This is a genomic window from Belnapia sp. AC561 (genome assembly GCF_979252845.1).
The window spans coordinates 55,583-109,714 of sequence record NZ_CEEDBP010000017.1 but is presented as its reverse complement, the minus strand read 5'-3'; the positions used below and the strand labels follow the sequence as shown (position 1 = coordinate 109,714).

Genomic DNA, 54,132 nt, shown 5'->3' with positions numbered 1-54,132 from the left:
GGCTGCGGGATCGCCCTGGGCACCTCCTGGGAAATCTTCGAGTGGGCGACTGGACTGATCGGCGATTGGACCGATACCTGGACTGATATCGCTTTGACGGCCTCCGGCCTCATGCTCGGGACAGCCTTTTGGGGGAGGCAGCGGCAAGGCGGCCCCCTGCCGCTTCGCCGAAGCATGGATGCAATGGGCAGCGACTAGGCACGATATGCTTGTCGCAACCTACAACGTGCATCGTGGGCGGGGACCATTCGGCCTGTTCCGCCCGTCCCGGATCGCTGCCGTGCTCGCCGAAATCAAGCCAGATCTGATTGCGTTGCAGGAAGCCCAACATTACTTGCGTCCCGGCCGGGACATGCTGGATTTCAAGGCCATTCATCAAGAGCTAGGACTCAGCCTGCTTCAGGTGCAGGACTGCCCCGGGCAAAGCGGCTGGCGCAGCAACGTTGTGCTGGTCCGCGACGATGTCAGGATCACCTTTGGCCCCCGTGGCCTGCGGCTTGGCGGCCTCGAGCCGCGCGGCGGCATCGTGGCCGAGCTCGACCTGGGCGAAGGTCCCTTCCGCCTGCTGGCCTGCCATCTCAGCATCGGTGCCACGCGCAGGGGCCTGCAAGCGGCCCGGTTGCTGCAGGCGGTACAGTCCGGGAGCGGGGCGACTCTGCCGACGCTGCTGCTCGGCGACCTGAACGAATGGCGGCAGGATCGGTCTGCCCTGGCCGTGCTCCAGCCCAGCTTCGGCCCGTCCCGCAGCCCGCCGGGCTTTCCTTCCATCCGACCGCTGCTGTCGCTGGACCATATCCTCAGCCAGCCCTCCGACCTGCTGCAAGACTTTGCTGTCCATGACACGCCACTGTCACGGCGCGCCTCGGACCATCTGCCGCTGACGGCTCGATTCGACCTAAAGCGTTTTCCTGCCTGACTGAATCGCTGGTGATTTCACGGGCTGCACGATGGTGGTTCAGTTGTCCCTCCGGCATGAGGGACGATAGGTATGTCCAGGGCGCTGTCGGTCGATTTGCGAGAACGCGTGGTGGCGGCGGTGCGCTTTAGGGTGAGCGCGGCGAGCGCAGTCCGCTGGGCGGCTGGTGCGGGAGGTGGGCTCGGGCGAGCCAGGGCCGCTCGGTGGGGACCGGCGTTCGGCACGGATCGAGGCACATGCGGCGCTGATCCTCCGTCTCGTCGACCGAAGTCGGACAGCACGCTACGGAAGATCCAGGCCGGGTTGGCCAGAGCTCGTGTGTCTGCCGGCATCGGCACGTTGTGGCGCTTCCTCGACCGGCGGCGGATGACGCACAAAAAAGATCGCCCACGCCGCGGAGCAGGACTGCCCGGACGTCCTGAGGCGGCGCTGGGCCTGGTTCGAGGCGCAGCCTGCCGCGACCCGGATCGGCTGGTGTTCATCGATGAACCTGGGCCTCGACCGACATGGCCCGCACCCATGGCCGGGTGCCCAGGGGCGAGCGGCTGCGGGCCGCCACCTTGGCTGACCACGACCTTCGTCGCTGGCCTGTGCAACACGCCGGCATGGTCGCGCCCATGGTGCTCACGGGCCGATCAACGGCTCCCTCTTCCGGGACTACGTGGAGCAGGTGCTGGTATCCGAGTTCCGCCCTGGCGACATCGTCGTGATGGACAACCTCGGCAGCCACAAGGGCGCAGGCGTCAAGGCCACCATCGAGGCCGCAGGCGCCAACCTGCTCACCTCTTGCCCTACAGCCCCGACTTCAACCCAATCGAGCAGGCTTTCGCCAAGCTGAAGACCGCGCTCCGCACAGCGGCCGAGCGCAGCCTCGACGGGCTATGGGCTGCCATCGGCCACATCATCGACACCCTCACCCCAACCGAGTGTGCCAACTACTTCGCCGCCGCCGACTATGGCGCGCAGACTGATGGGAAAACACTCTGGTGCGCTTGGTCAACCTCGACTTGGCACGACGCAGAATAAATTCTGTCGGTCGCCGGATTGTCGACGTAACGTGTACCGCTCCGCAGGGGTAGCGATGTGGTAGCGTTTGACAGCCGCAATCATAAATGCAGCGGAGCCACGATTCAGCGACCGCATTTCAGATGTTCTTGGCCGATGCATTGATTGAGATAGGGGCGGGCATTTCGATCGGAATCGAGGGCATAGTCGGCGAACGACGACTCGTCCAACGAAGCTCTTTGAGCGCCATCGCAGGCTTTTCCAAGAGATGCCATGACAAAATTGCTGCAAGTAGGGTCAGAAGACCTGAGAATAGAAAGAGCGTCAGTGGGCTAAGCCTGAAATCCGCCCGTTCTGCGTAAAATACCACCATTTGTTGGATTGGCCACGCATAAAGATAAATACCATAAGAATAATCATTCTTTATGGGTATGGAAATATAAAAATGCTCGCAGATAAAAATAATCACAAAAGGTATCGTAACCAAATACAAAACTGATCTAACGCTTGAAATGGTAATATCCGGCCCCCACAAAAAAGGAATATTAGAGAGAGTCGACAAAAATAAATCGGATATAATTGGTGCAAACAGAAGAACAAGCACAAAAAAACAAACTTCACCTTGGCGACGCACAGCCAGCTTATCAGCATTAAGTCGGATGAATGCTCCGCCCAGAAACAATAGCACGAGTGGTGCGATAGCTTGATTGGCTGGAGTTGGATTGCCGGAACTCAAAAAGTAGATAAAAAGTCCGTTTGCAAAAAGTGATGCGGCAACGTTTGCGCGAAGAATACCCAAGGCGCCAACGGCGGCGACACCAACGTACATTAGACCTTCCCAGGGAAGGGTCCAGATTGATCCATTTGCGATATAGGGCACGGGATTGGTCGCAAACGTCCCAAACTGACCGTGCATCCACATGGAGGCAGCATAAGCAACGATGAGAGCAGGGCCGAGCCTCAAAATTCTTTTGTAAACGAACGCGCTAAGGCTCGATGAATTTAAGTAGCTCCCAGCGACTAGATAGCCGCTGACCGAGAAGAAACCATGCACTGCAAGATTTCCAGTGGTTCGCCCAAGTAGAAGAGGCTCATCCAATCCTATCAGCGCAAATGAGTGGCTATATAAAACCATTGCTGAAAGCAACAATCTCACAGCCGTATAGTTATTGCTGAGTTGCATTCCGCCTCACAAGACGCTGGTTGCGGCTCGTCAGGCATACCATCGTTAAAGTTGAGCAATCAATAGGCTTTCCGGTTGGTCGGTTGATAATTTGGTTGCTCCCGCTCAACCGCGCTGAAGCCATGACAAGCGCATGCTCGAGTTCAGGACCTGCGCTGCGTCTTGTGGTTCGTGCCGCATCATAAGTCTTGATGACCCGGCGCCGGATGGGGGCGGTGGTTGCAACTGCGTCGGTGCGCGGGCCATCCGCCATCCTAGCAAGAAATCTGCCCGTTTCAGTGCAAGTTCTGCCGGCGTCCTGATCGGGGTAGCAGCCACTCAGTTGCTTGTCGCGGCAAACCCCGTTTGAGAATGTCCGACCGGCGGTGTTCTGGGTTCTGGCTCTGTCCAAATGGAGGGGATGTGGGCCAAGGAGCACCGGGGGCGGCAGGCGGCGTTTGAACGTCGGCGGCGCTATCCGACCGATCTGACGGACGAGGAGTGGGCTTCGGTGCATCCTCTGCTGCCGCCTCCTGCAGCGCCTGGCAGGCCGCCGAACGCGGACTGCGGAAGATGCTCGACGCAATCCGCACCCTGGCCCGTGCGGGTTGCGGCTGGCGGATGCTGCAGGTGCATTCCGGGCCATGGCAGACCGTCTATCGGTGGTTTCGACGCTTCGCCCGACGCCTGCTATTACAGACCATCCACGACATCGCGCTCATGCCGGACCGTGAGCGGGAGGGCCGGGAGGCCAGCCCGAGCGGCGGCGTGCTCGACAGTCAGACGGTTAAGGCGCCGCACGCGCCTGATGGCGGGGGGCTACGACGCCGCCAAGCGGATCAACGGGCGCAAGCGCCAGGTTGCGGTGGACACGGACGGGCGCCTGTTGATGGTCAACCTGACCCCAGCCGATATCCAGGATGCAGCCGGGGCAGAGCGGATCATCGAGGCGGTGCGCAAACGCTGGCCCTGGCTGAAGCATCTGTTTGCCGACGGTGCCTATGATCGGGCAAGCTGATGAGCCAAGCCGCCTACCGCGACTTCGTCATCGAGATCGTCCATAAGCTGGCCGACCAGAAGGACTCTCAGGACCTGCCAGACGCTGGATGGTCGAGCGGACCTTCGGCTGGATGATGCGCTGGCGCCGCCTTGTCCACGACGACGAGCGCCGCTGCGACGTCAGCGAAGCCATGATCCGCGTCAGCCTCGGCGCGCTCCGCTCCGCCGTGTTGCTCACCCGCAGCCATTCTCAAACAGGGTTCTATAGTCGGCAATAGGTCAGGCCAGCAGTACGGAAGCGGACGTGGAGTCGAGGTGCTGTTGCTTCCCAACGGAGGCAACACTGCTCGACGAAACCGCGATCCGCGGCAATCACCCCGCGCTGCACAACCGTGCACAAGAACTCCAGAGACCTTGTAGTCCCTGGCGCATCATCCTGGCTGGCCTTCACCGCCGATAAGGCATGCGGCGCCCGCCTTGGTCGAACAGTCGTTCGCTCGCGCGGCGGGTGACGCCATAGCATTCACAACTCGCATTCTCGAGGCCTGGCCGGTCTGTGACGGTGATCCTGCCGGCGCCATAGCGGATGAGCCCAGCCTTCTGCAGCAGGGCGGCGGCCACCGACACCCCGGCCCGTCGTACACCAAGCATCATCGAGATGAGTTCATGGGTAATGGGATAGGTGCCTCCCTCAGCCCGGTCATGCGCCATAAGCAGCCAGCGGGCCAAGCGCTGGTCTATCTCGTGCCGGCCATTGCAGGCAGCGGTCCGTGCGACCTGGCCATGATGAACCAGGGCATAGCGGTTCAACATCCTGCGCAGGCCAGGCACTTGCTCGAGTACCTGGCGGAAATCCTCGACCGACATGCACAGCGCCGTACCTGGGCACTGCACCATGCCCTCGAGATCGTCGAGTTCATCGTCGAGCAGCAGCGGCAGCCCCAACATGCCCTCGTGGCCGACCAAGCCGACTTCGGCGCCATCGCCATTCTCCAGCGTAGCGACCATCGATACCCAGCCGGTCTCGATGAAGTAGACCGCCGCCATGGGCTCCTCCGGACGCTGGAGGACTTGGCGAAACACCAAGTCGACCGGGTGAAGCTTCGGCCAAAGAGTGGCGAGGTCCTCAGGCGGCAGCGCTCCCAACAGTCGGTTGCGAACTGCAGGAATGGGCTGGTCGATGGCGGTCACGGATCATCCTGCGGTCAAGTGTCGGCGGGAGCGCGGACCGCTCCCCGTTGCCGACGCCGAAAGAATCAAGTCGACAATGTGCAGCCGGTACCGCTGCCGACCCCACCTGACTGTACGAATTTGCACATCCTTAAGGCTGCCGCTTCGTATAGGCGTGCCATAATCCAAATTTCTGGATTCGAAACATCCCAGGCTGTCCGGTTATGCGACTAGCCGGTCACGTAATCTCACCGCTTATGCTGCTGGCCTGAACGGGCGGAGCGGGATCGCTACGTCGCGTCCTTGGGGGCTAATGGATTGGTCGACGGCTGAGTTTTCGGTGCCGATTGATTGAGGCCGAGGATCGGCGCAGCTCAACGCGCAGCGGGTTTCGCCAGAAGGCGACTGGCCGCGGCGAGAACCGCGGCGTGACTGGGCGCCGACGATCACCCTCAGCGTTCGGTCGCCTGGGGCAAATGGCCCTAACCCATGATTGCCGGAAGTTCGTCAAGCCGGACGGCAGCAGGTCCGCCTCCCTCACACAGGTCGCTTCCGGCACAGGACGGGGGTTTGGACGGCCCGACGCGTAACCAGCGCCGGGCCATGGACCATGCTCAGCCAGCCACCGCCGATTTGGACGATGCGGCCGTCTCCAGGTGTGTGTTCACCTTCAGCGTCATGGCAACGATGCCACCGACCAGGGCGCAACCGCCAAGGACAAGCAGTCCTGCTGAGAAGTTGCCGGTTGCATCCCGCAGGTAGCCCATGAGGTAGGGGCCGGCGAAACCCGACAGATTGCCGATGGCGTTGATCGCGGCAATCCCAGCTGCGGCCGAGGTGCCAGTCAGGAAGGCGCTGGGGATGGGCCAAAGCAGCGGCGGCGTTGCCGAAACGCCGATCTGGCTGAGGCAGAGCAGGCCCAGTATCATGACGGGAGAGGACACCAGGCCTGCTCCGGCAACACCGACCGCGGCGAGGATCATGGCGAAGCAGACATGCTCTCGCCGCTTCAGTGTCTTGTCGGAGTTACGGCCTAGCAGGACCATGCCAATGGCGCCGAAGACAAAAGGCAATGCGGCCAGCAACCCCGTCTGGAAGTTGCTGACTCCGAAACCCTTGACGATGGTGGGCAGAAAGAACGCAACGCCGTAGCTCGCCGCATTCAAGCAAAAATAGACGAATGCGCAGGCCAGGACGCGCGGGTCGCTGAGCGACCTGCCGATGCTCATGTGTTCAGCCGCCTGCTTATGCTGGTGCTCCGCATCCAGGCGTGCCTGCAGCCAGGTCCGCTCCTCTTCACCAAGCCAGGTAGCCTGAGCCGGCCGGTCGGTCAGGTAGAAGATGACTCCGATCCCCATCAGCAGCGATGGCACCGCTTCCAGAATGAACAGCCATTGCCAGCCAGCGAGCCCGGCACCGGACAGGTTCAGAAGGGCACCGGAAACCGGCGCGCCGAGGATCGAGGAAAACGGGATCGCCAGCATGAACAAGGCCACCACGCGGGCGCGGTACACCGAGGGGAACCAGAGGGTCAGATAGAAGATAATACCCGGGAAGAATCCCGCTTCTGCCGCGCCAAGCACGAAGCGCAGGATATAGAAGACCCACTCGTTCGAGAGGCCGGTCAGCGATGAGATCGGCCCAATGAACGCGAAGAGGCCGGAGATGATGCCCCAGGTGAACATGATCCGCGCAATCCAGAGCCGCGCGCCGAAGCGGTCGAGCGCCAGGTTCGAGGGCACTTCCAGCAGGAAATAGGAGATGAAGAATAGCCCGGCGCCCAGGCCATAGGCCGCCTCGGAAAGCCCAAGCGCCGCGTTCATCTGCAGCTTGGCAAACCCGACATTAACCCGGTCGAGATAAGCGACGAAGTAGCAGACGAAGAGGAAGGGCATCAACCTCCACATCACCTTCCTTATCGTTGTGGTCTCAATGTTGTCCACGCTGGATCCTCCCAAAGCAAAGCACCGCGAGGAAGCGTAGCTTGGTTGGGTTGGTTCCTGAAGCTAACCGATGCGGTGGATGGCTTCCGCCCCATATCATTGATGTCGAGGGGGAGGTCGTTGCGGAGCGGTCACGGAAGACGTGCCGACTTGGAGTAGACTAGAACGAAGAAGACGCCGGTCAAGGCTGAGCGGTCCGGCAGGCGAGAACCGCCACCTTCTGGCTTCGGCGGATTAAGCGGCAGCAGCGGCTCCACAACCGCCCAGAACGTATCAGGGAACAAGGATCTGCTCATGCCACCCAGGACGCGTCAAGCACGGGTCTGTTAAAACGGCTCAGCCCTCGTTTTGAATGGCTCCATCGCTGTCTCCTTCCTCCTCCAGCAACGCCTGTCCTTCTGCTTCCAATGCACCCACTTTGGCAGGCTCCAACCCGAAGCGCTTCGCCACGTCCGGAGCGTACCGCAGCAGGTCCGGTCGCAGGCGGATGAGTGCCAAATCCTTCACCTTGGCTTCCAGCATCACATCGAAGTCGAGTCCTTCAGCGATCCGCATAAAGGTGATGAACTCGAACGGATTGCAGAAGTCTGCATGGCCGGTGTTCACCGGTGCGACAAGCAGGGTCTTCAGCTTTCGTGTCCCTTTTTCCTTGCGCTTGAGCTCTCGCATCTCCGTACGTGGCGAAGAGAAATGGACTTTCGGCCGCTGGCCTTTGGGCCAAGTTCGCAATATCCGCTCAAGCGCGTCGCGCATGGCAAAATTATCCGGATTCAAACACCAAAAGTGCTGATGGTCGAAGATCAGCCGCACGCCCGTGTGTTCATGGATCCATAGGATGTCGGTAACCGAGAAGCGGATATCGTCGTGCTCCAGCACCAAGCGGCGGCGTACATGCTCCGGAAGTTTCTGCTTCCAGGTTTCGACCCAGCGTGCATTCGCCGCGGCGCGGTCGCCATAGGTCCCGCCGACATGAACCACCATCACGGCCTCGGGCCCGAGCCCCATGCGATCAAGCATTTCCGCCTGGGAGCACAAGTCCCAGATGCTCTTATCCACCAAGGCGGTGTCGGGGCTGTTCAACACCACGAATTGGGAGGGATGAAAGCTCAGGCGGATATCATGCTTCTTCGCTTTGGCACCGAAGGCTCGCAGCTCCGCATCACTGTCGCGCACCATGGAATGGAACTGCGGCATGTCCGGGTGCGTAGCGTAGGGCGCCAAGTCGGACGACAGTCGGTACATGCGGATGTCATGCCGGTCGAGGTAGTCCAATGCCCGATCCATGTATTCGAGCGAGACCTTGAGATGAGGATTTTGCTGCCAACGGTGGGTGTCGTTGCTCTTGATGTCCGGAGCACCCATCAGCTTGACGGGAACACCCAGGCGCAGCGGCCGCGGCATAACGCCTTCAGCACTTGGCGACACCTGTTGGCCACACACACTCACGCCGTCACCTGCATATCGGCTTCAAATCCAAGATCACTTATGAAGTTGTTCCAAGCAGCAGGTAGCAACGCACCGCCTGACGCTTGGGGATGGCCGTTGCCATAGTTCACTGGGTCGGCCCCTTCTGGCCGATGCCGGCGCAGAAACTCAATCAGGTCGACGCCTGGTCCGGATCGCGCGGCGAAGTGCACCCATCCGGGACGATAGCCGGCATTTGCGGCGATCACGACCTTGCCCTTCAACCGCTCCTTCCATTGCTGCGCAATGAGGGGATGAATTTGGCAAGCTGAGTGCAGCCAAATCAGGGCTACGTCGCCGCGGATCCGGGGGGCAGCGCGGCGACCGTCAACCAGCGCCTTCTGCACCTCGGCCTTGGCTGCCTGCAGGGACGCGGTTTCGGGGTACTCGCCCGACAACACGGCCTTGGGTCCATCCGCCTTCAACAGCAGTGCCAGGGCGGGACCAACATCGCCGGCACTGGCCCGGCGCGGAGCATTTAGAAGGGACACGGCCTTACGCAAGGCGGTGATCCCCCAGCGTTCACGCGCCGAAGCAAATTCGGGAAAACCTGCCGCCTCCTCCATGTCCCCGATGATGCCGAGTGCTGCGAGCCAGAGAAGATCATCCACCTCTGCCACTGCACCGGCACACCACCATGCCAGGAGGGAGGTGGTGGGCGTTGGGTGCAGGCCATGGCCACTGATCAGCAATGCCTCCTGCGGGATGCCGGTTGGCACGTGATGGTCCAGAAGGATGGTCGCCATGCCCGGCAAGGGTGGCTCGGCACGGGTACCAAGATCGGCCACGATCAGGCCACCAATCTCCTGGGCACGCAGTTCTGCCGCCATTTCCGACGACCAGACGTTCTCCCCACGGCCAAGTACCCGGATCCTGGTCTGTCGCCGACTACGCTCGAGTGCGTGGGACAGAACGACCGCTGACGAGAGTCCGTCCGCATCGTGGTGGCCAAGGATCAGAATAGGCCTCTGCGGGACAAACGCTTTCAACGCCTTATGAAAATCCTGCCGGCGCGCTGCCACCCAGGCTTCGTTCGAACAGCTTCTTTCGATACTTGCATCCAACAAGGGTCAGCCAGTCCTTTGCAACAGATGGCGGTGTCACCGCCAGATCAGTTGTAGAAGGGCTGTAGCTCGAGCAAGTTTCCAACCGTCAAACCGTCTTTCCAACGCAAGGCCACCGGGCGATGGCGGCACGGGAGACCTTTGTCATCAGGCGGTGCACCCAGATCATGCCTTGGCACGGAGCAGCTGGTCGTCTGAGGTCAGGGAGACGTCGGCCGCATACGGCCGTATCGGGGGTATGCGAGAATCTTGGTCTGGAAGGCCCAGAACTCGGGTATCCGCGCAAAACAGCCGTGGGTCAGTTCGCCATGGCAGCCATGCTCCGGCCGTTTCACGCTGCGATGGAAGACGTGATCGAACTCGGCGCCCGGAGCCGACTGGCGCGCCAGGGCGAGAGCCGGCGTGATGCCGCAGCAGAGACACTGGCCAGGGAAGGGCTCGGCCGCGGTGACCTTGACGGTCTCCATACCGTACGGGGCAGCTTTCGGCGAAACAGGGCGACCAAACCCGTCAGACCCTGACGCCCCTTGTCGAGAAGATACCGTCAAACCCAAATCGGGAACTGACCGTCGCTAAGGCATCAGCCAGGAAAGGGGTTGGGCATGTCCGCCTCAGCGAAGCCACCCGCCCGCGAGGCGGTTGGGGAAGTCCTCCAGCTCCAATGGCCGCCTCGGATCAGCTGGACCGACGACGGGTTGGCGAGATCTTCCGAGGAACGCCCTGGTCAGGGTAAAAGTCGAGCGGAAGGCGGTGCAGGGCCGCCTGCAACGCAACCCAAAGCGTGGCCGATAGGCCGGTGGAACTAACTGGCCAGCCAAAGCATGCCGCAAAACCCAGTAAGTCCTATGATGCAACCAAAAACGTAGCCGATCCAGCCGGTACCTTCCTGAGAGTACTCGGAACGAATGGGAGCGGCGGCTTCGATCATGGTGGGCATGGCTTCACCCTGCGGTTAGGTAGTTTGCCAAATACACAACCCTGAGATGAATTTCAACTTGGTTTTGCTGCCGTTGAGTAAGCTGGCTTGGCGGAACGCTAGATAGGATGCAGCCGACTTGGGGAGCGGAACAGCATCGCAGGCTGGACGGGCCACCAGCAACGCCTGGGGCTGGGGCGACGAAGCTATTGCTACAGAGCGGGGAAAATGGCTGCGGCAGCCTCAAGGGAGGCAATGACAGCGATAACGCTGAACCCCCCTGGAGCTTCCTCAATGGCCATGCGCCGTGCAACTCCCCTCGCAGCCGTCCTGCATGGGCATGTCGCCCTCAACCTCCTTGAATTGGGTCTCGCCGGACCTCGCCGTCATGGAGGCATCAAGTGGATGCTGATAGGGCTGCGCGCAGATCTCGACGTTTGGCTTGACCGGATAGCGGGGAAGGGCGCGTCAGCGGAGGCCGAAGGCTGATAGCCTGGCTGCGACGGGATCTATCAGTCCGTCAAACCGACGACATCGCAAACAGCCGGAGCGGTGAGATGCCTTGGGAGAAACCTTCGCCGTAGATGGCCCGGAATGGTCTCCGCAGGTCAAGATGCTCACCAGTTCAGTTGCATGCTTCTCAGCAGGGCCCGTAGGTTATTCCACGCGCTCAGCCGGCTGGGGAGGACACCATGCGCACAAAATTTATTGCGGTTTTGGCAGCATTTGCCGTGGTCACCTTTGTAGCCGTTGGGCAGGAAGCGGTCCGGTTTGATAAGCCGTTCTTCACTATGGATGGTGCCGTGCTCTGTCCGCGCCAAGATCAGATCAATGCAGTCCGCCGCGCGCTGGAAGACAATGACCGCGCTGCTGCTGACCGGATGAGTGCTGCAGCCTGCAAGGTCATTGGTCCGGACATTCGCCTCAATGTTGTCTCTGCCCCGGGCATTCGGGATCCGGACGTTGAAGTTCGAGTAGCCAGCGTTGCTGGGCTTGACCCTTCGCTACCACGCGGCTCGCGTTGGACTCTCAAAACCATGGTCCGGAACTAGCCAGACGCTTCATTCCTGAGGGCCGGCTGGCATTCGATGCAGAGGCCGCAAGAAGTTCGCGTCGGCCTCCCGAGCTTAGCGTATGGCAAGCGGCCTGACGACGCGCAGAGCGAACTTCAGGCTTGGTTGAGCGATTGCCTGAGAGGGCGGCGCTAGGGCTGGCCGCAGCGAGGAGCCCCCCGTATGAGTCTGGACGTAACTCCCTCCGCCCGCCAGACCACGGCCTTTCCAACGGCCGCCGGCATCCTCTTCGGCCTTGGACTTGGCGGCTTCTTCGATGGCATCGTGCTGCACCAGGTCCTGCAATGGCACCACATGCTGACCAGCGCCGGTTACCCGGCCAATAGCATCGCCAATCTGCAACTCAATACTCTGGCCGATGGGCTATTCTACGCCAGCACCTATGTCTTCGTGGTCGCTGGCTTGGCCATTCTGTGGCGGCGGGCACGGCGGGCGCATCTACGCTGGTCTGGCAAGCTGCTGGCCGGGACCCTGCTGATGGGCTTCGGCCTCTTCAACCTGATCGAGGGGATAATCGACCATCACATCCTCGGCTTGCATCATGTGAACGAGACGGTGCCGCGCTCGCTCTGGATCTGGTGGGACCTTGGCTTCCTTGCCTGGGGTGCGGCAATGCTCGTCGGCGGCTGGTTGCTGTGGCGGCGTGGCCAGTGGAATACTGGCCCAGCAATAGCTGGCGCCGTAGAATGAGCGTTTTGGTGTCTGGATAGTTTAGCGACCAACCGACCGACCGTGTCGTTATCAGGTCACCAGAGCAATCCGATCATGCAGGCTCGTATCCTGCGACGGTGCAGTAGCTTCGGCATTCGTCTGGGGCAACATGATGGCGTCTTGGTAGACCGCGATCCACCCCGACCGAAGGCCGCCGCCTTTGGCCTTGGTTTGGGTGATGCCCGCGGCACGCCACACCCGCACCCAGCGAACCGCCGTCGCAGCCGCAACCTCGAAGCGATCGGCCGTAGTGCGCCATGACATGCCGCCCTCAACCGTCGTCACCAGCCGGAAGCGCCGATCTAGACAGGCTTCTCGCAATGCAAGCTGGCCTCCGTGCCCAGCCGGCAGGGTGACCAGTCTCCAAGACCTATAGGAATTCCGAATGACTCTGACGGTTCGGATTTTGCTCTGGATCTGGGGTCATAGTCAGAGTTCCAGACAGTCAGTCGTTCGTCGACTGACATAGCCACAGCGCCTTTGCTCGCGTCGAGGCTGCTTCCACGCTGAAATTATTCTGGCTCGATCCCCGCGCGCTGAATGATGCCACCCCATTTCGCCCGCTCGCGCTCCGCGTAAGCTGCAGTTTGCGCAAGATCCATCACCATTGGTTCGACCACCATGTCGCGCAGCATGCCGAGCACTTCTGGTGATTGAACCGCGGCTGTTGCCAATCGGTTGATGTCGCGTTGCACCGAAAGCGGCGTTCCGGTGAGATGATGGATCATCGGAATTCAAATACGCGCAGCAGCTGCAGGACCGCGGCGTCACCATCATACACGCCGCGATTTTCCGCTGGATCCGGCCTGGACACCGGAGCTGGAGAAGCGGATTCCGGCTCCACCCGCTGCTCTCCAACGGCTCGTGGCCGGCCGACGAGACGTATGTGACGGTGAAGGGCTGCTGAGCCTACCTGTACGGCGCGGTCGCCAGCCGCGGCCAAACCATCGACCGCCTGCTCTCGGTCAGGCGAGACACCGCGGCCCCGGACGGGCCAATCAGCGGCTCGCCTTCTCCAAACCACATAGGACAGGTGCTGCTGCACGAGCTCCACCCCGGCGGCATCGCGGTGACGGACAATCTCGGCAGCCACAGGGGCGCAGGCGTCAGGGCCGCGATCGAGGCTGCAGGGACGAGCCTGCTCCAACCCCCCCCATAGCCCGGACTTCAATTCCACCGGGTGAGAATTTGCCAAGTTGAAGCCAGGCTGCGCAAGACGGATGAGCGCACCCTCGATGACCCCGGGCGCAGCATCGGCCGCATCACCGGCACCTTCGCATCAACTACTTCACCGCCGGCCACGACGCAGAATGATACAAAAACGATCTAAAACTGAGTGACTTGAGCTCGCCTGCCTAGGGGAAGGCGCCAAGACATTTCGACAGTTGCGTTGCTGCTTTCGCGGTTTCGCGATGAGTGCAGCTTGGTCTGCCGCTGCAACGCGCAAATGGTCTAGTCTGGTTGCAACCCCTGGCAAGGATCGACGACATGGCGACGCTGACCGTGAATGGCATGGAACGCCGATACGATGGCGATGGCGAGATGCCGTTGCTCTGGTTCCTGCGGGATGAGCTGGGATTGACCGGCACAAAATTCGGCTGTGGCCAGGCGCTGTGCGGTGCCTGCACCGTGCATGTCGACGGCACGGCGGTGCGGGCCTGCCAGACGTCCATCTCCTCGATTGATGGTTCGAAGGTCACCACCATCGAGGGGCTTTCGGAGCAGGGCGACCACCCTGTGCAGGTCGCCTGGCGGGACCTCAATGTATCGCAATGCGGCTACTGCCAGGCGGGGCAGATCATGCAGGCGGCCTCGCTGCTGAAGGACATCCCCAATCCCGGCGACGACGATATCGATACGGCGATGAGCGGCAACCTCTGCCGCTGCGGCACCTACCCGCGCATCAGGGCCGCGATCAAGCAGGCCGCGAAGGGAGGCCGGACATGATCGAGAACATCAGCCGGCGCGGACTGCTGGCAGGTTTCGGCGCCGGCAGCCTGGTGCTCGCCATCGGCATCCCGCCGGCACAGGCCCAGGCAAAGGGCTTCGGCGCCGATGGCATGCCAAACGGCTGGCGCGATGACCCGAAGCTGTTCATCGCGCTCGCCGAGGACGGCACCGTCACCGTCACCTGCCATCGCTCCGAGATGGGGCAGGGCGTGCGCACCTCCATCCCGATGGTGGTGGCCGAGGAGATGGAGGCCGATTGGGCCCGCGTCCGCGTCACCCAGGCCTGGGCCGATGAAGGACATTTCGGCAACCAGGATACCGACGGCTCGCGCAGCCTGCGGCATTTCTTCACCCCGATGCGCCATGCCGGCGCGGCGGCGCGGATGATGCTGGAGCAGGCTGCGGCGGCCCAATGGGGCGTGCCGGTCACCGAGGTGAAGGCGGCGAACCACGCGGTGCTGCATCAGGCGACGCAGCGCTCGCTCGGCTTCGGCTCGTTGGCCAAGGCCGCGGCCGCGCTGCCGGCACCGGACCGGGCGGGGCTGCGGCTGAAGGACCCGGCCAGCTTCCGGCTGATCGGCAAGGACGCTAACGGCCTGCTCGACAACCGCGACATCACCACCGGCCGGGCCATCTACGGCATCGATGCGCGGGCCGAGGGCATGTACTACGCCGTGGTGGCGCGCCCGCCGGTCTTCGGCGGCAAGGTCACCCGCTTCGATGCGGCCGAGGCGATGAAGGTGCCCGGCGTGGTCAAGGTCGTCGCCATCGACCCACCCCCTATCCCCTCCGAGTTCCAGCCGCTCGGCGGCATCGCCGTCATCGCCCGCAATACCTGGGCGGCGATGCAGGGCCGCGACAAGCTCCAGATCACCTGGGACGACGGGCCGCACGCCGGCTATGCCTCGGTGCCCTACCGCGCAGCGCTGGAAGCCGCGGCGCGGCAGCCGGCCAAGGTGGTGCGCAACGGCGGCGACGTGGACAAGGCCATGGCCGGTGCCGCGAAGAAGCTGGAGGCGGAATATTACATCCCGCATCTCGCCCAGACGCCGCTGGAGCCGCCGGCGGCCCTGGTGCGGATCAGCAACGGGGTCTGTGAGGCCTGGGCCTGCACCCAGGCACCGCAGGCCACCCGCACCCGACTGGCCGAGCGGCTGAAGCTGCCTGAGGACAAGGTCCGGGTGAACGTGACGCTGCTCGGCGGTGGCTTCGGCCGGAAGTCGAAGCCTGATTTCGTGCTCGAGGCGGGGCTTTGCAGCCAGGCAATGGACGGCGCCCCGGTGAAGGTCACCTGGACCCGTGAGGACGACATCCACCACGGCTTCTACCACACCGTCTCGGTCGAGCGGATCGAGGCGGGGCTGGATGCCGGCGGCAAGCCGGTCGCCTGGCTGCATCGCAGCGCGGCACCCACCATCGGGTCCATCTTCGCGCCCGACCCGAAGCATGAGCTGCCCTTCGAACTGGGCATGGGGTTGGTCAACACGCCCTTCGCCATCCCGAACATCCGGATCGAGAATCCGGAGGCGCAGGCGCATGCCCGGATCGGCTGGTTCCGCTCGGTCTCCAATATCCCGCATGCCTTCGCCATCCAGTCCTTCGTCGCCGAGCTGGCGCATGCCGCGGGACGCGACCCGAAGGACTACCTGCTCGAGCTGATCGGCCCGGCGCGGGTGGTGGACCCGACCAGCATCGGCGACGTCTGGAACCATGGCGAGGACCCGAAGCGCTATCCGATCGACACCGGCCGGCTCCGCCGGGTGATCGAGGCGGCCGCCGCCGGCATCGGCTGGGGCCGCGCCATGCCGGCAGGGCGGGGGCTCGGTATCGCCGGGCACTACAGCTTCGTCTCGCATGTCGCGGTGGCGGTCGAGGTCGAGGTCGGCGACCGCGGCGCCCTGACCATCCCGCGCGTCGACATCGCCATCGACTGCGGGCCGCAGGTGAACCCGGAACGCATCCGTTCGCAGATGGAAGGCGCCGTCGTCATGGGGGTGGGCCTCGCCACCTCGGCCGAGATCAGCTTCAAGGATGGCCGTGTTGAGCAGAACAATTTCGACAGCTACGAACTGACCCGAATGGAAAGTACGCCGCGGGAAATCCGGGTGCATCTGGTGCCGTCCGGCAGCTACGAGGGGCCGCTGGGCGGCGTCGGCGAGCCGGGGTTGCCGCCGGTGGCGCCGGCGATCGCCAACGCGGTCTTCGCTGCTTCGGGCAAGCGGATCCGGCAACTGCCGATCCGTGACCAGTTGACGACGTGAGGGGCAAAGCGATGCGAGTCAGGTTCTGCGGATTGCGCCCGGCGATGTGGCTCGGGGCGTGTTTGATCGGAGCGGCCCTGGCAGGCCCCGTCCTGGCTTCGCCATGCACCGATCAACTCGATGCTTTCCAGAAGCAGCTGGATAATATGGCGGGCACCGCAGGCGCCGCCTCCTCCGGCGGCCAGGCCGTGGCTGCGGCGCGGGAGGGGCAAGCGCTGCAGCCAAGCGCCACCACCCCCACGCCACCCTTTCAGGACCCGTCGCGTGAGGCCCAGGCCAACCAGAGGGCAGCCGATGCGGGTGCCGGCGGCGACCGGGTGATGCAGGCCAAGGCCAGTATCGAGAAGGCCCGGGCCATGGCGGCGCAGGGTAATGACGCGGGCTGCCTCGATAGCCTGGGTCAGGCAAGGCGCCAGATCGCGCCATAAGCCTCAGGTAACCTCTGTTTGGTATCGTTGCTGCGGGCAGCTCAGGATGACGGTGGGATGCGGCTGGCCGATGTCCACAACTGCCCTGCAGATCGAAGTGAACGGAATGGCTGCCGTATCCGGCATCCTGCAAATTCCTGAAATGGCGATCGCTTGTTGCGTGATTGCGCATGGTGCAGGCGCGGGGATGACCCATCCATTCATGGCGGCGGTCGCCGACGGCCTCGCCGAGCGGCGGGTTGCCACGCTGCGCTACCAGTTTCCCTCCATGGAGCGTGGCTCGAAGCGACCTGATAAGCCCGCCCTGGCACAGGCCACGGTCCGTGCCGCCGTGGCGGTAGCGGCCCGCCTCGTGCCTTCATTGCCGCTTTTCGCCGGCGGCAAATCCTTTGGTGGCAGGATGACATCGCAGGCGCAGGCAGAAGCCGCACTTCCCGCGGTACAGGGCTTGGTTTTCTTCGGGTTTCCACTGCACCCGGCGAAGAAGCCGTCAGACACGCGCGCGGCGCATTTGTTCCGGATCGACAGTCCCATGCTGTTCCTGCAGGGGACCAGGGATGCATTGGCGGACATGACCCTGCTTGAGGCTGTGGTCGAGAAATTGGGTCAGCGGGCAAGCCTTTTCAAAGTCGATGACGGTGATCACGCCTTCCATGTTCCCAGACGATCAGGCCGGGCAGACGCGGAGGTGCTGGCGGAGATGCTCGATGAGCTTGTCCGATGGATAGCCGCCACGGCGCGCCGATAAGTACCGCATGATGTCACCGGCCAAGCATGTCTCCGTACCCCTCCGTCGGGCCATCGCCAATCTGCTGCGCCTGGCCAATGCCGGGTTGCGGGATGCAGGCGTCCTGATGAAGAGCGGCAGCCTGCGGAATGCCGCGATGAGTGCATCGTCCGCGGTATCCTACATGGCTGCGGCAACCGTCACGCCGGAGCGAGGACTGCCAGCCGATCCGTCCGAGGCCGAGCCCGGAGCGTTGGACGAGAGTAATCCGGTCAAGGCGCGCCTCGAGGAGCTGGCGGGTGACTTCCACCAGGACCGCGGCTTGCTTCCTGATGGCCGCCTACCGAAGGCCCCGGATGCGCCGGCACTGCGGGACCAGATCGAGCGTGCCGTCGCGCTTCTGGATTGCCTGTCGAAGCATTTCGAAGTCGATCTCGGCAGGGAGGAACTGGCCGGAGCCGTATCACCTGTTCGGCCCATCCCCGTGCCCAGGCGTTCAGCATCACCGGCTTCCGAGGCTGATGAGTCGCTGGCCGCGCCAGCGCGGCCAAAGTCTAGGCGTCAAAAGACGCCTGACGATGGAGCTTCGAGCCCGGCAAACCCGATCCTCAAGGCGAAGCGCGGCAAGGTGTCGGCTGCTGTCGCTTCATCGCCGAGCCCCGCCCCTGTTCCACCACCCTCGGCCAGCCAGGTCTCCTCCACTGTCTTCTGGTCTCTCGTGGACCGCTGGGGTGTGTCGGACCTCGATGCCCTGGCCCTGCTGGGCCATGCCGGTGGGCTGACGCAGAAGGGTACGCGGCCCCGCTTCAAGCTGTCGGAGGCCGAGAACGAGATGATGGCGCAGCTTCAGGATATCGATGCTGCACTGGATGCCTTGGGACTGGAACCTCGCCAGTGGCTCCGGGAGCCTCTCTCCGGCGCGCCCTTCTCCGGCGCCGATCCCATCACCTTCGTCACCCAGCATCAGTTGCCCGGCGCTCGTGAACTGCGGCAGCACATGCTGCAGCAGGGCCTGCGGCTTTCCCTGCAGCAGCGGTAGGGCCGCTGCCGCTGGACGTGGCGAGCAAGTGTCATTGACCGGCGATCGTGCTGCCTGGTTCGTCCGCTATGTCAGAGCAACAGGCCAGGAGACGGAGCGGAGCGCTCGGCACCGTCCTGCCTCTGGCCGCGGGCGACGACGACCAGCGCGCCATCGGGCAGCGGCCGTTGCAGCGTCAGCGCCGCCTCGGCCGGCGCGGTCATCCACTGGTCGATCTCCTCCGGCGTGGTCAGGATGACCGGCATGGCCTTGGGGTGGACCGCTCCCACCTCGCCATTCGGCGCCGTCGTCAGGAAGCCAAAGAGGTCATTGGTCGTCTCGCCCTCCTTGAGCTTTCGCACCGAGGTCCAGCGCGTCCAGATCCCGGCGAAGACCGCCAGCGGGCGTGCCTCATCAAACGCGAACCAGACTGGCGGGTGGCTGCCGTCCGGCAGGGTCTCGTTCTCCGAGAAGCTGGTGAAGGGCACGACGCAGCGATGCTCGACGCCGAGCCAGCGCCGCCAGTGCGGCGACGCCACGTTGCGGACGTTGGTGACACCGGGGTCGGTCTTGCGGCCCTTCAGCGCGAAGGCCGGCGAGGGCATGCCCCAGCGGGCCATGGCAAGCTCCCGGCCCTCCGGCTGGTTGCGGACGATCGGCGCGGCGTAGTCGGGAAAGACGCCCGGCAGCGGCGGCAGGTTGCCCGCCCGGTCGGTCATGGCCCTGGTGAACTCGCGGATCGCCTGCTGGCCCTTGGTGATGCTGTAGAGATTGCACATGCCCAGCCGCTCCATCCCGCCTGTGGCAGCGCCAACGCTTGACTTTCGGCTGCGACGGCAGCCCGCAACGCCGGTCCGGCGCGCCTGGACCCGGCACGGCGGTGGGCACGGTGCTGATCCTGGTCTTCCTGTCCGCGCTCTACGCCATCTAATTCCGGGCGCGGCCGGACGCCAACGCGCCGAGGAGCGACATGCCCCTCTGCCTGCCGAGTGAGAACGCACCGATCCTAACCTCGCATCGGGAAAAGGCCGGGCACCATGCGCGTTGCAGACGCGCGGCGATGCCGTGCGGGCCGGATCCCGTCCTGGCCTTTCGCCCGGACGCGGCGATCCCACCCCGGTCCGCATCCGCCGCCTCATTCCCTGGAAAGACCGATGCCATGACCGACAAGTCTCCCAGCCCGATCCGCGCCAACGGCCCCGGCACCCCGGACGGGCCCATGCTGCCGATGCCGGCTGGTATCCTGCCCCCCGCGCCCATCGACCTGGGCATGGCGAAGGACGGCGCCGTGGAATTCGAGAATTGGCGGGGCGAGGCGGACAAGCCGGCCGCCCCGCCGCCCGCACCGCTGCCGCCGGACCAGCGGGTCGGCTTCGCCATCATGGGCCTCGGCCGGCTGAGCCTGGAGGAGATCCTGCCCGCCTTCGCGGCCTGCACCTCGGCGCGCCCGGTCGCCCTGGTCTCCGGCAGCCCGGAGAAGGCGCGCACCGTCGCCGCGCAATACGGCATCCCGGCGGATGCCGTGTACGGCTATGACGAGGTCGGGAAACTCGCCGACGACCCGCGGGTCAAGGCGGTCTATGTCGTGACCCCCAATGGCCGGCACCGCGACGACGTGCTGGCCGTGGCGAAGGCCGGCAAGCATGTGCTCTGCGAGAAGCCGATGGCCAATACCGCGGCCGAGGCGCGGGAGATGGTGGAAGCCTGCCGCGCCGCGGGCGTGAAGCTCATGATCGCCTATCGCTGCCAGTACGAAGTCTCCAACCGCGAGGCGATCCGCCTGATCCGCTCCGGCGAGCTCGGCCGCCCGCGCGTGCTGGAAGCGGTGAATACCCAGGTCCAGGGCCCCGGCAGCCAGTGGCGGCTGAAGGCGCCGCTGGCCGGCGGCGGCGCGCTGCCGGATATCGGCCTCTACTGCCTGAACGGCGTGCGGGCGATGCTGGGGGAGGAGCCGGTCGAGGTCTTCGCCCGCATCGTCAATCCCGAAGGCGACGACCGCTATGCCACGGTCGAGGAGACGATGGCCTTCATGCTGCGCTTCCCCTCGGGCGCCATCGCCAACTGCGCAACGAGCTACGGCGCGCACGAGAGCAAGGACCTGCGCATCCGGCTGGAGAAGGGCTGGATCGACCTCGAGAATGCCTTCGCCTATCGCGGCCAGCGCCTGCGGGTCGCGCGCCGCAAGGGGCAGGACGAAGCGGTCGAGGAACTGCGCCTGGGGGCCAAGAACCAGTTCGCGCTGGAGATCGACCATTTCGCCGCCTGCATCCTGCAGGGCGCCGTGCCGCGCACGCCGGGCGAGGAAGGGCTGCAGGACCAGGTCCTGATGGAAGCGCTCTACCGCTCGGCGCGGGAGGGCAGGGCGGTGGCCATCCCGTCGGTGGCAGGCACCGATCCCTTCCGCGGCGCCGGGCCGGGCTGAGGCACCACCGCCGGATGATGCCCCGGTCGGCTGCCGCAAGCCGGGCGACCGGATGCCCGTGGGATGCTAGGCTGCCCCGATGAACGCATCGGGACAGGCATTTCCACGATCCGGGACCATCCTCGCCTCCGCCGGCGCCCTGCTGCTGCTGGGCAGCCTGGCCCGGCCCCTCGCCGCCCAGGACCGCCCGGTCTTCCCGCCGAACCGGGACGTCACCGTGACCTACCGGGTGGAGCGGGATGGCCAGCAGCTCCATCTCCGCCTGGCCTGGTCGGCGGCGCTGCGGGCCCTGCGGGCCGAAGCCGAGGCGGGTGCGCCGGCCTCCTTCGGCGGCATCCCCCTGCCGCCGGGCAGCCGGGTGGTCATCGACCGGGGCGCGGGCCGTGCCTTCGCCGTGCAGGAGAGTACCGGCCTCATGGTCGACCTGCCGCGGCTGGCAAGCCGCGCCGAGGCCGCGGAGCGCGAACTGTCCACCGCCCAGGCACGGCGCGAAGGCACCGACCGCGTGGCGGGCCTGCCCTGCACGGTCTGGCGCCTGGTGCCGCGCCAGGCGTCATCGTCGCGGCGCCCGGTCCGCGTCTGCATCACCGGCGACGGCGTGCCGCTGCGTGCGCAGGAGGAAGGCCAGCGGGACAAGGCGGAGGCGATCAGCCTCCGCTACGGGCCGCAGGACCAGACCGCCTTCCGCCCGCCGCAGGGTGGCCTGGGCGGGGAGGCGGGCCGGGCCCTGGGCCGCATGCTCGGCGATGTCCTGCGGGGTGGTCCGTGAGGCCGCCGGGCCGGCCCGTCCCCTGCGCCGGTCAGGCCGCCTTCAGGGCATCGTAGACCGCACGTTCGTAGGCCCCGTAGACCGCCATGGTGCGGGCATCGCCGAAGGGCAGGACCTGGGTCATGATCAGGGCGGCGACCCGGCGGGCCGGGTCGATCCAGTAGTGGGTGTTGAACAGCCCGGCCCAGGTCAGCGAGCCCGCGCTGCGGCCCTGGGGACCGGGCTGCATGTTAATCATGGTGCCGAGGCCCCATTTCAGGCTCGCACCGGGGAAGAAATCGACATCGGTGGAACGCCGCGGCTCGGTCGTCTTCAGGATGCCCGCCTCGATGCCGCCGATCTGGTTCTGGCCCATGAGCGCGACCGTCTCCGGCCGCAGGATGCGGGCGCCGTTGAAGCTGCCGCCGTGCAGGAAGATCTGCAGGAAGGTCATGTAGTCGGCCGCCGTCGAATAGAGGCCGCCACCACCGGCCCAGAACTCCGGCGTGAAGGGCGTCTCGAAGGGCTGCGGCTGCAGGGTGCCGTCCGCCTGCCGCTGGTGCACGCTCCCCTGGCGCGCCCGCTGCGCCGGGGTGATGGCGAAGCCGCTGTCCTTCATGCCGAGCGGGGCGAAGATATGCTCCTGGAAATAGGCATCGAGCTTCTGGCCGCTGGCGTGCTCGACGAGCAGCCCGACCCAATCGATGTTGACGCCGTATTCCCAGCGGTCGCCGGGATCGAAGGCCAGCGGCATGCGCAGCGAGGCGATGCGGCCCGTGCTGGTCGAGGGCATGCCGGTCGCCTGGACGTAGCGCGCGGTATTCGCATCCCACTGCTCGTAGCTGAAGCCGGCGGTATGGGTCAGCAGATGCTTCAGCGTGATCGGCCGCTTCGCCGGCCGCAGCTGCGGCTTGCCCGCGGCATCGAAGCCATCCAGCACCTGCGGTGCCGCAAGCGCCTGGTCGATGCCCGGCACCGGCTCGTCCAGCGTGAGCTTGCCCTGCTCGACCAGCTGCATCGCCGCGACGGAGGTGACGGCCTTGGTCATCGAGGCGATGCGGAACACGGTATCCGGCGTCATCGCCGGACCGGCCGAGAGATTGCGCGTGCCGAAGCTGCCTTCGTAGAAGACGCCGCGGTCCGTCGCGGCCATCGCCACCACGCCCGGCACGTCCCGCGCCTCCACGGCCTTGCGGAGGACGGCATCGATTCCGGCCCGGAGATTGGCCGCGCCCTCCGCCCCGGCCGCTGCCGCGGGATCCGCGCCCGCGATGGAGCCGAGGGTGGTGGCGGCCGCGGCCCCGAGCAGGGTGCGGCGATTCTGCGGTTGGTCTGCCATTGTCGTGTCCTCCGTCGCCGCCTCGCGGCGATGCCGAGCTTCACCCAGCCTCGGCGGGACAGGAAGCGATTGTTGGGACCGGCCCGGGAACGATATGGCTCGCCGAGGCCTCAGGCGGCTTCGGCCAAGCTGCGCACCGCCGCCGTCCGTGCCGCCGCGGCCGCGGCCAGCATCTCGCGCCAACCGGCGGCCCTGGCCTCGTCGCCGGCCAGCACGGCCGTCATCGCCGCCGCCATGCGCCGCACCTCGGCCGGCGCCGGGCCGCCGACGACCTGGCGCGAGGCGACCGACCGCACCGGGTCCAGGGCCTCCGCGACCTCCGCCGCGGTCAGGCCGGAAGCGCGCCCGGCTTCCTGCTGCGTCGCTGCCTCGACCATCTCCAGGGTCGCCTCATGCGCGCCGAGGCCGCGGTCCATCAGCATCCGCACCACGGCGCCGGCGACGTGGTGCGCGGTGCGGAAATCCATCGCGCCGCGCCGCACCAGCAGATCCGCCAGGTCGGTCGCCGTCGAGTGGTTGGCCCGCGCCCGCGCCAGCAGCAGCGGCGCATTCGGCTCCACCGTGGCGGCGGCGATCCCGGCCAGGGCCAGCGCCCGCCGCGCTTCCAGCAGCCCGGGCCAGACCATCGACAGGCCCTCCCGGTGGGCATCCAGCGTATTGGTGAAATGGCTGCCGCGGATGCAGCCGGCCGCCGAGCCGAAGGCCGCCGCCACATGCGCCGCCTTCGCCTTCAGATGTTCCAGCACCACGGGATTCTTCTTCTGCGGCATGATCGAGGAGGTGCCGCAGACGCTGTCGGGGAATTCCACCGCGCCGAACTCATGGCTGACAAAGACGAACATGTCCTGCGCGAAGCGGCTCAGGGTCAGCGCCATCTGCGCCGCCGCCGCGGTCAGCTCCACCGCGAAGTCGCGGCTGGCGACGCAATCGAGCCCATGCTCCAGCACGCCCTCGAAGCCCAGCAGCTCGGCCGTGTACACGCGGTCGATCGGGAAGCCGGTAGTGGCCAGCGCCGCGGCGCCCATGGGCGAGAGGTTGATGCGCTTCCAGGCATCCACCAGCCGCGCCGCATCCCGCTGCAGGGCGGAGGCAAGCCCGGTGAGGTAGAAGCCGAAGGTGATGGGCTGGGCCGGCTGCTGATGGGTATAGCCCGGCATCACCACCTCGGCGAAGCCGGCGCCGCGTTCGAGCAGGGTGTGGCGCAGGGCATTGGCCGCCTCCAGCAGGTCCAGCAGCGTGTCGCGGGCGCGCAGCCGGTCGAGCGCCGCCGAAAGGTCGTTGCGGCTGCGCCCGATGTGCAGCCGGCCGCCGGTATCCGCATCGGTCAGCGCGATCAGCCGCGCCTCGACGTTGAAATAGGCATCCTCCAGCGCCGGGTCCGGCTCGATCGCGCCGGGGCCCTCGGCCTCCATCCGCAGCAGCGCGGCGGCGATGCGCCCGGCGGTGGCCGGCGCCAGGATCCCCTGCCGCGCCAGCATCGCCAGATGCGCCTGGTTCAGGGCCGAGAGATAGGGGAAGGCCGCGACCAATTCCCCGGCCAGGCGCGGGCGGTAGATATGCTCCAGCAATTCGGGCGCCATGCCCTGGGTGAGGCGGCGGCTGACCTTGGAGGCGGACATGCGCGGGACCTTCAGAGTTGCAGCGCGCCGGGCGCGGCCACCGGCCGATGCCCGGCCGCGGCCAGGTGGCGTTCCAGCCAGCGCGACAGCGCGGTGAGGATGGAGCAGATGACGAAATAAACCAGCAGCACGAAGCCATAGATCTCGAAGGCCGGATTGATCCCGAGCATGACCGTGCTGCGCTCGATCACCAGCCCGCCGGCCTTGAGGAATTCGGTGACGCCGACCAGGGCGCCGAGCGAGGTGGACTGGATGATCAGCGCCAGCAGCCCGGTATAGGCCGGCAGCACCGCCCGCAGCGCCTGCGGCCACAGGACCCGCAGGTAGATCTGCCAGAGCCGCAGCCCGAGCGCCGTCGCCGCCTCCGCCTGGCCCTTGTCCACCGAACGGATGCCGCCGCGCACGATCTCCGCCGCATTGGCCCCGCCCCAGAGCGAGAGGCCGAGCGCCACGGCCGGGAAGGGCGCCAGCGGCACGCCGAGGAAGGGCGCGCCGAAGAAGATGGCGAAGATGGTGACGATCAGCGGGATGTCGCGGAAGGTCTCGACGTACAGCGCGACCACGGCGCGCAGCGGCCGCGACTTCAGGCTGGCCAGGGTGCCGAGCGTGACACCCAGCACGGTCGAGGCCGCCAGCGTCACCGCCGCCAGCGACAGCGTCGCCTGCAGGCCGATGAGGAAGAGCGGCAGGTTCTCGAGGATCAGGCTCATCGGCGGAAGGGCGCCTGCAGGCGATGTTCCAGCATCCGCACGCTGGCCGAGAGGCTGAGCACCACCGCGAGGTAGCCGACCAGCAGCACCGCCAGCATCTCGAAGGCACGGAAGTCGGAGGCGATGCGGTCGAAGGCGACGCCGGAGAATTCCTGCACCCCGATCGCCGAGAGATAGGCGCTGTTCTTGATGAGCGAGACGCCGGTGTTCAGCATCGCCGGCAGCCCGATCCGCACCGCCAACGGCAGCCCGACCAGCAGCAGGTACTGCGCCCGGCCGAGCCCCAGCGCCCGCGCCGCCTCCCGCAGTCCGGGCGAGACGGCGGTCAGCCCGCCGCGGATATTCTCGACCTGGAAGGCCCCGGCCCAGAGCACCAGCGCCAGCACCCCGGACCAGAACAGCGACAGGGTCAGCCCGATCACCGGCAGCCCGAAAAACACGAAGAACAGCTGCACCAGCAGCGGCGTGTTGCGGATGAACTCGACATAGCCGGCGACCAGCGGCGCCAGCAGCGGCACCCGCAGCACCCGGATGCTGGCGCCCAGCAGGCCCAGCACCAGCGACAGCAGGATGGCGATGCCACTCGCCTCGATCGTCAGCAGCAGCCCTGCCCGCAGCGCCGGCAATTGCCGCAGCAGATAATCGAGGTCGAATTCCATCGGTCAGATCAGCGCGCGGCCGGACGCGGGTCGTTGAAGGCGGAGGCGTAGAAGGGTCGCGTCTCGGCCGGCACCCACTTCTCGAGCCAGGTCGCGTAGAGGCCTTCAGCCTTCATCCGCGCCAGGGCGGCATTGACCCAGGCCATCCATTCCGCCTCGTTCTTGCGGATGCCGACGGCGGCATCGGAGACGGCGAAGGCCTCGCCCACCAGCCGTAGGTTCGGGTCGCGGGCAGCGATCACCACCAGGGTCGCGGCATCATGCGCATAGGCCTCGCCCCGTCCCTGCAGCAGCGCGGTCAGCGCATCCGCCGCGGTATTCAGCCGCATGCTGTTCAGCCCCGGCATATTGGCATCGAACCAGCCGGCCTGGGTGGTGCCGCGCAGCATGATGACGGTGCGGTTGCGGACATCGTCCAGGCTGCGGATCGGACTGTCCTTCTTCACCAGCAGGTCGGAGCCGCCCCAGCGATAGGGTTCGGAGAAATCGACCACCCGCGCCCGTTCCGGCGTAATGCCGAGGGTGGCGATCAGCAGGTCCACGCGCCTGGCCTGCAGCTGCGGGATCCGGTTCTCCGCGGTGACGCAGCTCAGCTCGATCTTGTCGGCGGAGCCGAAGGCCCAGGCCGCCATCTGCCGGGCCATCTCCACCTCCACCCCGGCATAGCCGCCGTCGGAGCCACGGAAACCATAGGGCGGCTGGTCGCAGCGCACCCCGGCGCGCAGCACGCCGGCGCTACGGATCGCCTCCGGCAGCGGCTGCGCCATGGCGGGGAGGGCGCCGGCCAAGGCCAGGGCGAAAGCCTGGGCGGCGACGGCAAGGCGGCGGCGAAGCATGGTCATGGGCATCTCTCCGGTTGGGGGCTCAGGCCTTGCGCACCCGGCCGAGCCGTTCGGCGACGATTTCCGCCGGGTTCGCCACGAAATCGCGGGCATGATAGGCGGCGCTCATCACCGGCACCGCAAGCCGATGCGCGGCGCCCGGCAGCGGCAGGGCGGGGAAGGGGATATCGGCGAAGAAGGCGCGCCGGTTGGTCCGCCCCAGCACCAGCTGCGCCGCATGCCAGCCGAGATAGGTCATCAGCGCCACGCCATTGCCGTTGCAGCCGACGGCATGCATCACGCCGTCCTGCTCGGCGATATGCGGCAGGCGGTCCGCGGTCATGCCGACGAAGCCGCCCCAGGCATGGGTGATCCGGTACTCCGCCAGCTCCGGCCAGATCCGCAGCATGCGAACGCGCAGGCGCAGCGCCAGCGCCTCAGGCTCGGCCTGCACCGCGCGCGGCCGGCAGCCGAACAATATCCGCGTGCCATCCGGCGAGGGCCGCGCATAGGTCAGCTCCTTCCGGCTATCCGTGACCATCCGGCGGTGGGGGATCAGCCGGTCCATCAGCGCGGGCGGCAGCGGCTCGGTGGCGATCTGATAGCTCATCACCGGGATGATGCGGCGATGCAGCCAGGGGCTGGCCGCATCGGTATAGCCGTTGGTGGCGAAGAGCACATGGTCCGCGACCACCGCGCCGCGCGAGGTCCGCACCCGGTGCCGGCCATCCGCCCGGCGCTCCGTCCCCAGCACGCGGGCATGGCTGTGCAGCACGGCGCCGGCACCGCGGGCCGCCTGGCGCAGCGCCCGGTTCAGCTTCGCCGGATGCAGCCCGCCGTAGTCCTCGACGACGAAGCCGCCGTGGAAATAGTCGCTGCCGACCTCCTCACGCTGCTCCGCCCGGGACAGGATGCGGATGCTGACGCCGGTCTTGGCCCGCAGCGTCTCGGCGTTGCGATGCAGGGTCGCCAGATGCGCCGGGGTGAAGGCGCCGAAGAAGCGGCCGACCAGCTGCAGGTCGGCATCCAGCGTCTCCCGCGCGACCAGCGCCTTCAGGAACTCGAAGGTCACCTGGCTGTCCTCCAGCGCCGCGGCGGTCTTGGCGGCGGGCAGGCCGCGCAGCGCCTCGGTCAGCACCAGCTTCTGCCCGGAACTGACCATGCCGCCGGAGCGGGAGGAGGCGCCGCCGCCGAGCGCCCCGCCATCCAGCACCGCCACGGCAACCCCGGCCCGCGCCGCCTCCAGCGCCGCCGAAAGCCCGGCGAAGCCGCTGCCGACGATCAGCATCTCCACCTCTGCCGGCAGCGGCGCCGCCTCGGCCGTCTCGGGCGGGGCGGCATCCCACCAATAGGGCTCGGCGCGGAAATCCGGATGGAAGGGGGTCATCAGTCCAGCATCTCTCCTGCGGCGGCGCGGGCGGACAGGGCGGGGTCACGCGGCAGCGCGAACCGCGGGCATTCACCCCCGGCTTGGCCGATGCCGTCAAATGCCTCAAACCAGGCTTTCGATGCTCAGGAGGCATGGGCTTGGAGCCGAGGCAGATCGAGGTCTTCCGCGCCATCGCCCGCCATGGCGGCTTCTCCCGCGCCTCGCGGGTGCTGGGCACCGGCCAGCCCTCGCTCACCCGCAGCATCGCCCGGCTGGAGGCCTCGCTGGGCTTCGCCCTGTTCCTGCGCGGCCAGGGCGCGGCGCGGCTGACGCCCGAGGGCGCCGCGTTCCTGCGCGAGGTCGACCGGTCCTTCATCGGCCTCGACCGGTTGCGGGTGGCGGCGGAGGATATCCGCAACTTCGGCACCGGGCGGCTGCGCATCGCCTGCCTCACCGCGCTCTCGAGCGGGTTGCTGCCGCGGGCGCTGCGCCGGTTCATGGCGCAATTCCCGGAGGCCACGGTCTCCCTCCAGGTCCGGCCGTCCAGCACGATCTATGAATGGGTGGCGACCCAGCGCTGCGAGCTCGGCCTCGCCGCCCCGCGCGACGGCTTCGCGGCGGTCGAGGAGGAGACGCTGATCTCGCTGCCCGGCGTGCTGGCGGTGCCGCGCGGGCATCGGCTCGGCCGGCTGCGGCGCGCCGCCCGGCCGGAGGATCTGGCGGGCGAGAATTTCCTCGCCCTGGCGCTGGAGGAGGGGGCCCGCCACGCCACCGACGATGCCTTCCAGACGGCCGGGCTGGTGCCGCGGATGCGGCTGGAGACCCAATATGGCGCCACGCTCTGCGCCATGGTCGCGGCCGGTCTCGGGGTCGCCGTGGTCAATCCGGTGGTGGCCGAGGACCACGCCACCCTGGCGCTGACCATCCGGCCCTTCGCGCCGGAGGTCCTGTTCACCTCACGCCTGCTGCGGCCGCGCAACGCGACGACGGATCGCCTGGCCGAGGCCTTCGCCGCGGTGCTGCGGGAGGAAGCGAGGCAGACCGCCGCGCGCCTGGCCCCGCAGGCCTCGGGCCTTTGACCCGCGGCGGCGGGGCGATCAGCCGCGCGGGCTGCCGACCCGCGTCCCGGCGAGGGTGGCGCTGCTGCCCGGGGCGGGCGCATAGGCCAGCGCCTGTTCCCGGCCGCCGCCCACCAGGCTGGCGACCAGGCCGGAGCCGGGCTGCGCCATGGTCGGGCCGGAATATGCGACGCTCCGGCTATTGCCCTCGCCGGTCAGCCGGGCATAGCCGCCGCCCACGATGTTCTGGCTGGGCACGTCGTAGATCACCTGCGGGCCATCGCCGCCGCCGATCAGGCGGGGCCCCTGGTCCAGGGGTTGGCTCTGGGCCTGGGCGGCGCCGGCGGCACCGAGGGCAATCAGCGCGGCAAATAGGGTCGTGCGGGTCATGGTCTGCTTCTCCATCCGGGAAGGCCGGTGCTGCGGGCTGAAAGCCCTGCCGGCCTTGGCTTGATCCGGAAGATGGTCGTCGCCGCCGCCGGTGGCCAATGCGAAGCCCGGATGAAGTCCATCCACCGGATGGATGCGAGGCACAGCGTGGATCAGGCCCATATGGAGATGCGGGACCGTCCAGCCGGATCCATGTCCCAGGAGAATGCCATGCCTCGCCAGGAGAAGCCCTCGCCACCGGCGCCCACCCTCGATGCCGCCGCCGCACGCTACTGCAAGTCCTTCGGGGAGGATGCGCTGCCCTGCCTCTGCGGCGTCGCCGGTGCCGCGGAGGCCACCGCCATCGCCATGCTGACCTTGGCCGTGGCCCGCCGCCAGCCGCTGCGCTATGCCGCCGTTGCCGAGGCGACCGGCCTGCCCCAGCCGCCGCTGCACGGCGCCCTCTAGGAATTGTCCCGGAGCCCCGCATCCTTGCCGAGGGCCAGGACGAAGGGTCAGGAAAAGGAATCCCGCATGACCCTGTCCCGACGCCACCTGCTTGCCGCCGCCCCGCTGCTTGGCCTCAGCGCCACCCCCCTGCTGGCCCAGGGCCGGCCGCTGCGCTGCGCCGTCGGCCCCTTCCAGCCGACCGCCGGCGATACCCGCCGGGCCTACGAGCCCTTCTTCGGCCATCTGGCGAGGGCGCTCGGCCGGCCGCTGGAGCTGACCGTCACCACCGACTGGGCCGGGATCGCCGTGGCGCTCTCGACCGGCCAGGTGGATGTCGCCTGGATGGGTCCCTGGGGCTATGTCCTCGCCAAGGACCGCGCCAATGCCGAGGCGCTGGCGGTGGTCTGCTACCAGGGCAAGCCGACCTACCAGGCCATCATCATCGCCCGGCCCGGGCTGGCGATCACCCGCTTCCCCGAGGATGCCCGCGGCTTCTCGATCTCCTTCGCCGATGCCGGCTCGACCAGCGGCTGGCTGATCCCGCACTACTGGTTCAAGACCCAGGGCATCGATCCGCGCAGCTACTTCAGGTACCGCGACGGCGCCTCCCACCCCGCCAACGACCTCGCGGTGGCGAATGGCCAGGTCGACCTCGCCACCGACTACGACCGCAACCTCGCCGCGATGATCGCCGCCGGCCGGGTACGGGAGGCCGACGTGAAGGTCGTCTGGCGCTCCGAGCCGCTGCCCAACGACGCGCTGGCGGTCCGCGCCGACCTCGACGCCGGGCTGAAGACGGCGCTGCGCGAGGCCGCGCTGGCGATCGGGCCGGAGCAGGCGGCCCAGGTCATGCCCCCCAACTACACCGGCTGGATCGCCGCGAAGCCCGACAGCTATGCGTTGATCGAGGCGGCCGGCCGGGCGCTCGGGCGGATCGGCGGCGGGTGACACGGCGGATTGCCAAAAGGGCGGCCTGGGTCCTGGGGCTGGTGGCGGTGAACGCCGCCTGCATCCTGGTGGTCGAGCCCGACCTGCCGCGGCTGCTGGCCGGGCTGCCGCGGCTCGGCCGCTGGCTGGCGGGCGCCTTCCCGCCGGATTTCTCCGGCCTCGACGACCTGCTGCGCCGCGCCGCCGAGACGGTCGCCATCGCCACCCTCGGTACCAGCGTGGCAGCCTGCCTTGCCCTGCCGCTGACCCTGTTCGCGGCGCGGCCGATCGTGCCCTGGCCGCCGCTGTATCATCCGGTGCGGGCGCTGCTCGATGCGCTGCGCGGGATCGACGGCTTCGTCTTCGCACTGATCTTCGTCGCCGCGGTCGGGCTCGGCCCCTTCGCCGGCATGCTCGGCGTCGCGCTGCATTCCGCCGGCTCCATCGCCAAGCTCTGGTCGGAGGCGCTGGAGGCCGCCGACCTCGCCCCGGTCGAGGCGGCGCTGACCGCGGGTGCCAGCCGCGCCCAGGCGGCCGCCGTGGTGCTGCTGCCGGAGACCCTGCCGCAGACCAGCTCCGCCTTGCTCTACGTGTGGGAGTTCAATATCCGCGCCTCCACCGTGCTCGGCCTGGTCGGCGCCGGCGGTCTGGGGCAGGAGCTGAAGAATGCGGTGGACCTGCTGGATTTCGCCCGGGTGCTCGCCATCCTGATCCTCATCGTCGCCCTGGTCATGACCGCCGACCGCCTCTCCGCGGCGCTGCGCCGGCGCCTGCTTTGATGCTGGAGACGCGCCGGGGACTGATAGCGGACGAGATCGATGTGCAGCTCGGCGGACGGCCGGTGCTGCGCGGCGTCGCGGTCTCCGTCGCGCCGGGAGAGGTGGTGGCGCTGGAAGGCGCCTCGGGCGCCGGCAAGACGACGCTGCTGCGGGCGCTGGCCGGGCTGCTGCCGCATGGCGGCAGCGTCGCCTCGGGCGGGGTGCGGCCGGCGCTGGTCTTCCAGCAGCATGCCCTGGCCGGGCGGCTCAGCGCCGAGGCCAACGTGCTGGTCGGCGCGCTCGGCCGCTGCGGCTTCTGGCCTCCCGCGCTCGGGCTCTGGCCGGCGGCGGAGCGGCGGGCGGCGGCGGATTGCCTCGCCGAGGTCGGACTGGAAGGCTTCGGCGACCGCCGCGCCGCCCATCTCTCCGGCGGCCAGCGCCAGCGCGTCGCGGTCGCCCGGGCGCTGCTGCAGCGGGCGCCGGTGCTGCTGGCGGATGAGCCGGTGGCGAGCCTCGACCCGGAGAATGCGGCCATGGTGCTGGGCCTGCTGCGCCACCTGGCCCGCGGCCGCGGCCTGGCGGTGCTGGTCGCGCTGCACCAGCCCGGCCTGGCGGCGCAATTCGCCGACCGGCGGCTGCGCCTGGAAGACGGCAGGATCAGCGAGGCATGATGGACATCGACGCCCCTTTGCTCTGCTTCGGCGGGCCCTATTCCAACCTCCAGGCGCTGCGGGCGCTGCTGGCCGAGGCGGCGCGGCGCGGCATCCCGCCCGGGCGCATGCTCTGCACCGGCGACGTCGTCGCCTATTGCGCCGATGCGGCGGCGACGCTGGACCTGATGATGGCCAGCGGCATCGCCACGGTGATGGGCAATTGCGAGGAAAGCCTCGCCCAGGGCGGCGAGGATTGCGGTTGCGGCTTCGAGGCAGGCACCGCCTGCGACCTGCTGTCGCGCGGCTGGTTCGCCCATGCCGCCTCCCAGGTCGGCCCGCGCCACCGCGCCTGGATGGCGGCCCTGCCGCGGCGGATCGACCTGCGGCTCGGCGGGCGGCGGCTGGCGGCGATCCATGGCGGCGCCGGCAGCATCAACCGCTTCCTCTTCGCCTCTGCCCCCGATGCGGTGCTGGCCGGGGAGATCGCGGCGACCGGCGCGGAGGGCGTCATCGCCGGCCATTGCGGGATGCCCTTCACCCGGCTGGTCGGTACCAGGCTTTGGCACAATGCCGGGGCCATCGGCATGCCGGCCGATGACGGCACGCCGCGCGCCTGGTTCTCCCTGCTGATCCCGGAGGCCGGGGCGATCCGCATCGAGCATCATGCGCTCGACTACGACCATGCCGGCGCCGCCGCTGCGATGCGCGCGGCCGGGCTCACCGGCGGCTATGCCGAGGCGCTGGGCAGCGGCCATTGGCCGAGCGGCGACGTGCTGCCGGAGGCCGAGCGGGCCCGCCGCGGCCGGCGCCTCGACCCGCCCGCCACGACCTGGACGCCGGGCTTGCCCTAGCCGCCCGTCACGCCCAGCATCCCCGCCAGGGGAGGCCAGCATGACCGAATTCGACAGGCCCATGAGGAGCCGGCGTGGCGCATTGCGCGCTGGTATCGCGCTCGGCCTAGGCAGTGCCGCCCTGGCCCGGGCGGAAACGGTGACCCTGCCCTTCGGCAATGGCGAGCGGCCGCTGGTCCCCTATCCGCAGAAGCGCCCGCTGATCCGCCTGACGGCGCGGCCGCCGCAGCTCGAGACGCCCTTCGCCGTCTACGACGAGGGGCTGATCACCCCCAACGATGCCTTCTTCGTCCGCTATCACCTCGCCGGCAACGTGCCGCCGCAGGGGCTGGACCCGGAAACCTTCCGGCTATCCGTGCAGGGCGCGGTGCGCACCCCGCTGTCGCTTTCCCTCGCGGACCTCAAGGCCATGCCGGTCACCGAGATCGTCGCGGTCAACCAGTGCTCCGGCAATAGCCGCGGCTTCTCCGAACCGCGCGTCGCCGGCGGCCAAGCGGCGCATGGGCTGATGGGCAATGCCCGCTGGCGCGGCGTGGCGCTGAAGGCGGTGCTCGACCGCGCCGGCCTCGCCGCCGGTGCCGTGCAGGTCAGCTTCAACGGGCTGGATGAGCCGGTGGCGCCGGATACGCCGGATTTCACCAAGGCGCTCGACCTCGACCATGCGCGGGACGGGGAGGTGATGCTGGCCTGGGCGATGAACGGCGCCGACCTGCCGATGCTGAACGGCTTTCCGCTGCGGCTGGTGGTGCCGGGCACCTACGGCACCTATTGGGTCAAGCACCTGCATGAGATCACCGTGCTGGACAGGCCTTCCGACAGCTTCTGGATGACCTCGGCCTATCGCATCCCGGACAATGACTGCGCCTGCGTCCCCCCCGGCACGGCGGCGCCGAAGACCCGGCCGATCGGCCGCTACAATGTCCGCAGCTTCATCACCGCCCCGGCGGCGGGGCGGGTGCCGGCCGGGCGGCCTGTCGCCATCCGCGGCATCGCCTTCGATGGCGGCGCCGGCATCGCCCGGGTGGAGGTCTCGGCCGATGGTGGCCAGCACTGGACCGAGGCGACGCTGGGCGAGGAGCTCGGCAAGTTTTCCTTCCGCGGTTTCGCGGTGACCCTGCCGCTGCCGGCTGGCGAGCACCGGCTGATGTCGCGCGCCACCAGCCGCGACGGCAGCACCCAGCCGCTGGAGCCGCGGTGGAATCCGCCCGGCTACATGCGCAACGTGGTCGAGGCCGTCGCCGTGACGGCGGCCTGAGGAGGATGGCCATGCGCAGCCTCATCCTCGCCGCCGCCCTGGCCGCGGCACCGGCCCTGGCCGGTGCCGCGGCGAAGCCGGTCACCTACGACATGCCGGAGGAAACCCTGGAACTGGCCCCGGGGCCGGGGCGGGAGGCCGCGGCGGTCTGCGCCGCCTGCCATTCCGTGGACTACATCGCCACCCAGCCGCGCGGCCTGCGCGACCCTGCCGCCTTCTGGACCGCCGAGGTGGCCAAGATGCGCCACAGCTACGGCGCGCCGATCGAGGCGGCGGATATGCCCGCCATCGTGGACTACCTGGTCGCCGCCTACGGCCAGTGACGCCTATTGCAGCAGGCGGCCAGGGACCGGCTGCGGCGCCGTCGCCTGGTGCGGTACCGCGATGTCGTAGGTGCCGAACAGCGCCGCGACCGCGCCGGCCGCGCGCAGCGCCGGCGTGCGGTTGCCCGGCAAGACCCAGTCGTCCAGTTCGTCGAGCGCCGCCAGCAGGTCGCTCGCCTGCAGGGCGCCGATGATCCGCAGCAGCCCCTCCTCGTCCCGGCCGACCTGGGGGCAGGAACAGCCGCGGATATCGAGCGGGCGGCGGCGGGACTGCATGACCAGGGTCATGAAGGAGCCATAGGCCGTGGCCGCCTCCGCCGGCAGGCTGGCCAGGGCGAAGATATGCCGCCAATCCGGCGTCTCGTCCCGGGCGGCCGGGTCCGGCCGCAGCGCCGCCGTCCAGGCGCGGGAGACGCCGATGACGAAGAGCGCCTCGGCTTCCAGCGAGAGAACCGGCCTGCCCGGCGCCGCGGCTTCGTCCTGGTCGTGGTGGCAGTCTGCCATGCCTGCATGTCTCCCCCGGAGGCTTGCCAGCATATATGCTATTAAGAGTCATTCGCAATAAGCGCGACCGGGCGAAACCCCATTGCGCCGCCCGGTTCGATTTGCGAGCGTCGCGGCGGTTGCGGCCTGCAGGACCAGGAGAGGGACGGCTGATTTGCTGGATGGCGCGGATGGGACGGGGCCGGGGAACCGCTCCGGGCAGGGCATGAGCGGCGCGACGATGGGCCCGAGGCACGGCGTCGCCTGGCGGGCCTTGAGCATCGCCGTGGCCCTGGTCGGCTGGAGCCATCTGGCATCCCCCTGGGGCCCGGATTTCCGCCAGACGGTTGCCGGCCGCGCCGCCCGCATCAGCGCGGCCAGCCAGGTCGGCGATGCCGGGGGCGATGAGCGCCGCCGCCGCGAAAGCCGCCTGCGCCGCGCCCTGCTGGGCAATGGCTACCGGTTGATGCGCACCCGGCTGCGGCAGGTGCCCGCGCATCTCGGCGGTTACCTCGTCGTGGAATTCGCCTCCGGCCGGGTCGTCGTCGGCGGCGAGCCGCGGCCCTTCGCCGCCCGGCTTGAGGAGGTGGAGGCCTGGTACCGCCACGAGGGGCCCGGCAGCGCCACCGGCTGAGGCGTCGCGCTCAATCCGCGTAATGCGTCGGCAGCGCCGTGGTGTACTTGATCCGCTCCATCGAGAAGCTGGAACTCACGTCCAGCAGGTCGCCGATGCTGATCAGCCGCTTGTAGATGCTGTCATAGGCGGCGATATCCGGCACCACGACGCGCAGCAGGTAGTCCACCGTCCCGCTCATCCGGTGGAATTCCACCACCTCGGGGATGGCGGCGACATGGCGGCAGAAGGCCGCCGCCCAATCCGCATTGTGCCGGCTGGTGCGGATGCTGACGAAGACCGTCACGCCGACCCGCAGCATCGCCGCATCCAGCAGCGCCACCCGGCGCTGGATGACCCTGGCCTCCTCCAGCCGGCGGATGCGGCGCCAGCAGGGGGAGGGGGAGAGGCCGGCACGATCCGCCACCTCCGCCACGGAAAGCGTCGCATCTTCCTGCAGGGCGGCAAGGATGGCCCGGTCTATTCCATCCAGCTGCAATACCATGCCCGAAATCCCGCCTTTAATGGAATACGATGCCCCAAGCTGCCCTGGCGGGGTGCATGTTTGCAATCATTTCTCAGGCAAGGGCATGCAGACTGGCGCCACTCCAGAGATAAGGCAGATTCCCATGGCGCGCTGGTCCTTCACCCACCACCCCGAGGCCGTCGGCGAAACCTACCTCGAGCACATGGCGACGGCCGGCAGCTTCGGCTGGCGCATGCTCGGCGCCTCGATGGCCTGCTTCGCGCATGCCATCATGCCCTTCTGCTTCGAGAAGACCGGCTCCACCACCATCCGCGAGCTGCATGACCGGATGGTGGTCAACCGCCACCGCGCCGCGTGCGGAAGCCTAGCCCCAGGGCCTAACCACGGTCCTTCAGCATCCGCCGGGCGATCGCCATGCGGTGCACCTCGGTCGGACCCTCGTAGATCCGCTGCACCCGGACCTGGTTGGCCATGAGCTGCAGCGGCAGCTCCTTGGTCATGCCCATGGCGCCGAAGGTCTGCATGGCATTGTCCAGCACCTCCTGCGCCATCTCGGTCGCATAGACCTTCAGCATCGAGGCCTCGGTGCGGACATCCTGGCCGGCGGTCATCTTGGCCGCGGCGTCGCGCACCATCAGCCGGGTGATGTGGATCTTGGTCGCGGCCTCGGCGATCCACCACTGGATGGCCTGGCGATCGGCCAGCTTCACCCCGAAGGTGACGCGGTTCTTCGCCTGCTCGCACATCATCTCCAGCGCGCGGCGGGCCATGCCGGTGCAGCGGGCGCCCATCTGCAGCCGGCGGACGTTCAGCCGCAGCTGCATCGGCGCATAGCCGGCGCCGAGCTGGCCCAGGATCTGCCGCTCGTGCACCCGGCAATCCTCGAAGACCAGCTCATAGGTGCGGCGGCCGCCGATCATCGGGATCTCGCGCTCGATGATGAAGCCCGGGGTGCCGCGCTCGACGATGAAGGCGGTGACGCCCTCCTGCCGCTTCCCTTCGCCGGTGCGGGCCATGAGGATGATGAAATCCGCCCGCGGCACGCCGCTGACCCAGATCTTCCGCCCGTTGATGACCCAGTCGTCGCCATCCTTCACCGCCCGGGTGGTCATCCCCGCCGGGTCGCCGCCGGCGCCGGGCTCGGAGATGGCGATGGAGGAGCGCATCTCGCCGCGGGCATAGGGGTCGAGGTACTTGGCCCGCTGCTCGGGGTTGGCGACCGCCAGCAGCATGTGCAGGTTCGGGCTGTCGGGCGGGAAGATGAAGGGGGTGACGGTGCGGCCCATCTCCTCCTCGATCGCCATCAAGGCGGAAACCGGCAGGTCCGCCCCGCCGTATTCCTCCGGCACGTCGAGCCCGACCAGGCCGAGCTCCCGGCACTTGGCCAGCAGCGGGGCCTCCTCCGCCTCGGTCAGCCCATACTTGCCGCCTTCCGACTCCCGCTTCAGCACCGCGGCCTCCAGCGGCATCAGGTCGCGCTCGACGAATTTGGCCACGAGGTCGCGCACCATGCGGTGCTCTTCGGCCAGGGCCGGAATGGCGCCGCCGTCGGTATCCTGGGACATCTGTCCTCTCCCCTGAGAAACTTGCCCCCAGGCTAGACCCGGAGGGCAGGGGCGCCAAGTTGGGGGCGGCCCTCCGGAGAGGTGGGGCCTATCGCGCCGCTGCGAAGGCCAGAAGATCGGCCAGGGCGAGCGACCCGCCGCTCGCCAGCGGCAGCGCCGTGGCGCCCGCCGCCAGCATCGCCGCCAGCGCATCCCGCAGGGTGGCATCGGCCGGCAGCGGCTCGCCCGGCGCCGTCTCCGCCCGCGCCGGCAGGGCCGCGAGGGGGAACAGCGAGAGCCGCAGCAGCAGCCGGTCGGCGCCGAGGAATTCCGCGGCGAAGCCATCCGCCGGCTGCGCCAGCATCGCCGCCGCCGGGGCATGCTGCACCAGCCGCCCATCCCGCAGCAGCGCCACCGCATCGCCCAGCCGCACCGCCTCGGCCACGTCATGGGTCACGATCAGCACGGTCTTCCGCAACTGCAGCAGCAGCCGCAGCACCTCCTCCTGCAGCCGGCCGCGCACCACCGGGTCCACCGCGCCGAAGGGCTCGTCCATCAGCAGCACCGGCGGGTCCCCGGCCAGGGCCCGGGCGACGCCGACCCGCTGCCGCTCCCCGCCCGAGAGCTGGTGCGGCCGGCGCCCGGCGAAGCGGGCGGGGTCGAGCCCGACCAGCGCCAGCACCTCCTCCACCCGCCGCGCGGTCCGCGCCGCATCCCAGCCCAGCAGCTTCGGCACCGTGGCGACGTTCGCGGCGACGCTCCAGTGCGGAAACAGCCCGACATCCTGGATGACGTAGCCGATGCGCCGTCGCAGCGTCACCGCATCCATCCGCAGCGCGTCCTCGCCGCCGATGCGGATGGACCCGGCGCTCGGCTCGACCAGCCGGTTCACCATCCGCAGCAGCGTGGTCTTGCCGGAGCCGCTGGGGCCGATCAGCGCGCAGCTCGTCCCCTCCGGCACCGCCAGCGCGACATCGGCCACCGAGTCGCGGTCGGCGCCCGGCCAGCGCTTGGAGAGGCCGCGGATCTCGATCATGCGCCACGGACCCTATTCGCAAGATGGCGTTCCAGCAGGCCGAGCCCGGCCTCCGTCCCCAGGGCGAGCGCCGCGATGGCCAGCGCCCCCACCAGCATCCGCCCGGTATCCAGCAGCGCCAGGCCCTGCGTCACCAGATCCCCCAGCCCGCCGCCGCCGATGAAGGTCGCCAGCGCCGCCGCCGAGACCACCTGCACCGCGGCGACCCGGAGGCCGGAGAAGATCAGCGGTGCCGCCAGCGGCAGCTCGACCCGGGTGGCCCGCTGCCAGGCCGTCATGCCGAGCCCGCGCGCTGCATCCAGTGCCGCCGGATCGGCACCGCGGATGCCGGTCACGGTATTCACCAGCACCGGCGGCAAGGCCAGCAGGGCCAGCGCCAGTACCGAGGGGGTGAAGCCGACGCCGAGCAGCGGCAGCAGCGCCGCCAGTACCGCAAGGCTCGGGATGGTCCTGAGCGCCCCGGCAACCGCGATCGCCGCTTCCGCCGCCCGCGGCCGATGCGCCACGACGATGCCGGCCGGCAGGGCGACGGCGACGCCGATGGCGAGGCCGACCAGCGAGAGCAGCAAGTGGTCGCCGACGGCTTCGAGGAAGGTGCCGGGATTGGCGCGCAGCCAGCTGGTGGCCTGGGTCCAGACCTCCATCAGGCGGTCGCCGGCAGACGGCGCTGCACCGCGCCCAGTGCCTGGTCGATCAGCAGCGCCATCGCGGTCACCAGTCCGGCCCCGACCAGGATCTTCTCGGTGTGCCCCTGGTCCAGCCCGCTGAGGATCAGCGTCCCCAACCCACCCGCGCTGATATAGGCCGCGACCGTCGCCGCCGAGACCACGGTGACCGAGGCCACCCGCAGCCCGCCCAGCAGCGCCGGCAGCGCCAGCGGCAGTTCCACCTTGAACAGCCGCTGCACCGGGGTCAGCCCCATGCCCTCTGCCGCATCGAGCACTGCCGGCGGCACCCCGGCCAGGCCGGCGACCAGCGCCCGCAGCAGGATCGGCACGGCATAGCTCACCAGCGCCAGCAGCGCCGGAGCGAAGCCCAGCCCCAGCACCGGCACCAGCAGGGCGAAGACCGCGAGCGTCGGCAGCGAATAGAGCACCGAGGCCGTCCCCAGCACCGCCGCCCGCAGCCGCGGCCGCCGCGCCACCACCAGCCCCAGCGGCAGCGCCACCGCCAGCGCCAGCAGCAGCGAGGCCGCCACCAGCCCGGCATGCGTCAGCAGCGCGGTGCCGATGGTATCGAGGTTGCGCCCGGTCCAGCGCATCAGCCGAGCCCCTGCTGCGCCAGGAAGCGGGCGGCCACCTCGCGCGGCTCCTCGCCATCCTGGTCCACCTGGCGGTTCAGCTCCTGCATCACCGGATTGTCCAGCTTCGCCCCGACGGCCAGCAAGGGTGCGGCGAGGCCGGGGAATTCCCGCAGCGCCGCCTGCCGCACCACGGGGGCGAGCTGGTAGGGCGGCCAGAGCGCCTTGTCGTCCCGCAGCACGGGGTAGCCGCCGACCGCGATCTGCCAATCCGTCGCATAGGCATTCACCACATCCGCCTGGCCATGCTGCAGGGCGGCATAGCGGAGCCCGAGCGCGGCGAACTGCCGGAAGCGGCGGAAGGCCATGCCATAGACCCGCCGCAGCCCCGGGAGCCCGTCGGCCCGGTCGGCGAATTCATTGCCGGCCGCGAGCGTCAGCTCCGGCGCGGCGCGGGCCAGATCCGACAGGGTCGCCAACCCATGCTTCCGTGCCGTCGCCGGCAGCACCAGCAGCGCATTGCCGTTGTCGATCCCCGAAGGCTCCAGCCAGTCCAGCCCCATCGGCGCATAGCCGGCGCGGACCTTGGCGAGGATGGTCGGCGCATCCCCCTCCGGCGGCTGCTTCAACACCACGCCAAGCCCGGTGCCGGTATATTCCGGATAAAGGTCGATCTCCCCCGCCAGCAGCGCCTGCTGGGCGATGGCGGTGCCGCCGAGGTTCACCCGCCGCTCCACCCGCGCCCCGGATTTCTCCAGCGCCTGGGCGTATAATTCCGCAACCACCAATTGCTCGGTGAAGTTCTTGGAGCCGACGCGCAGCAGCACCGCCGCCCGGGCACGCCGCAAGGCCGGCAGGGCCAGCGCCGCCCCGAGGATGACCCGTCTGTTCATGCCGCCAGCCTAACGCAAGCGATGCGGATTCGGTCATGGGCTTTCCGCCCGCCGCCGGCCCGGACTAGGCTGCCCGGCATGAGCGACGATCTGGCCGACCTGCGCGTGGTGGTCCCCGAGACGCGGGAGCTGGAAGTGCTGGCCCGCATGCTGGAACGCCAGGGCGCCACCGCGCTGCGCTGCCCGCTGGTTGCCATCATCGATGCCGCCGACCCCGCCCCGATCGAGGCCTGGCTCCGCCGCTTCATCGAGACGCCGCCCGACGATTTGATCCTGCTGACCGGGGAGGGGCTGACCCGCCTGCTGGGCGTCGCCGCCCGCGCCGGGATCGAGCCCGAGTTCCGCGCCGCCCTGGCCCGGACCCGCCGCATCTGCCGCGGCCCGAAGCCCAGCGGCCGCCTCCGCAGCATCGGCCTGACGCAGGACCTTGCGCCGGAGCCGCCGACCACCGCGGGCATCATCGCCGGCCTGCAGGCGCAGCCCATGGCCGGCCGCCGCGTCGCGGTGCAGCTCTACCCGGACAATCCCAATGCGCCGCTGCTGGACTTTCTCGCCGCGGCCGGGGCATCCGCCGACCCCATCCTGCCCTATGCCTATGCCAGTAGCGCCGAGGATGCCCGGGTGCTGGAAACGCTGGAGGGCATGGCGGCCGGGAAGGTGGACCTGGTGGTCTTCACCAGCACGCCGCAGGTCCGGCGGCTGGTGGCGCTGGCCGAGGCCGCCGGCCGGCAGGCCATGCTGGCCGAGGCGCTTGCCCGCACCCGCATCGCGGCCGTCGGGCCGGTCGTCGCGGCGGCGGTCGAGGCCGCCGGCGGCAGGGTGGCGGTGATGCCGGAGGACAGCTTCCACATGAAGCCGATGGTCACCGCCATCCTGGCCGCGCTGCGCTAGACCCCGCCGGTCTTGTGGATCGGGTCGATCCACAGCACGGTCTCCGGCTTCTCCGCCGCCTCGATGTCGAGGTTGACGACCACCGCCTCGTTGTCCGAGCGCACCAGCACGCAGGACAGCGTCTCCTCCGTGCTGGCGTTGATCTCCTGGTGCGGCACATAGGGCGGGATGAAGATGAAGTCGCCCGGCCCGGCCTCGGCGGTGAATTCCAGGTTCTCGCCCCAGCGCATCCGCGCCCGGCCGCTGACGATGTAGATCACGCTCTCCAGCGCGCCGTGGTGATGCGCCCCGGTCTTGGCATCGGGGTGGATATGCACGGTGCCGGCCCAGATCTTCTGCGCGCCGACGCGGGCGGCATTGATCGCGGCAGCGCGGTTCATGCCCGGGGTCTGCGCGGTATTGGCGTCCAGGCTATTGCCCGGGATCACCTTGACGCCGGAATGCTTCCAGCCGTCCGGCGGCAGGTCGTGGGAATGGTGGCCGTCATGCGGCATGGCGGGTGCTCCTCGTGCTCGGCCCGATATAGTACCGGACCGCATGTGGTAACAGCCGCCAACACGTTCCGTGTGCGTGCCATTACATCCCGGCGAAAAGCTCGGTCGAGAGATAGCGCTCGGCGAAGGAGGGCGCGATGCCGACCACCAGCTTGCCGCGCAGCGCCGGATCCCGCGCCTCGGCCAGCAGTGCATGCAGCATGGCGCCGGAGGAAATGCCGACCGGCAGCCCCTCGAGCTGGGCGCAGCGGCGGGCGGCGGCGATCGCCTCCCGCTCCCCCACGCGGACCACGCCATCGAGCAGGTCCAGGTCCAGCACCCCCGGCTTGAAGCCGGCACCGATGCCCTGGATGCCGTGCGGGCCCGGCTCGTCGCCGGACAGCACCGCGCTTTCCGCCGGTTCCACGCCGATGATGCGCAGGCCCGGCCGCCGCGGCTTCAGCGCCCGGGCGATGCCGGTCAGCGTCCCGCCGGTGCCGAGGCCGCCGATCACCACGTCCACCTCGCCGGCGGTATCCACCCAGATCTCCTCGGCGGTGGTCGCGGCATGGATATCCGGGTTCGCCGGGTTGTCGAATTGCTTCGGCATCCAGGCGCCCGGCGTCGCGGCGACGATCGCCTCCGCCCGGCCGATCGCCCCCGCCATGCCGCGGCGGGACTGGGTCAGCTCCAGCTCCGCCCCCATCAGCCGCATCATCTTGCGCCGCTCGATGCTGGCGCCATCCGGCATCACCACGATCAGCTTGTAGCCCTTGGCAGCGGCGACGAAAGCGAGCGCGATGCCGGTATTGCCGGATGTCGGCTCCACCAGCGTGGAATGGCCGGGGCGGATCAGCCCCTCGCGCTCGGCGGCCTCCACCATCGCCAGGCCGATGCGGTCCTTCACCGAACCCAGCGGATTGAAGAATTCCAGCTTGATGGCGATGTCGGCCGCCAGCCCATCCGCCGCCCGCAGCCGGGGCAGCCGGACCAGCGGCGTCGCGCCGATCAACTCCAGCACGCTGCCGTAGATTTTTCCGCGTGGGGTGCAGGATTCGGTGGTCATGCGGAGGGCGGTACCACGATTTCCCGGCGCGGTTCAGGGGAAAACTGCCTCGCTTCCGCCCCGGCCGGGAGCATGCCAAGCTTCGCCCCGAGGAAACGGAAAAGACATGACACAAGCGCAAACCGCGCCGCATCGCATCGCCGTGGCCGGCATCGTCGCCCCGCGTTCGGTCGCCGTCATCGGCGCATCGGACGACGTCGGCAAATTCGGCGGCCGGGTGATCCACTACCTGATCAAGCATGGCTACGGCGGCCGGCTGCTGCCGATCAACCCGAACCGCGCCACCATCCGCGGGCTGCCGGCCTATGCCTCCGTCAGCTTGGCGCCCGGCCCGATCGACGTGGCGATCCTCGCGGTGCCGGTCGCGCATCTGCTGCGCCAGGTGGAGGATTGCGCCGCCGCCGGCGTCGGCGCCTGCATCATCATCACCGGCAAGCTGGCGGATGCGGGGGCCGAGGGCGCCGCGCTGCAGGACCGCGTCCTGGCGGTGGCGCAGGCGGCGGGGATGCGGCTGGTCGGGCCGAATTGCCTCGGCATCTTCAACTTCACCGACCGCGCGCTGCTCTCCTCCAGCCTCGGCCTCGACGTGGATGCGCTGAAGCCGGGCGGCATCGGCATGGTCAGCCAGTCCGGCGCGCTGATGGGCACGCTGGTCTCGCTCGGCCAACGCTACGGCGCCGGCTTCAGCCGCTGCATCTCGGTCGGCAATCAGGCCGACCTCGAACTGTGTGACTTCCTCGACTACCTCATCGAGGACCCCGCCACCCGGGTCATCACCCTCTATGTCGAAGGCCTGCGCGACCCCGCCCGCTTCGCCCCGCTGCTGCGCCGGGCGCGCGCCGCGGGCAAGCCGGTGCTCTGCGTCAAGGCCGGCCGCTCGGCCGAGGGCGCCCAGGCGGCGCGCAGCCATACCGCCAGCCTGGCCGGTTCCTTCGCCGCCTTCGAGGCGCTGTGCCGCGACGCCGGGGCGGTGCTGCTGGAGGATCCCGCCGCCATGGTCTTCGCCGCCGATGCACTGGACCGGCTGCCGCGCCTGCCGCGGGCCGGGCTGGGGTTGGCGGTCATCGCCTCCTCCGGCGGCAGCACCGTGACCACGGCGGACATGCTGCCGGCCGCCGGGCTGCGGCTGGCGAGCATGTCGGCGGCGACCCGCGCCACCCTCGGCCGCTTCATGCCGGAGAGCCATATCCACCTGCCGCTCGATACCGGCAGCTTCGACGAGGGCACCTCCGAGGGGGGCCTGGAAGCCTGCATCCGCGCCTTCATGGCCGACCCCGACATCGGTGCCGTCGTCGTGCCGATGACGACGCAGCCGGCCATGGCCCCGCGCGCCCGGCTGCTGCCGCCGCTGGCGCGCGAGGGCGACCGCCCGCTGCTCTACGTCATGACCGCCGGCGAGGTCGGCAACGACGCCCGCCAGGCAATGCGCGACGCCGACTTCCCCTTCCTCGACCGCGTCGCCGATGCGCTGGCGGTGCTGCGGGCGCTGGAGGCCGAGGCCGCCGGCCGCGACCGTGCCGGCCTGCCGCCCCCCGCGCGCCCCGCCGGCGCCGGCCCCGCGCCCAGCCTGCCATCAGGCGCGTTGACCGAGGCGGAGGCCAAGCGCCTCGCCGCCGCCTATGGCATCCCGGTGACGCGGGAGACGCTGGCGACGGATGCCGGGTCCGCCGTCGCCGCGGCCGAGACCATCGGCTATCCGGTGGTGCTGAAGGGCGTCAGCCGCGCCGTGGTCCACAAATCCGACCTCGGCCTGGTCAAGCTGCGCCTCGCCGATGCCGCCGCGGTCCGCGCTGCCTTCGCCGAGATCGCCGCCGTGCTGCCGGAGCGCGAGGGCGTGCTGGTGCAGGAAATGGCCCGCGGCGAGGCGGAGCTGATCCTCGGCGCCCGCTTCGAGCCGGGCTTCGGCCCGCTGGTCCTCATCGGCTTCGGCGGCGTGCTGGTGGAGGTGCTGGCCGACGTCCAGCTCGCCCCCGCGCCGCTGCGTCCGGCGGATGCCGAGGCCATGCTGCGCCGCCTGAAGCTCTGGCCGGTGCTGGCCGGGGTGCGCGGCCGGCCGGCCCTCGACGTGGCGGCGGCGGTGGATGCCCTGGTGCGGCTATCCTGGCTGGCCGCCGACCTCGGGCCGCGGCTGGTCGAGATGGACCTCAACCCCATCCTGCTGCGGGCAGCGGGGGAGGGGGCGATCGCCGTCGATGCCCGCGCCACATTGGCGGAGGCCCTGGCATGAGACTTCCCCGTCGTACCCTGCTGGCCGGGCTGGCCGCACCCTCGCTGGCACGGGCGCAAGGCGCTTGGCCGAACCGGCCGATCACCCTGATCGTCCCCTATCCGCCGGGCGGCAGCACCGACAATGTCTCCCGCCCCATCGCCCCGCGGCTCGGCGAGATCCTCGGCCAGAGCGTGCTGATCGAGAATCGCGGCGGCGCCGGCGGCTCGATCGGCGCCGCCGTCGTGGCCCAGGCCAAGCCGGATGGCTATACCCTGCTGGTCTGGCCGACCGCGATCATGACCATCAGCCCCCACATGATGCGGCTGCCCTACGACCCGCAGAAGGACTTCGAGCCGTTGGCCCTGCTGGCCACGGCCGATGCCGCCGTTGCCATGCACCCGAAGGTGCCGGTGCGGGACCTCCAGGGATTGGTCGCCTATGCCAGGGCCAATCCCGGCAAGCTGCGCTTCAGCTCCGCCGGCAACGGCACCATCACCCAGATGACCGGCGAGATTTTCGCCAATGCCGCCGGCATCAAGATCGAGCATGTCCCCTACCGCGGCTCCGCCCCGGCGTTGACCGCGCTGCTGGCTGGCGACGTGGAACTGCAATTCGATCCCATCGCCACGCCCGCGGTGAAGGACGGCAGGCTGATCGGCCTCGCCACCACCGGCGAGACCCGTTCCCCCGAATTGCCCGACCTGCCGACGCTGCGCGAGGCCGGCTACTACGGCGAGGGTGGCATCTCCTTCCACGCACTCGCCGGCCCCGCCGGCCTGCCGGCCGAGGTGAAGGCCCGGCTGCTGCCGGCGCTGGAACAGGTGCTGGCCATGCCGGAGGTCGCGCGCATCATGGCCCCCGTGGGCCTCAGGCCGCATTTCGAAAGCGGCGAGACTTTCGCCCGGCGCATCGCCCGCGACCGGGACATCTTCGAGGACGCGGTGCGCCGCACGGGAGCCAAGGTCGAATGAGCGAGTCACACATCAAGGAATCCCATATCAAGGTTTGGGACGACGGTCCGGTCCGCATCGTCGCGCTGAACCGCCCGGACAAGGGCAATGCCATCACCAAGCGGATGGCTGAGGAAATCCAGGCGGCGATGCAGGAATTCGCCGCCTCCGAGCAGCGCGTCGCGGTGCTGACGGCGATGGGCACCAAGGCCTTCTCCTTCGGCGCCGACGTCGGCGAGCCGCCGGAGCTCTGGCGCGCCGTGCCCAATGTCGGCTGGCAGACCGACAAGCCGCTGATCTGCGCGGTGGAGGGCTGGTGCATCGGCGGCGCCATGGTGCTGGCGATGATGGCCGACCTCGCGGTCATCGGCGCCAAGGGCAAATTCTACTACCCCGAGGCCAAGCTCGGCCTGACCGGCGGCATGATCGCCGCGCTGCCCTCCCGCATCCCGCATAAATTCGCCATGGAGCTGATGCTGCTCTGTCGCATCTTCGACGCCGAGAAATGCGAGCGCGTCGGCCTGGTGAACGAGGTGGTACCGGAAGGCGAGGCGCTGGCCCGGGCCATCGAATGGGGCAAGGAGATCGCCGGCTTCGCCCCGCTGGTCACCCATGCGATCAAGCGCATGGTGCTGGACGACATCCTGCCGCGCGGCCCTTCCGAGCAATGGGCGCTGCAGCTTCAGCGGCTCAGCGGCATCCGGGATTCGGAGGATTTCAAGGAAGGCGTCGCCGCCTTCCGCGACAAGCGGCCGCCGCAGTTCAAGGGCGAATAGCCTGCCCTGAATGCGGGCGGCCCTGGTCACGCCTTGGGCAGCTTCACCGCCCAGGACCGCCCGCACCACGGCTTGGGGGAGGCATGGTCCTTGCTGGAGGTGACGAAACCGTCACCTGCCGGAGGACCGCCATGCTGATCCGCCCCACCCGACGCGCCCTGCTGGGCGGCGCCGCCCTGCTGGCGACCCCCTCCATCCTCCGCGCCCAGACGCCGGAAATCTTCGTCGGCGGCCCGGCCTCCCCCGGCCTCACCGATATCCTGTTTCCGCGGATCGAGAAGAAGCACAGCTTCAAGATCCTCTTCGAGGGCACCAACAGCCTCATCAACCTCGAGAAGATCCGCAGCAACCGCGCCCGCCCCACCATGACCGTGACGATGATGGACGACCCGGTGCTGATCCTGGGCGAGCGCGAGGGGCTGCTGCTGCCGCTGCGCGGCCTGGCCATTCCCAACCTCGCGGATGTGCAGGCGGAGGCGAAGCCGCGCGAGTCCATGTGGGTAAACTGGTGCTTCCCGGCGGCTTCCATCAGCTACCAGACGCAGAACGTGAAGCCGGCGCCGGCCAGCTATGCCGAGGTCTGGGACCGCAAGTACCGCGACAAGGTCATCCTGATCTCGATGCGCATCACCCAGGCGGTGGTGCCGCTGCTGGCCGCCACCAGCCTCGCCACCGGCAAGCCCATGGCCGAATGCCTGAAGCTGGCCGACGAGGGTTTTTCGAAGTTGCGCGAGCTGAAGCCGAACATCCTGCAGATCACCACCAACCCGCCGCAGGCCCAGCAGCTGCACGAAAGCGGCGAGGTGGACCTGTATCTCTCCCCCGATAGCCGCACCACGCTGTTCCGCAAGAGCCAGCGCGCGCCGGTGGACCTGGCCTTCCCCAAGGAGGGCACCGTCGCCATGCCGGCCGGCGTCGCCCTGGTGAAGGGCGGCCCGAACCAAGCGCTTGGCGAGAAATTCATCAACGAGCTGCTCGACCCCGAGACCCAGGCGCTGATCGCCGGCACCTTCTACAGCAAGCCGACCAATACCAAGGCCGTCGCCCCCGCCGGGCTGACCCTGCCGGACCTCGTGGTGCTCGATTGGGAATACTTCGCCGACAACCGCAACCGTTGGATCGAGCGCTTCGAGCGCGAGATCAGCGCCCGGTGAATTCCGGCCACTTGGCGGTACGGGCCGTCGCCAAGCGCTTCGGTGCGGCGACGGTCCTCGACGATCTCTCGATCGCGGTGGCGCAGGGCGAATTCGTCTCCCTGCTCGGCCCTTCCGGCTGCGGCAAGACCACCCTGCTGCGCTGCATCGCCGGGCTGCTGCAGCCGGATGCCGGCAGCATCACCGTGGCCGGCACCGAGATCACGGCCCTGCCGGCGCACAAGCGCAACGTCGGCGTGGTCTTCCAGAACTACGCGCTGTTCCCGCATCTGACGGTCGCCGAGAACATCGGCTTCGGCCTGCGGGCCCAGGGCATCGGCCGCGCGGAAGCTGCGCCGCGCATCCGCGACGCGCTGGCGCTGGTGCGGATGGCCGAGCATGCGGGCAAGCCCGTCACCGCCCTTTCCGGTGGCCAGCAGCAGCGCGTGGCCGTCGCCCGCGCCCTGGTCGTGCGCCCCTCCCTGCTGCTGCTGGACGAGCCCTTCAGCGCGCTCGACCGCAAGCTGCGCGAGACGATGCAGGTGGAGCTCAAGCTGCTGCTGCGCGAGGTCGGCATCACCGCCATCTTCGTCACGCACGACCAGGAGGAGGCGCTGGTCGTCTCCGACCGCATCGCGGTGATGAATGCCGGCCGCATCGAGCAGCTGGCCGACCCGGCGACGCTGTATCAGCGGCCCGCCTCGCTCTACGTGCTGGATTTCGTCGGCCAATCCACCCGCATCGCCGGCACCGTGCGCGGCACCGAGGCGGGGCTGGTCACGGTGGAAACGCCACTCGGCCCGCTGCGCGCCCCGGGCAGCTTCGCCGCCGGCAGCCCCGTGGTCGTGGCGGTGCGGCCCGAGGCGGTGCTGCTCGACGGCACCGGCCCCGCGCTGAACCGGGTCACCGCCCGCATCCGCGACATTTCCTTCCTCGGCTCCCGCACCCAGCTCCACCTCGAACTGCCGGGCGAGGCCGATCGCGGCATCGCCGAGCTGCCGCGGCTGCCGGCAGGCATCGGCCCCGGCAGCCGCGTGGCGCTCGGCTTCCCGGTCGCCGATACCATGGTCTTCCCCGCCGCATGAGGCCGCGCACCGATCCCTTGGCGCTGCTGGCCCTGCCGGGCGTTGCCTTCCTCGGCACCGCCTTCCTGCTGCCGCTGCTGCTGCTGCTCTGGTCCTCCATCCATGGACCGGAGGGCTTCTCGCTCTCAGGCTACTGGCGGGTGCTGGGCGATGGCTACTACCGCGGCGTCATCCTCGCCTCGCTGCAGCTCGGGCTCATCACCACCTTCGGCGCCTTCCTGCTCGGCTACCCGGCGGCCTTCGCGCTCGCCCGGGCACGCGGCTATGGGCAGGTGGTGCTGTTCGCCCTGGTCTTCCTGCCGTTGACCGTCTCGATCATCGTGAAATCCTTCGGCTGGGGCATCGTGCTGCGGCGCGACGGCATCCTGAACTGGCTGCTGCTGAATGCCGGCCTGGTGGAACGCCCGGTGCGGCTGATCTTCACCGAGGGCGCGCTATATGCCGGCATGATCAACGTCTTCCTGCCCTTCATGGTGCTGCCGATCTATTCCGTCGTGCGGATGATGGACCCACGGCTGCCGGATGCGGCGGCGACGCTGGGCGCCTCGCCCTGGTTCCGCTTCACCCGCGTCACCCTGCCGCTGTCGCTGCCGGGCGTGGTGGCAGGATGCTCCCTGGTCTTCTCACTCGCCGTCTCCGCCTATGTCACGCCGAGCCTGCTGATGGGCGACCGCTACATGACCATGTCCATGGTGATGGCCAAGGCCTTCCTGAACCTGCGGGACTGGCAGCTCGGCGCGGCCATGGCGGCGGTGCTGCTGGCGGTCGCCGCCTGCGTCGTAGTCGGCGCCTCGCTGCTGCAGAAGCGGCTGGGGGGGCGGTAATGCAGCGCTTCGGCATCGGCCTCGCCTGGACGGCACTCATCCTCACCATCCTCTTCCTGCTGCTGCCCATCGTCGTCGTCATCCCGGTCTCCTTCACCGAGAGCAGCGTCTTCCGCTTCCCGCCGGAGGGCTTCTCCCTGCAGTGGTACGCCAAGATCCGCAACGTCGACGGGCTGCTGGCGGCCATCGGCCTTTCGGCGCAGATCGCCGGGCTGGCGACGCTGGTCTCGCTGCTGCTGGGCACGCTCTGCGCCATCGCCCTGGTGCGCGGCAAGGTCCCCGGCGCCGAGGCCATCACCACCTTCATGGTCTCGCCGCTGATGCTGCCGGGGCTGGTGCTGGGCATCGCCCTGCTGCAGGCCTTCCGCGAGATCGGGCTGCGCGACGCCTGGTGGTCGCTGCTGATCGCGCATGTGATCGTCACCATGCCCTTCGTCATGCGGACGGTGCTGGGCAGCCTGGCGCTGTTCGACTTCGCCATGGTGGATGCGGCGCGGACGCTCGGCTGCAGCTATTCCGTCGCGCTCTGGCGGGTGCTGGTGCCGAACATCCTGCCGGGCTTCGTCTCCGGCGCGCTCTTTGCCTTCATCGCCAGCTTCGACAACTACCCGGTCTCGATCTTCCTGGTCGACGTGCGGACCAAGACCCTGCCGATCACCCTGCTGAACTACCTCGAAATCAGCCCCGACCCGACGCTTGCCGCCGTCAGCACCGGATTGATCGCGCTGACGGTGCTGGTGCTGCTGCTGTGCGACCGGCTGGTCGGCCTGCGGCGGATGGCGTCGATCTAGACCGCGACGCCATCCACCGGGTTGAACGGCCCGGGAAACACGCCGCGCGGCTTGATGTAGTCATAGGGGCCTCGCGGCAGGAACTGCCCGAAGCCCGGCGCGCCGACCACCTTGCCGGCCTCCACCACCGGCACGCCACGCACCAGCGTCGTCTCCGGCCAGCCCGTCACCGCCATGCCCTCATAGGGCGTGTGGTCGTTGGCATCCTGGATCAGCGACTGGGTGAGGGTCACCCGCTTCGCCGGATCCCAGATGGCGATATCCGCATCCGAGCCGACCGCGATGGTGCCCTTCCGCGGATGCAGCCCGAACAGCTTCGCCGCATTGGTCGCGGTGATGGCGACGAAGGTCGGCAGGTCGATCCGCCCCTTCACCACGCCCTCGCTGAACAGGATGGGCATCCGCGCCGCCAACCCCGGCACGCCGTTCGGCAGCTTGGTGAAGGGCGCATCCGGCCCGAAGGCGGACTTGCCGTCCGGCCCCTCGAAGCGCGTCGGCGCATGGTCCGAGGTGACGTTGCCGATCACGCCGCGGCGGATCATCTCCCACAGCGCCGCCTGATCGGCTTGGGAGCGCGGCGCCGGGCTGCAGAGGAATTTCGCGCCCTCGAGCCCCGGCCGGTCGAGGTCGTCCGCCGTCGTCACCAGGTATTGCGTGCAGGTCTCGCCCCAGACCTTGAGGCCACGCCGCTGCGCCCGCTCGATCTCCTCCGCGCTTTCGCCGCCGCTGACGTGGAAGACCTGGATCGGCACGTCCAGCGCCTCGGCCATCTTGCAGACGCGGTGGACGCATTCGCTCTCGACGATCATCGGCTTGGCCCAGGCATGGTGCTTGGGCAGGGTCAGCCCCGCCGCGACCAGCGCCTGGGTATAGAACTCGATCATCTCATGGTGCTCGGCGTGGATGCAGACCAGCGCGCCGAGACGGCGCGCGGCCGCCAGCACCTGCAGGGCCTCGCCATCGGTGATCCGGGCGCCGGAATAGGTGAGGAAGATCTTGAAGCTGCGATGCCCCTCGGCAACCAGCTTCGGGATTTCCTCCAGCAGGATCTCCGGCCGCGGATCGGTGAAGATCATGTGGAAGCTGTAGTCGATGCGGCTTCCCTTCGCGCGCGCATGGTGCTCGGCGACGCCCTGGGCCATGGAGCCGCCACGCTCCTGCCGCGCGAAGCCGATGACGGTCGTGGTGCCGCCGACCGCGGCCGAAGCGGTGCCACTCGCAAAAGTATCGGCATTCACCGTCGGCCCGCCGCGCGGCTCCTCGATATGCACATGGCTGTCGATCCCGCCGGGCAGCACCAGCCTGTCCGTCGCATCGATTTCCTTCGCGCCGGCGCCGAGCGCCTGCCCCAGCGCCACGACCTTGCCGCCGCGGATGCCGACATCGCTGGCGAAGACATCGCTGGCCGTGGCGACGGTACCGTTGCGGATGACGAGGTCGAATTCAGGCATCAGGCAATCTCCCGGAAGGATGGCAGCGTGGCTTCGGCGGGGGTGGGAGGCAAGGGCGTTTCCACCCGCGCCACTCCACTTAGGCAGCCGCCCCGAACATCGCCTGCCAGTGCCGGGCGATGTCGACGCGCCGGGCGATCCAGACGCCGGGGCTGCGCGTCACATGCTCCAGCAGCAGCTCCAGCCCGCGGATGCGGCCGGGCTTGCCGATGGTCCGCAGATGCAGCCCGATCGACATCATCTTCGGCTGGGTCGCACCCTCCCGCAGCAGGCAGTCGAAGGCGCCGATGCAGTAGCGGGAGAAATCCTCCGGCTGCACGAAGCCCTGGCCCGGGGCGAAGCGCATGTCGTTGGTATCGAAGCTATAGGGCAGGATGACATGCGACGCGTCATGCAGCCGCGGCAGGTCGTCGTCGTAGACATCCGAGTCATAGAGGAAGCCGCCTTCCTCCCGCAGCAGCCGGCGGGTATTCACGCTCGGCGCCGATTTGGTGTGCCAGCCGAGCGGCCGCGTGCCGGCCGCCTCCGTCAGCACCGCCACCGTCCGGGCGATCACCGCGCGCTCCATGGCCTCCGGCATGCCCGCATGCATCTCCCAGCGCCAGCCATGCGCGCTGATCTCATGCCCCGCGGCAGCCGGCGCCGCGGCGAGGGCAGGGGTCACCGCCACCGCCCGGCCGCAGCAGGAGAAGGTCGCCTTCACCCCGAAGCGCTCCAGCACCTCCAGCACCCGCCAGAGCCCGACGCGGGAGCCATAGGCGAAATGCGTCTCCATGCAAGGATCCGGGTACCCCTCCACCAGCTGCCGGCTTTCCGGCACCGCCTCGTTGTGCGCGTCGCCGCTGCCGATGGACAGCTCCGCGCCCTCCTCGACATTGACCACGAAGGAGACGGCAAGGCGGGCGCCGCCGGGCCAGCGCGGATCCGGCAGGGCGCGGCCATAGCCGGCAAGGTCGCGGGTGGCAGGCGGCATGCCGCCGGGCAGGTCTGTCATCAGGCGCTCCGATCCGGTCCCGAGGTCGGCCCCTGGGGCAGCAATCGGCGTGCCA

The 54,132-nt window shown here is 68.6% G+C and carries 56 protein-coding genes and 2 pseudogenes (1 of these 58 running past the window's edge); 31 read left to right on the top strand and 27 right to left on the bottom strand.

Features of this window, described 5'->3' with window-relative positions; translation table 11 throughout:
- From AC0IW9_RS15725 to AC0IW9_RS15715, 3 genes and pseudogenes are all read left to right on the top strand, one after another.
- A protein-coding gene (locus AC0IW9_RS15725) for a DUF2238 domain-containing protein (RefSeq protein WP_471649217.1) crosses the window boundary here: on the top strand, positions 1–198 show its 3' end. The gene continues 411 nt to the left of window position 1, outside the view; the window shows 198 of its 609 coding nt (coding positions 412–609); its start codon lies beyond the left edge, outside the window; it ends in the stop codon at positions 196–198.
- Positions 179–916, top strand: a complete 738-nt coding sequence (locus AC0IW9_RS15720; protein ID WP_471649216.1) for an endonuclease/exonuclease/phosphatase family protein — start codon at positions 179–181, stop codon at positions 914–916. The genes AC0IW9_RS15725 and AC0IW9_RS15720 overlap by 20 nt, the downstream gene beginning before the upstream one ends.
- A 72-nt stretch (positions 917–988) precedes the next feature.
- Positions 989–1,873: pseudogene (locus tag AC0IW9_RS15715) on the top strand (IS630 family transposase); the annotation flags it as partial.
- A 187-nt stretch (positions 1,874–2,060) separates the two neighbouring features.
- Here AC0IW9_RS15715 and AC0IW9_RS15710 read toward each other — a convergent pair.
- Positions 2,061–3,104, bottom strand: a complete 1,044-nt coding sequence (locus AC0IW9_RS15710; protein WP_471649215.1) for an acyltransferase family protein — start codon at positions 3,102–3,104, stop codon at positions 2,061–2,063.
- 400 nt (positions 3,105–3,504) lie between these two features.
- On the opposite strand from AC0IW9_RS15710, the pseudogene AC0IW9_RS15705 reads away from it, so the two are divergent.
- A pseudogene (locus AC0IW9_RS15705) lies at positions 3,505–4,350 on the top strand (IS5 family transposase).
- Between the two features lie 179 nt (positions 4,351–4,529).
- On the opposite strand, the gene AC0IW9_RS15700 reads toward AC0IW9_RS15705, so the two are convergent.
- The 5 genes from AC0IW9_RS15700 to AC0IW9_RS15680 all read right to left on the bottom strand — a co-directional run bounded on the left by AC0IW9_RS15700 (position 4,530) and on the right by AC0IW9_RS15680 (position 10,190).
- On the bottom strand, positions 4,530–5,273 hold the full coding sequence (locus AC0IW9_RS15700; protein WP_471649214.1) for a Crp/Fnr family transcriptional regulator: 744 nt from the start codon (positions 5,271–5,273) through the stop codon (positions 4,530–4,532).
- A gap of 593 nt (positions 5,274–5,866) precedes the next feature.
- Complete coding sequence (locus AC0IW9_RS15695) at positions 5,867–7,195, bottom strand: MFS transporter (protein ID WP_471649213.1); 1,329 nt, start codon at positions 7,193–7,195, stop codon at positions 5,867–5,869.
- Positions 7,196–7,531: 336 nt separating this feature from the next.
- Positions 7,532–8,596 carry a UV DNA damage repair endonuclease UvsE gene (uvsE, locus tag AC0IW9_RS15690; RefSeq protein ID WP_471649212.1) on the bottom strand — a complete coding sequence of 355 codons (1,065 nt, stop codon included), beginning with the start codon at positions 8,594–8,596 and terminating at the stop codon, positions 7,532–7,534.
- A 41-nt stretch (positions 8,597–8,637) separates the two neighbouring features.
- Positions 8,638–9,723, bottom strand: coding sequence for a DHH family phosphoesterase (locus tag AC0IW9_RS15685; protein ID WP_471649211.1), 1,086 nt, complete (start codon positions 9,721–9,723; stop codon positions 8,638–8,640).
- A gap of 200 nt (positions 9,724–9,923) precedes the next feature.
- Positions 9,924–10,190, bottom strand: a complete 267-nt coding sequence (locus tag AC0IW9_RS15680) for a hypothetical protein (RefSeq protein WP_471649210.1) — start codon at positions 10,188–10,190, stop codon at positions 9,924–9,926.
- Positions 10,191–11,331: 1,141 nt separating this feature from the next.
- On the opposite strand from AC0IW9_RS15680, the gene AC0IW9_RS15675 reads away from it, so the two are divergent.
- The gene (locus tag AC0IW9_RS15675) at positions 11,332–11,691 is read left to right on the top strand and encodes a hypothetical protein (protein WP_471649209.1); all 360 of its coding nucleotides are present in this window, start codon (positions 11,332–11,334) and stop codon (positions 11,689–11,691) included.
- A gap of 183 nt (positions 11,692–11,874) precedes the next feature.
- On the top strand, positions 11,875–12,402 hold the full coding sequence (locus tag AC0IW9_RS15670; RefSeq protein ID WP_471649208.1) for a DUF2243 domain-containing protein: 528 nt from the start codon (positions 11,875–11,877) through the stop codon (positions 12,400–12,402).
- Between the two features lie 51 nt (positions 12,403–12,453).
- Here AC0IW9_RS15670 and AC0IW9_RS15665 read toward each other — a convergent pair whose 3' ends face one another.
- Entirely contained in the window at positions 12,454–12,687 is a 234-nt protein-coding gene (locus AC0IW9_RS15665) for a hypothetical protein (RefSeq protein ID WP_471649207.1), read from the bottom strand.
- A gap of 248 nt (positions 12,688–12,935) precedes the next feature.
- Complete coding sequence (locus AC0IW9_RS15660; protein ID WP_471649206.1) at positions 12,936–13,151, bottom strand: hypothetical protein; 216 nt, start codon at positions 13,149–13,151, stop codon at positions 12,936–12,938.
- Positions 13,152–13,911: 760 nt separating this feature from the next.
- Here AC0IW9_RS15660 and AC0IW9_RS15655 point away from each other — a divergent pair.
- The 5 genes from AC0IW9_RS15655 (at position 13,912) to AC0IW9_RS15635 (ending at position 18,828) form a co-directional block, all read left to right on the top strand.
- Positions 13,912–14,370 carry a (2Fe-2S)-binding protein gene (locus AC0IW9_RS15655; protein WP_471649229.1) on the top strand — a complete coding sequence of 153 codons (459 nt, stop codon included), beginning with the start codon at positions 13,912–13,914 and terminating at the stop codon, positions 14,368–14,370.
- Positions 14,367–16,634: a xanthine dehydrogenase family protein molybdopterin-binding subunit gene (locus AC0IW9_RS15650; protein ID WP_471649205.1), complete on the top strand. Its 2,268-nt coding sequence runs from the start codon at positions 14,367–14,369 to the stop codon at positions 16,632–16,634. Before AC0IW9_RS15655 ends, AC0IW9_RS15650 begins: the two co-directional genes overlap by 4 nt.
- A 146-nt stretch (positions 16,635–16,780) precedes the next feature.
- Positions 16,781–17,062 (top strand): hypothetical protein, encoded by a 282-nt coding sequence (locus AC0IW9_RS15645; RefSeq protein ID WP_471649204.1) that lies wholly within the window; start codon positions 16,781–16,783, stop codon positions 17,060–17,062.
- A 70-nt stretch (positions 17,063–17,132) separates the two neighbouring features.
- Positions 17,133–17,810: an alpha/beta hydrolase family protein gene (locus AC0IW9_RS15640; RefSeq protein WP_471649203.1), complete on the top strand. Its 678-nt coding sequence runs from the start codon at positions 17,133–17,135 to the stop codon at positions 17,808–17,810.
- Between the two features lie 7 nt (positions 17,811–17,817).
- Positions 17,818–18,828, top strand: coding sequence for a hypothetical protein (locus tag AC0IW9_RS15635; protein WP_471649202.1), 1,011 nt, complete (start codon positions 17,818–17,820; stop codon positions 18,826–18,828).
- A 71-nt stretch (positions 18,829–18,899) separates the two neighbouring features.
- Here the strand turns inward: AC0IW9_RS15635 and AC0IW9_RS15630 are convergent, their stop codons facing one another.
- On the bottom strand, positions 18,900–19,586 hold the full coding sequence (locus AC0IW9_RS15630) for an SOS response-associated peptidase (RefSeq protein ID WP_471649201.1): 687 nt from the start codon (positions 19,584–19,586) through the stop codon (positions 18,900–18,902).
- Positions 19,587–19,966: 380 nt separating this feature from the next.
- Here AC0IW9_RS15630 and AC0IW9_RS15625 point away from each other — a divergent pair, with 380 nt between their 5' ends.
- Positions 19,967–21,229, top strand: a complete 1,263-nt coding sequence (locus AC0IW9_RS15625) for a Gfo/Idh/MocA family protein (RefSeq protein ID WP_471649200.1) — start codon at positions 19,967–19,969, stop codon at positions 21,227–21,229.
- A 79-nt stretch (positions 21,230–21,308) separates the two neighbouring features.
- The gene (locus tag AC0IW9_RS15620; protein ID WP_471649199.1) at positions 21,309–21,998 is read left to right on the top strand and encodes a hypothetical protein; all 690 of its coding nucleotides are present in this window, start codon (positions 21,309–21,311) and stop codon (positions 21,996–21,998) included.
- Positions 21,999–22,029: 31 nt separating this feature from the next.
- Here the strand turns inward: AC0IW9_RS15620 and AC0IW9_RS15615 are convergent, their stop codons facing one another.
- The 6 genes from AC0IW9_RS15615 to AC0IW9_RS15590 form a co-directional block, all read right to left on the bottom strand.
- On the bottom strand, positions 22,030–23,316 hold the full coding sequence (locus tag AC0IW9_RS15615) for a serine hydrolase domain-containing protein (RefSeq protein ID WP_471649198.1): 1,287 nt from the start codon (positions 23,314–23,316) through the stop codon (positions 22,030–22,032).
- Positions 23,317–23,426: 110 nt separating this feature from the next.
- Complete coding sequence (argH, locus tag AC0IW9_RS15610) at positions 23,427–24,935, bottom strand: argininosuccinate lyase (protein WP_471649197.1); 1,509 nt, start codon at positions 24,933–24,935, stop codon at positions 23,427–23,429.
- A gap of 11 nt (positions 24,936–24,946) precedes the next feature.
- Positions 24,947–25,645 carry an amino acid ABC transporter permease gene (locus AC0IW9_RS15605; protein WP_471649196.1) on the bottom strand — a complete coding sequence of 233 codons (699 nt, stop codon included), beginning with the start codon at positions 25,643–25,645 and terminating at the stop codon, positions 24,947–24,949.
- Positions 25,642–26,304, bottom strand: coding sequence for an amino acid ABC transporter permease (locus AC0IW9_RS15600; protein ID WP_471649195.1), 663 nt, complete (start codon positions 26,302–26,304; stop codon positions 25,642–25,644). Before AC0IW9_RS15600 ends, AC0IW9_RS15605 begins: the two co-directional genes overlap by 4 nt.
- A gap of 8 nt (positions 26,305–26,312) precedes the next feature.
- Entirely contained in the window at positions 26,313–27,146 is an 834-nt protein-coding gene (locus AC0IW9_RS15595) for a transporter substrate-binding domain-containing protein (RefSeq protein WP_471649194.1), read from the bottom strand.
- Positions 27,147–27,168: 22 nt separating this feature from the next.
- Positions 27,169–28,512 carry an NAD(P)/FAD-dependent oxidoreductase gene (locus tag AC0IW9_RS15590; RefSeq protein ID WP_471649193.1) on the bottom strand — a complete coding sequence of 448 codons (1,344 nt, stop codon included), beginning with the start codon at positions 28,510–28,512 and terminating at the stop codon, positions 27,169–27,171.
- A gap of 140 nt (positions 28,513–28,652) precedes the next feature.
- On the opposite strand from AC0IW9_RS15590, the gene AC0IW9_RS15585 reads away from it, so the two are divergent.
- Positions 28,653–29,573, top strand: a complete 921-nt coding sequence (locus AC0IW9_RS15585; protein ID WP_471649192.1) for a LysR substrate-binding domain-containing protein — start codon at positions 28,653–28,655, stop codon at positions 29,571–29,573.
- A gap of 18 nt (positions 29,574–29,591) precedes the next feature.
- Here AC0IW9_RS15585 and AC0IW9_RS15580 read toward each other — a convergent pair whose 3' ends face one another.
- Positions 29,592–29,942: a hypothetical protein gene (locus AC0IW9_RS15580; RefSeq protein WP_471649191.1), complete on the bottom strand. Its 351-nt coding sequence runs from the start codon at positions 29,940–29,942 to the stop codon at positions 29,592–29,594.
- Positions 29,943–30,152: 210 nt separating this feature from the next.
- Between AC0IW9_RS15580 and AC0IW9_RS15575 the strand changes: the two genes are divergently transcribed.
- The 7 genes from AC0IW9_RS15575 to sorB all read left to right on the top strand — a co-directional run bounded on the left by AC0IW9_RS15575 (position 30,153) and on the right by sorB (position 35,138).
- Positions 30,153–30,389 carry a hypothetical protein gene (locus AC0IW9_RS15575; protein ID WP_471649190.1) on the top strand — a complete coding sequence of 79 codons (237 nt, stop codon included), beginning with the start codon at positions 30,153–30,155 and terminating at the stop codon, positions 30,387–30,389.
- A 66-nt stretch (positions 30,390–30,455) separates the two neighbouring features.
- Positions 30,456–31,319 carry a phosphate/phosphite/phosphonate ABC transporter substrate-binding protein gene (locus AC0IW9_RS15570; RefSeq protein WP_471649189.1) on the top strand — a complete coding sequence of 288 codons (864 nt, stop codon included), beginning with the start codon at positions 30,456–30,458 and terminating at the stop codon, positions 31,317–31,319.
- Positions 31,316–32,077, top strand: coding sequence for a phosphonate ABC transporter, permease protein PhnE (phnE, locus tag AC0IW9_RS15565; protein ID WP_471649188.1), 762 nt, complete (start codon positions 31,316–31,318; stop codon positions 32,075–32,077). The genes AC0IW9_RS15570 and phnE overlap by 4 nt, the downstream gene beginning before the upstream one ends.
- Positions 32,077–32,727, top strand: a complete 651-nt coding sequence (locus AC0IW9_RS15560; protein WP_471649187.1) for a phosphonate ABC transporter ATP-binding protein — start codon at positions 32,077–32,079, stop codon at positions 32,725–32,727. Before phnE ends, AC0IW9_RS15560 begins: the two co-directional genes overlap by 1 nt.
- Positions 32,724–33,560, top strand: coding sequence for a metallophosphoesterase family protein (locus AC0IW9_RS15555; protein WP_471649186.1), 837 nt, complete (start codon positions 32,724–32,726; stop codon positions 33,558–33,560). Before AC0IW9_RS15560 ends, AC0IW9_RS15555 begins: the two co-directional genes overlap by 4 nt.
- Before the next feature lie 82 nt (positions 33,561–33,642).
- Positions 33,643–34,815 carry a SorA family sulfite dehydrogenase catalytic subunit gene (gene sorA / locus AC0IW9_RS15550; RefSeq protein WP_471649185.1) on the top strand — a complete coding sequence of 391 codons (1,173 nt, stop codon included), beginning with the start codon at positions 33,643–33,645 and terminating at the stop codon, positions 34,813–34,815.
- 11 nt (positions 34,816–34,826) lie between these two features.
- Positions 34,827–35,138 carry a SorB family sulfite dehydrogenase c-type cytochrome subunit gene (gene sorB / locus AC0IW9_RS15545; RefSeq protein ID WP_471649184.1) on the top strand — a complete coding sequence of 104 codons (312 nt, stop codon included), beginning with the start codon at positions 34,827–34,829 and terminating at the stop codon, positions 35,136–35,138.
- A gap of 3 nt (positions 35,139–35,141) precedes the next feature.
- Here the strand turns inward: sorB and AC0IW9_RS15540 are convergent, their stop codons facing one another.
- Positions 35,142–35,642, bottom strand: coding sequence for a hypothetical protein (locus AC0IW9_RS15540; protein ID WP_471649183.1), 501 nt, complete (start codon positions 35,640–35,642; stop codon positions 35,142–35,144).
- A 205-nt stretch (positions 35,643–35,847) separates the two neighbouring features.
- Here AC0IW9_RS15540 and AC0IW9_RS15535 point away from each other — a divergent pair, with 205 nt between their 5' ends.
- Entirely contained in the window at positions 35,848–36,255 is a 408-nt protein-coding gene (locus AC0IW9_RS15535) for a hypothetical protein (RefSeq protein ID WP_471649182.1), read from the top strand.
- A 10-nt stretch (positions 36,256–36,265) separates the two neighbouring features.
- On the opposite strand, the gene AC0IW9_RS15530 is transcribed toward AC0IW9_RS15535, so the two are convergent.
- Positions 36,266–36,739, bottom strand: a complete 474-nt coding sequence (locus tag AC0IW9_RS15530; protein ID WP_471649181.1) for an Lrp/AsnC family transcriptional regulator — start codon at positions 36,737–36,739, stop codon at positions 36,266–36,268.
- Between AC0IW9_RS15530 and AC0IW9_RS15525 the strand changes: the two genes are divergently transcribed.
- Positions 36,705–37,196, top strand: a complete 492-nt coding sequence (locus tag AC0IW9_RS15525) for a DUF6356 family protein (RefSeq protein WP_471649180.1) — start codon at positions 36,705–36,707, stop codon at positions 37,194–37,196. The two genes, AC0IW9_RS15530 and AC0IW9_RS15525, sit on opposite strands and share 35 nt — an antisense overlap.
- On the opposite strand, the gene AC0IW9_RS15520 is transcribed toward AC0IW9_RS15525, so the two are convergent.
- The 5 genes from AC0IW9_RS15520 to AC0IW9_RS15500 all read right to left on the bottom strand — a co-directional run bounded on the left by AC0IW9_RS15520 (position 37,099) and on the right by AC0IW9_RS15500 (position 41,434).
- Positions 37,099–38,286 carry an acyl-CoA dehydrogenase family protein gene (locus AC0IW9_RS15520; RefSeq protein WP_471649179.1) on the bottom strand — a complete coding sequence of 396 codons (1,188 nt, stop codon included), beginning with the start codon at positions 38,284–38,286 and terminating at the stop codon, positions 37,099–37,101. The two genes, AC0IW9_RS15525 and AC0IW9_RS15520, sit on opposite strands and share 98 nt — an antisense overlap.
- An 88-nt stretch (positions 38,287–38,374) precedes the next feature.
- Positions 38,375–39,301, bottom strand: a complete 927-nt coding sequence (locus AC0IW9_RS15515) for an ABC transporter ATP-binding protein (protein ID WP_471649178.1) — start codon at positions 39,299–39,301, stop codon at positions 38,375–38,377.
- Positions 39,298–39,945, bottom strand: coding sequence for an ABC transporter permease (locus AC0IW9_RS15510; protein WP_471649177.1), 648 nt, complete (start codon positions 39,943–39,945; stop codon positions 39,298–39,300). The genes AC0IW9_RS15515 and AC0IW9_RS15510 overlap by 4 nt, the downstream gene beginning before the upstream one ends.
- On the bottom strand, positions 39,945–40,562 hold the full coding sequence (locus AC0IW9_RS15505; protein ID WP_471649176.1) for an ABC transporter permease: 618 nt from the start codon (positions 40,560–40,562) through the stop codon (positions 39,945–39,947). The genes AC0IW9_RS15510 and AC0IW9_RS15505 overlap by 1 nt, the downstream gene beginning before the upstream one ends.
- A complete protein-coding gene (locus AC0IW9_RS15500; RefSeq protein ID WP_471649175.1) occupies positions 40,562–41,434 on the bottom strand; it encodes a glycine betaine ABC transporter substrate-binding protein in 873 nt (290 codons plus the stop codon). Before AC0IW9_RS15500 ends, AC0IW9_RS15505 begins: the two co-directional genes overlap by 1 nt.
- 78 nt (positions 41,435–41,512) lie before the next feature.
- Here AC0IW9_RS15500 and AC0IW9_RS15495 point away from each other — a divergent pair, with 78 nt between their 5' ends.
- Positions 41,513–42,325, top strand: a complete 813-nt coding sequence (locus AC0IW9_RS15495) for a uroporphyrinogen-III synthase (protein ID WP_471649174.1) — start codon at positions 41,513–41,515, stop codon at positions 42,323–42,325.
- Here AC0IW9_RS15495 and AC0IW9_RS15490 read toward each other — a convergent pair.
- Positions 42,322–42,819 carry a cupin domain-containing protein gene (locus AC0IW9_RS15490; protein ID WP_471649173.1) on the bottom strand — a complete coding sequence of 166 codons (498 nt, stop codon included), beginning with the start codon at positions 42,817–42,819 and terminating at the stop codon, positions 42,322–42,324. The two genes, AC0IW9_RS15495 and AC0IW9_RS15490, sit on opposite strands and share 4 nt — an antisense overlap.
- Before the next feature lie 82 nt (positions 42,820–42,901).
- Positions 42,902–43,864 (bottom strand): cysteine synthase A, encoded by a 963-nt coding sequence (gene cysK, locus AC0IW9_RS15485; RefSeq protein ID WP_471649172.1) that lies wholly within the window; start codon positions 43,862–43,864, stop codon positions 42,902–42,904.
- A gap of 106 nt (positions 43,865–43,970) precedes the next feature.
- Here cysK and AC0IW9_RS15480 point away from each other — a divergent pair, with 106 nt between their 5' ends.
- From AC0IW9_RS15480 to AC0IW9_RS15450, 7 genes are all read left to right on the top strand, one after another.
- On the top strand, positions 43,971–46,091 hold the full coding sequence (locus AC0IW9_RS15480) for an acetate--CoA ligase family protein (RefSeq protein WP_471649171.1): 2,121 nt from the start codon (positions 43,971–43,973) through the stop codon (positions 46,089–46,091).
- The gene (locus tag AC0IW9_RS15475) at positions 46,088–47,044 is read left to right on the top strand and encodes a Bug family tripartite tricarboxylate transporter substrate binding protein (RefSeq protein ID WP_471649170.1); all 957 of its coding nucleotides are present in this window, start codon (positions 46,088–46,090) and stop codon (positions 47,042–47,044) included. Before AC0IW9_RS15480 ends, AC0IW9_RS15475 begins: the two co-directional genes overlap by 4 nt.
- Positions 47,041–47,799, top strand: coding sequence for an enoyl-CoA hydratase/isomerase family protein (locus AC0IW9_RS15470; RefSeq protein WP_471649169.1), 759 nt, complete (start codon positions 47,041–47,043; stop codon positions 47,797–47,799). Before AC0IW9_RS15475 ends, AC0IW9_RS15470 begins: the two co-directional genes overlap by 4 nt.
- 131 nt (positions 47,800–47,930) lie before the next feature.
- Positions 47,931–48,953: an extracellular solute-binding protein gene (locus tag AC0IW9_RS15465; RefSeq protein WP_471649168.1), complete on the top strand. Its 1,023-nt coding sequence runs from the start codon at positions 47,931–47,933 to the stop codon at positions 48,951–48,953.
- Between the two features lie 11 nt (positions 48,954–48,964).
- Positions 48,965–50,017 carry an ABC transporter ATP-binding protein gene (locus tag AC0IW9_RS15460; RefSeq protein ID WP_471649167.1) on the top strand — a complete coding sequence of 351 codons (1,053 nt, stop codon included), beginning with the start codon at positions 48,965–48,967 and terminating at the stop codon, positions 50,015–50,017.
- Entirely contained in the window at positions 50,014–50,841 is an 828-nt protein-coding gene (locus tag AC0IW9_RS15455) for an ABC transporter permease (protein ID WP_471649166.1), read from the top strand. The genes AC0IW9_RS15460 and AC0IW9_RS15455 overlap by 4 nt, the downstream gene beginning before the upstream one ends.
- Complete coding sequence (locus AC0IW9_RS15450; RefSeq protein WP_471649165.1) at positions 50,841–51,632, top strand: ABC transporter permease; 792 nt, start codon at positions 50,841–50,843, stop codon at positions 51,630–51,632. Before AC0IW9_RS15455 ends, AC0IW9_RS15450 begins: the two co-directional genes overlap by 1 nt.
- Here the strand turns inward: AC0IW9_RS15450 and hydA are convergent.
- A complete protein-coding gene (hydA, locus tag AC0IW9_RS15445; RefSeq protein WP_471649164.1) occupies positions 51,629–53,083 on the bottom strand; it encodes a dihydropyrimidinase in 1,455 nt (484 codons plus the stop codon). The genes AC0IW9_RS15450 and hydA overlap by 4 nt on opposite strands.
- 79 nt (positions 53,084–53,162) lie before the next feature.
- The gene (locus AC0IW9_RS15440; protein WP_471649163.1) at positions 53,163–54,077 is read right to left on the bottom strand and encodes a polysaccharide deacetylase family protein; all 915 of its coding nucleotides are present in this window, start codon (positions 54,075–54,077) and stop codon (positions 53,163–53,165) included.
- Between the last annotated feature and the right edge of the window lie 55 nt (positions 54,078–54,132).

Excerpts from the sequence above, each read along its gene's own strand:
- AC0IW9_RS15470 (WP_471649169.1), top strand. The coding sequence starts at position 47,041 with ATGAGCGAGTCACACATCAAGGAATCCCATATCAAGGTTTGGGACGAC.
- AC0IW9_RS15455 (WP_471649166.1), top strand. The coding sequence starts at position 50,014 with ATGAGGCCGCGCACCGATCCCTTGGCGCTGCTGGCCCTGCCGGGCGTT.
- AC0IW9_RS15505 (WP_471649176.1), bottom strand. The coding sequence starts at position 40,562 with ATGCGCTGGACCGGGCGCAACCTCGATACCATCGGCACCGCGCTGCTG.
- AC0IW9_RS15575 (WP_471649190.1), top strand. The coding sequence starts at position 30,153 with ATGCCTCGCCAGGAGAAGCCCTCGCCACCGGCGCCCACCCTCGATGCC.
- AC0IW9_RS15615 (WP_471649198.1), bottom strand. The coding sequence starts at position 23,316 with ATGGCAGACCAACCGCAGAATCGCCGCACCCTGCTCGGGGCCGCGGCC.
- AC0IW9_RS15645 (WP_471649204.1), top strand. The coding sequence starts at position 16,781 with ATGGCGGGCACCGCAGGCGCCGCCTCCTCCGGCGGCCAGGCCGTGGCT.
- AC0IW9_RS15675 (WP_471649209.1), top strand. The coding sequence starts at position 11,332 with ATGCGCACAAAATTTATTGCGGTTTTGGCAGCATTTGCCGTGGTCACC.
- AC0IW9_RS15590 (WP_471649193.1), bottom strand. The coding sequence starts at position 28,512 with ATGACCCCCTTCCATCCGGATTTCCGCGCCGAGCCCTATTGGTGGGAT.
- AC0IW9_RS15660 (WP_471649206.1), bottom strand. The coding sequence starts at position 13,151 with ATGATCCATCATCTCACCGGAACGCCGCTTTCGGTGCAACGCGACATC.
- AC0IW9_RS15640 (WP_471649203.1), top strand. The coding sequence starts at position 17,133 with ATGTCCACAACTGCCCTGCAGATCGAAGTGAACGGAATGGCTGCCGTA.
- AC0IW9_RS15680 (WP_471649210.1), bottom strand. The coding sequence starts at position 10,190 with ATGGAGACCGTCAAGGTCACCGCGGCCGAGCCCTTCCCTGGCCAGTGT.
- AC0IW9_RS15440 (WP_471649163.1), bottom strand. The coding sequence starts at position 54,077 with ATGACAGACCTGCCCGGCGGCATGCCGCCTGCCACCCGCGACCTTGCC.
- AC0IW9_RS15520 (WP_471649179.1), bottom strand. The coding sequence starts at position 38,286 with ATGTCCCAGGATACCGACGGCGGCGCCATTCCGGCCCTGGCCGAAGAG.
- AC0IW9_RS15515 (WP_471649178.1), bottom strand. The coding sequence starts at position 39,301 with ATGATCGAGATCCGCGGCCTCTCCAAGCGCTGGCCGGGCGCCGACCGC.
- AC0IW9_RS15720 (WP_471649216.1), top strand. The coding sequence starts at position 179 with ATGCAATGGGCAGCGACTAGGCACGATATGCTTGTCGCAACCTACAAC.
- AC0IW9_RS15530 (WP_471649181.1), bottom strand. The coding sequence starts at position 36,739 with ATGGTATTGCAGCTGGATGGAATAGACCGGGCCATCCTTGCCGCCCTG.
- AC0IW9_RS15525 (WP_471649180.1), top strand. The coding sequence starts at position 36,705 with ATGGCCCGGTCTATTCCATCCAGCTGCAATACCATGCCCGAAATCCCG.
- AC0IW9_RS15620 (WP_471649199.1), top strand. The coding sequence starts at position 21,309 with ATGAACGCATCGGGACAGGCATTTCCACGATCCGGGACCATCCTCGCC.
- AC0IW9_RS15625 (WP_471649200.1), top strand. The coding sequence starts at position 19,967 with ATGACCGACAAGTCTCCCAGCCCGATCCGCGCCAACGGCCCCGGCACC.
- AC0IW9_RS15560 (WP_471649187.1), top strand. The coding sequence starts at position 32,077 with ATGCTGGAGACGCGCCGGGGACTGATAGCGGACGAGATCGATGTGCAG.
- hydA (WP_471649164.1), bottom strand. The coding sequence starts at position 53,083 with ATGCCTGAATTCGACCTCGTCATCCGCAACGGTACCGTCGCCACGGCC.
- AC0IW9_RS15650 (WP_471649205.1), top strand. The coding sequence starts at position 14,367 with ATGATCGAGAACATCAGCCGGCGCGGACTGCTGGCAGGTTTCGGCGCC.
- AC0IW9_RS15605 (WP_471649196.1), bottom strand. The coding sequence starts at position 25,645 with ATGAGCCTGATCCTCGAGAACCTGCCGCTCTTCCTCATCGGCCTGCAG.
- AC0IW9_RS15475 (WP_471649170.1), top strand. The coding sequence starts at position 46,088 with ATGAGACTTCCCCGTCGTACCCTGCTGGCCGGGCTGGCCGCACCCTCG.
- AC0IW9_RS15580 (WP_471649191.1), bottom strand. The coding sequence starts at position 29,942 with ATGACCCGCACGACCCTATTTGCCGCGCTGATTGCCCTCGGTGCCGCC.
- AC0IW9_RS15670 (WP_471649208.1), top strand. The coding sequence starts at position 11,875 with ATGAGTCTGGACGTAACTCCCTCCGCCCGCCAGACCACGGCCTTTCCA.
- AC0IW9_RS15540 (WP_471649183.1), bottom strand. The coding sequence starts at position 35,642 with ATGGCAGACTGCCACCACGACCAGGACGAAGCCGCGGCGCCGGGCAGG.
- AC0IW9_RS15570 (WP_471649189.1), top strand. The coding sequence starts at position 30,456 with ATGACCCTGTCCCGACGCCACCTGCTTGCCGCCGCCCCGCTGCTTGGC.
- AC0IW9_RS15600 (WP_471649195.1), bottom strand. The coding sequence starts at position 26,304 with ATGGAATTCGACCTCGATTATCTGCTGCGGCAATTGCCGGCGCTGCGG.
- AC0IW9_RS15555 (WP_471649186.1), top strand. The coding sequence starts at position 32,724 with ATGATGGACATCGACGCCCCTTTGCTCTGCTTCGGCGGGCCCTATTCC.
- AC0IW9_RS15495 (WP_471649174.1), top strand. The coding sequence starts at position 41,513 with ATGAGCGACGATCTGGCCGACCTGCGCGTGGTGGTCCCCGAGACGCGG.
- cysK (WP_471649172.1), bottom strand. The coding sequence starts at position 43,864 with ATGACCACCGAATCCTGCACCCCACGCGGAAAAATCTACGGCAGCGTG.
- argH (WP_471649197.1), bottom strand. The coding sequence starts at position 24,935 with ATGTCCGCCTCCAAGGTCAGCCGCCGCCTCACCCAGGGCATGGCGCCC.
- AC0IW9_RS15510 (WP_471649177.1), bottom strand. The coding sequence starts at position 39,945 with ATGGAGGTCTGGACCCAGGCCACCAGCTGGCTGCGCGCCAATCCCGGC.
- AC0IW9_RS15450 (WP_471649165.1), top strand. The coding sequence starts at position 50,841 with ATGCAGCGCTTCGGCATCGGCCTCGCCTGGACGGCACTCATCCTCACC.
- AC0IW9_RS15710 (WP_471649215.1), bottom strand. The coding sequence starts at position 3,104 with ATGCAACTCAGCAATAACTATACGGCTGTGAGATTGTTGCTTTCAGCA.
- AC0IW9_RS15655 (WP_471649229.1), top strand. The coding sequence starts at position 13,912 with ATGGCGACGCTGACCGTGAATGGCATGGAACGCCGATACGATGGCGAT.
- AC0IW9_RS15595 (WP_471649194.1), bottom strand. The coding sequence starts at position 27,146 with ATGACCATGCTTCGCCGCCGCCTTGCCGTCGCCGCCCAGGCTTTCGCC.
- AC0IW9_RS15535 (WP_471649182.1), top strand. The coding sequence starts at position 35,848 with ATGAGCGGCGCGACGATGGGCCCGAGGCACGGCGTCGCCTGGCGGGCC.
- AC0IW9_RS15490 (WP_471649173.1), bottom strand. The coding sequence starts at position 42,819 with ATGCCGCATGACGGCCACCATTCCCACGACCTGCCGCCGGACGGCTGG.
- AC0IW9_RS15480 (WP_471649171.1), top strand. The coding sequence starts at position 43,971 with ATGACACAAGCGCAAACCGCGCCGCATCGCATCGCCGTGGCCGGCATC.
- AC0IW9_RS15635 (WP_471649202.1), top strand. The coding sequence starts at position 17,818 with ATGATGTCACCGGCCAAGCATGTCTCCGTACCCCTCCGTCGGGCCATC.
- AC0IW9_RS15465 (WP_471649168.1), top strand. The coding sequence starts at position 47,931 with ATGCTGATCCGCCCCACCCGACGCGCCCTGCTGGGCGGCGCCGCCCTG.
- sorB (WP_471649184.1), top strand. The coding sequence starts at position 34,827 with ATGCGCAGCCTCATCCTCGCCGCCGCCCTGGCCGCGGCACCGGCCCTG.
- AC0IW9_RS15665 (WP_471649207.1), bottom strand. The coding sequence starts at position 12,687 with ATGTCATGGCGCACTACGGCCGATCGCTTCGAGGTTGCGGCTGCGACG.
- AC0IW9_RS15630 (WP_471649201.1), bottom strand. The coding sequence starts at position 19,586 with ATGTGCAATCTCTACAGCATCACCAAGGGCCAGCAGGCGATCCGCGAG.
- uvsE (WP_471649212.1), bottom strand. The coding sequence starts at position 8,596 with ATGCCGCGGCCGCTGCGCCTGGGTGTTCCCGTCAAGCTGATGGGTGCT.
- AC0IW9_RS15500 (WP_471649175.1), bottom strand. The coding sequence starts at position 41,434 with ATGAACAGACGGGTCATCCTCGGGGCGGCGCTGGCCCTGCCGGCCTTG.